The sequence below is a fragment of the Salinibacterium sp. NSLL17 genome (assembly GCF_015864935.1).
GTDB lineage: Bacteria > Actinomycetota > Actinomycetes > Actinomycetales > Microbacteriaceae > Rhodoglobus.
This window is the reverse complement of record NZ_JADYWH010000002.1, coordinates 517933-575258: the sequence shown is the minus strand read 5'-3', so window position 1 is coordinate 575258 and position 57326 is coordinate 517933. Positions and strand designations below refer to the sequence as shown.

General features: G+C 61.7%; 54 protein-coding genes (2 of these 54 only partly in view). 33 read left to right on the top strand and 21 right to left on the bottom strand.

Features of this window, described 5'->3' with window-relative positions:
• Positions 1–987, bottom strand: partial view of a replication initiator gene (locus I6E51_RS12335; RefSeq protein ID WP_307783964.1) — the 5' portion only. Its footprint begins 87 nt before the window's first position; the window shows 987 of its 1074 coding nt (coding positions 1–987); it begins with the start codon at positions 985–987; the stop codon falls past the left edge of the window.
• A 480-nt stretch (positions 988–1467) separates the two neighbouring features.
• Between I6E51_RS12335 and I6E51_RS12330 the strand changes: the two genes are divergently transcribed.
• Positions 1468–1611 (top strand): GPGG-motif small membrane protein, encoded by a 144-nt coding sequence (locus I6E51_RS12330; protein WP_197108232.1) that lies wholly within the window; start codon positions 1468–1470, stop codon positions 1609–1611.
• A 271-nt stretch (positions 1612–1882) separates the two neighbouring features.
• The gene (locus I6E51_RS12325) at positions 1883–2449 is read left to right on the top strand and encodes a GNAT family N-acetyltransferase (protein ID WP_197108230.1); all 567 of its coding nucleotides are present in this window, start codon (positions 1883–1885) and stop codon (positions 2447–2449) included.
• A 96-nt stretch (positions 2450–2545) separates the two neighbouring features.
• Here I6E51_RS12325 and xylA read toward each other — a convergent pair whose 3' ends face one another.
• From xylA to I6E51_RS12310, 3 genes are read right to left on the bottom strand one after another with little or no spacing between them, the layout of a single operon-like run.
• Positions 2546–3742, bottom strand: coding sequence for a xylose isomerase (gene xylA / locus I6E51_RS12320; protein WP_197108228.1), 1197 nt, complete (start codon positions 3740–3742; stop codon positions 2546–2548).
• A gap of 47 nt (positions 3743–3789) precedes the next feature.
• On the bottom strand, positions 3790–4842 hold the full coding sequence (locus I6E51_RS12315) for an ABC transporter permease (RefSeq protein WP_307783962.1): 1053 nt from the start codon (positions 4840–4842) through the stop codon (positions 3790–3792).
• Positions 4839–6359: a sugar ABC transporter ATP-binding protein gene (locus tag I6E51_RS12310; RefSeq protein WP_197108226.1), complete on the bottom strand. Its 1521-nt coding sequence runs from the start codon at positions 6357–6359 to the stop codon at positions 4839–4841. The genes I6E51_RS12315 and I6E51_RS12310 overlap by 4 nt, the downstream gene beginning before the upstream one ends.
• 302 nt (positions 6360–6661) lie before the next feature.
• On the opposite strand from I6E51_RS12310, the gene I6E51_RS12305 reads away from it, so the two are divergent.
• The 7 genes from I6E51_RS12305 to I6E51_RS12275 all read left to right on the top strand — a co-directional run bounded on the left by I6E51_RS12305 (position 6662) and on the right by I6E51_RS12275 (position 14242).
• Positions 6662–7705 (top strand): substrate-binding domain-containing protein, encoded by a 1044-nt coding sequence (locus I6E51_RS12305; RefSeq protein ID WP_197108224.1) that lies wholly within the window; start codon positions 6662–6664, stop codon positions 7703–7705.
• A 141-nt stretch (positions 7706–7846) separates the two neighbouring features.
• Positions 7847–8986, top strand: a complete 1140-nt coding sequence (locus I6E51_RS12300; RefSeq protein ID WP_197110567.1) for a Gfo/Idh/MocA family protein — start codon at positions 7847–7849, stop codon at positions 8984–8986.
• A gap of 17 nt (positions 8987–9003) precedes the next feature.
• Positions 9004–10005, top strand: coding sequence for a sugar phosphate isomerase/epimerase (locus tag I6E51_RS12295; protein WP_197108222.1), 1002 nt, complete (start codon positions 9004–9006; stop codon positions 10003–10005).
• A gap of 28 nt (positions 10006–10033) precedes the next feature.
• Positions 10034–11278: an ROK family protein gene (locus I6E51_RS12290; RefSeq protein ID WP_307783961.1), complete on the top strand. Its 1245-nt coding sequence runs from the start codon at positions 10034–10036 to the stop codon at positions 11276–11278.
• Between the two features lie 117 nt (positions 11279–11395).
• Positions 11396–11959, top strand: coding sequence for a GNAT family N-acetyltransferase (locus tag I6E51_RS12285; protein ID WP_197108220.1), 564 nt, complete (start codon positions 11396–11398; stop codon positions 11957–11959).
• 83 nt (positions 11960–12042) lie between these two features.
• Positions 12043–12846: a heliorhodopsin HeR gene (gene heR / locus I6E51_RS12280; protein ID WP_197108218.1), complete on the top strand. Its 804-nt coding sequence runs from the start codon at positions 12043–12045 to the stop codon at positions 12844–12846.
• A gap of 151 nt (positions 12847–12997) precedes the next feature.
• Entirely contained in the window at positions 12998–14242 is a 1245-nt protein-coding gene (locus I6E51_RS12275) for a leucine-rich repeat protein (RefSeq protein ID WP_197110483.1), read from the top strand.
• A 104-nt stretch (positions 14243–14346) separates the two neighbouring features.
• Here the strand turns inward: I6E51_RS12275 and I6E51_RS12270 are convergent, their stop codons facing one another.
• Both I6E51_RS12270 and I6E51_RS12265 read right to left on the bottom strand, forming a co-directional pair.
• Positions 14347–15351 (bottom strand): NADP-dependent oxidoreductase, encoded by a 1005-nt coding sequence (locus I6E51_RS12270; RefSeq protein WP_197110482.1) that lies wholly within the window; start codon positions 15349–15351, stop codon positions 14347–14349.
• Between the two features lie 48 nt (positions 15352–15399).
• Complete coding sequence (locus I6E51_RS12265) at positions 15400–16104, bottom strand: type 1 glutamine amidotransferase domain-containing protein (protein ID WP_197110481.1); 705 nt, start codon at positions 16102–16104, stop codon at positions 15400–15402.
• A gap of 126 nt (positions 16105–16230) precedes the next feature.
• Here I6E51_RS12265 and I6E51_RS12260 point away from each other — a divergent pair, with 126 nt between their 5' ends.
• Both I6E51_RS12260 and I6E51_RS12255 read left to right on the top strand, forming a co-directional pair.
• Complete coding sequence (locus I6E51_RS12260; RefSeq protein WP_197110480.1) at positions 16231–16836, top strand: TetR/AcrR family transcriptional regulator; 606 nt, start codon at positions 16231–16233, stop codon at positions 16834–16836.
• Between the two features lie 127 nt (positions 16837–16963).
• Positions 16964–17683 carry a hypothetical protein gene (locus tag I6E51_RS12255; RefSeq protein ID WP_197110479.1) on the top strand — a complete coding sequence of 240 codons (720 nt, stop codon included), beginning with the start codon at positions 16964–16966 and terminating at the stop codon, positions 17681–17683.
• Here the strand turns inward: I6E51_RS12255 and I6E51_RS12250 are convergent.
• From I6E51_RS12250 to I6E51_RS12240, 3 genes are all read right to left on the bottom strand, one after another.
• Complete coding sequence (locus I6E51_RS12250) at positions 17667–18617, bottom strand: ECF transporter S component (protein ID WP_197110478.1); 951 nt, start codon at positions 18615–18617, stop codon at positions 17667–17669. The genes I6E51_RS12255 and I6E51_RS12250 overlap by 17 nt on opposite strands.
• A gap of 101 nt (positions 18618–18718) precedes the next feature.
• Positions 18719–19735 carry a LacI family DNA-binding transcriptional regulator gene (locus tag I6E51_RS12245; protein ID WP_197108197.1) on the bottom strand — a complete coding sequence of 339 codons (1017 nt, stop codon included), beginning with the start codon at positions 19733–19735 and terminating at the stop codon, positions 18719–18721.
• 111 nt (positions 19736–19846) lie between these two features.
• Positions 19847–21517, bottom strand: a complete 1671-nt coding sequence (locus I6E51_RS12240; protein WP_231600043.1) for a glycoside hydrolase family 13 protein — start codon at positions 21515–21517, stop codon at positions 19847–19849.
• Between the two features lie 178 nt (positions 21518–21695).
• Between I6E51_RS12240 and I6E51_RS12235 the strand changes: the two genes are divergently transcribed.
• The 4 genes from I6E51_RS12235 (at position 21696) to I6E51_RS12220 (ending at position 27592) form a co-directional block, all read left to right on the top strand.
• Positions 21696–22928 (top strand): maltose ABC transporter substrate-binding protein, encoded by a 1233-nt coding sequence (locus I6E51_RS12235; protein ID WP_197110477.1) that lies wholly within the window; start codon positions 21696–21698, stop codon positions 22926–22928.
• Between the two features lie 131 nt (positions 22929–23059).
• Positions 23060–24673: an ABC transporter permease subunit gene (locus I6E51_RS12230; RefSeq protein ID WP_197110476.1), complete on the top strand. Its 1614-nt coding sequence runs from the start codon at positions 23060–23062 to the stop codon at positions 24671–24673.
• A 1-nt stretch (position 24674) separates the two neighbouring features.
• Entirely contained in the window at positions 24675–25598 is a 924-nt protein-coding gene (locus tag I6E51_RS12225; RefSeq protein ID WP_197110475.1) for a sugar ABC transporter permease, read from the top strand.
• On the top strand, positions 25598–27592 hold the full coding sequence (locus I6E51_RS12220) for a glycoside hydrolase family 13 protein (protein WP_197110474.1): 1995 nt from the start codon (positions 25598–25600) through the stop codon (positions 27590–27592). Before I6E51_RS12225 ends, I6E51_RS12220 begins: the two co-directional genes overlap by 1 nt.
• A gap of 20 nt (positions 27593–27612) precedes the next feature.
• On the opposite strand, the gene I6E51_RS12215 is transcribed toward I6E51_RS12220, so the two are convergent.
• Positions 27613–28575 carry an NAD-dependent epimerase/dehydratase family protein gene (locus I6E51_RS12215; RefSeq protein ID WP_197108185.1) on the bottom strand — a complete coding sequence of 321 codons (963 nt, stop codon included), beginning with the start codon at positions 28573–28575 and terminating at the stop codon, positions 27613–27615.
• A 221-nt stretch (positions 28576–28796) separates the two neighbouring features.
• Between I6E51_RS12215 and I6E51_RS12210 the strand changes: the two genes are divergently transcribed.
• Positions 28797–30323 carry a hypothetical protein gene (locus I6E51_RS12210; protein ID WP_307783957.1) on the top strand — a complete coding sequence of 509 codons (1527 nt, stop codon included), beginning with the start codon at positions 28797–28799 and terminating at the stop codon, positions 30321–30323.
• Here I6E51_RS12210 and I6E51_RS12205 read toward each other — a convergent pair.
• The 4 genes from I6E51_RS12205 to tdh form a co-directional block, all read right to left on the bottom strand.
• Entirely contained in the window at positions 30310–31341 is a 1032-nt protein-coding gene (locus I6E51_RS12205) for an NADPH:quinone reductase (RefSeq protein ID WP_197108183.1), read from the bottom strand. The genes I6E51_RS12210 and I6E51_RS12205 overlap by 14 nt on opposite strands.
• Before the next feature lie 65 nt (positions 31342–31406).
• Positions 31407–32183, bottom strand: a complete 777-nt coding sequence (locus tag I6E51_RS12200; protein WP_197108181.1) for a GntR family transcriptional regulator — start codon at positions 32181–32183, stop codon at positions 31407–31409.
• Positions 32184–32191: 8 nt separating this feature from the next.
• Positions 32192–33373: a glycine C-acetyltransferase gene (locus I6E51_RS12195; protein WP_197108178.1), complete on the bottom strand. Its 1182-nt coding sequence runs from the start codon at positions 33371–33373 to the stop codon at positions 32192–32194.
• 51 nt (positions 33374–33424) lie between these two features.
• A complete protein-coding gene (gene tdh, locus I6E51_RS12190; RefSeq protein ID WP_197108176.1) occupies positions 33425–34450 on the bottom strand; it encodes an L-threonine 3-dehydrogenase in 1026 nt (341 codons plus the stop codon).
• Between the two features lie 158 nt (positions 34451–34608).
• Here tdh and I6E51_RS12185 point away from each other — a divergent pair, with 158 nt between their 5' ends.
• The 11 genes from I6E51_RS12185 to I6E51_RS12135 all read left to right on the top strand — a co-directional run bounded on the left by I6E51_RS12185 (position 34609) and on the right by I6E51_RS12135 (position 47669).
• Positions 34609–35841: an amidohydrolase family protein gene (locus I6E51_RS12185; protein ID WP_197110473.1), complete on the top strand. Its 1233-nt coding sequence runs from the start codon at positions 34609–34611 to the stop codon at positions 35839–35841.
• Positions 35842–35997: 156 nt separating this feature from the next.
• Entirely contained in the window at positions 35998–37584 is a 1587-nt protein-coding gene (locus I6E51_RS12180; RefSeq protein ID WP_197110472.1) for an ABC transporter substrate-binding protein, read from the top strand.
• 41 nt (positions 37585–37625) lie between these two features.
• A complete protein-coding gene (locus I6E51_RS12175) occupies positions 37626–38621 on the top strand; it encodes an ABC transporter permease (protein WP_197108170.1) in 996 nt (331 codons plus the stop codon).
• Positions 38618–39415, top strand: a complete 798-nt coding sequence (locus tag I6E51_RS12170) for an ABC transporter permease (RefSeq protein WP_197108168.1) — start codon at positions 38618–38620, stop codon at positions 39413–39415. The genes I6E51_RS12175 and I6E51_RS12170 overlap by 4 nt, the downstream gene beginning before the upstream one ends.
• On the top strand, positions 39412–41181 hold the full coding sequence (locus I6E51_RS12165; RefSeq protein ID WP_197110471.1) for an ABC transporter ATP-binding protein: 1770 nt from the start codon (positions 39412–39414) through the stop codon (positions 41179–41181). Before I6E51_RS12170 ends, I6E51_RS12165 begins: the two co-directional genes overlap by 4 nt.
• Positions 41182–41211: 30 nt before the next feature.
• Positions 41212–41766 carry a hypothetical protein gene (locus I6E51_RS12160; RefSeq protein ID WP_197110470.1) on the top strand — a complete coding sequence of 185 codons (555 nt, stop codon included), beginning with the start codon at positions 41212–41214 and terminating at the stop codon, positions 41764–41766.
• A complete protein-coding gene (locus I6E51_RS12155; protein ID WP_197110469.1) occupies positions 41763–43226 on the top strand; it encodes a hypothetical protein in 1464 nt (487 codons plus the stop codon). The genes I6E51_RS12160 and I6E51_RS12155 overlap by 4 nt, the downstream gene beginning before the upstream one ends.
• An 85-nt stretch (positions 43227–43311) precedes the next feature.
• Positions 43312–44394: a nitroreductase family protein gene (locus I6E51_RS12150; protein WP_197110468.1), complete on the top strand. Its 1083-nt coding sequence runs from the start codon at positions 43312–43314 to the stop codon at positions 44392–44394.
• On the top strand, positions 44391–45374 hold the full coding sequence (locus I6E51_RS12145) for a lysylphosphatidylglycerol synthase domain-containing protein (protein ID WP_197110467.1): 984 nt from the start codon (positions 44391–44393) through the stop codon (positions 45372–45374). The genes I6E51_RS12150 and I6E51_RS12145 overlap by 4 nt, the downstream gene beginning before the upstream one ends.
• Positions 45375–45456: 82 nt before the next feature.
• Entirely contained in the window at positions 45457–46437 is a 981-nt protein-coding gene (locus tag I6E51_RS12140; protein WP_197108150.1) for a glycosyltransferase family 2 protein, read from the top strand.
• A complete protein-coding gene (locus I6E51_RS12135; RefSeq protein ID WP_307783955.1) occupies positions 46434–47669 on the top strand; it encodes a polysaccharide pyruvyl transferase family protein in 1236 nt (411 codons plus the stop codon). Before I6E51_RS12140 ends, I6E51_RS12135 begins: the two co-directional genes overlap by 4 nt.
• A gap of 19 nt (positions 47670–47688) precedes the next feature.
• On the opposite strand, the gene I6E51_RS12130 is transcribed toward I6E51_RS12135, so the two are convergent.
• From I6E51_RS12130 to I6E51_RS12115, 4 genes are all read right to left on the bottom strand, one after another.
• Entirely contained in the window at positions 47689–48603 is a 915-nt protein-coding gene (locus tag I6E51_RS12130; RefSeq protein ID WP_197108148.1) for a cation diffusion facilitator family transporter, read from the bottom strand.
• The gene (locus I6E51_RS12125) at positions 48603–48992 is read right to left on the bottom strand and encodes a metalloregulator ArsR/SmtB family transcription factor (RefSeq protein ID WP_197108146.1); all 390 of its coding nucleotides are present in this window, start codon (positions 48990–48992) and stop codon (positions 48603–48605) included. Before I6E51_RS12125 ends, I6E51_RS12130 begins: the two co-directional genes overlap by 1 nt.
• Before the next feature lie 179 nt (positions 48993–49171).
• Positions 49172–49432: a hypothetical protein gene (locus tag I6E51_RS12120; RefSeq protein ID WP_197108144.1), complete on the bottom strand. Its 261-nt coding sequence runs from the start codon at positions 49430–49432 to the stop codon at positions 49172–49174.
• Between the two features lie 158 nt (positions 49433–49590).
• On the bottom strand, positions 49591–49902 hold the full coding sequence (locus I6E51_RS12115) for a PLDc N-terminal domain-containing protein (protein WP_197108143.1): 312 nt from the start codon (positions 49900–49902) through the stop codon (positions 49591–49593).
• A 290-nt stretch (positions 49903–50192) separates the two neighbouring features.
• Here I6E51_RS12115 and I6E51_RS12110 point away from each other — a divergent pair, with 290 nt between their 5' ends.
• On the top strand, positions 50193–51242 hold the full coding sequence (locus I6E51_RS12110) for a low specificity L-threonine aldolase (protein WP_231600040.1): 1050 nt from the start codon (positions 50193–50195) through the stop codon (positions 51240–51242).
• A gap of 132 nt (positions 51243–51374) precedes the next feature.
• Here I6E51_RS12110 and I6E51_RS12105 read toward each other — a convergent pair whose 3' ends face one another.
• Positions 51375–53066: an MDR family MFS transporter gene (locus I6E51_RS12105; protein ID WP_197110465.1), complete on the bottom strand. Its 1692-nt coding sequence runs from the start codon at positions 53064–53066 to the stop codon at positions 51375–51377.
• Positions 53063–53596, bottom strand: a complete 534-nt coding sequence (locus tag I6E51_RS12100) for a MarR family winged helix-turn-helix transcriptional regulator (protein WP_197110464.1) — start codon at positions 53594–53596, stop codon at positions 53063–53065. Before I6E51_RS12100 ends, I6E51_RS12105 begins: the two co-directional genes overlap by 4 nt.
• Before the next feature lie 140 nt (positions 53597–53736).
• Here I6E51_RS12100 and I6E51_RS12095 point away from each other — a divergent pair, with 140 nt between their 5' ends.
• The 4 genes from I6E51_RS12095 to I6E51_RS12080 all read left to right on the top strand — a co-directional run bounded on the left by I6E51_RS12095 (position 53737) and on the right by I6E51_RS12080 (position 56372).
• Positions 53737–54408, top strand: coding sequence for a DNA alkylation repair protein (locus I6E51_RS12095; RefSeq protein ID WP_197110463.1), 672 nt, complete (start codon positions 53737–53739; stop codon positions 54406–54408).
• Between the two features lie 9 nt (positions 54409–54417).
• Entirely contained in the window at positions 54418–54903 is a 486-nt protein-coding gene (locus tag I6E51_RS12090) for a DUF1801 domain-containing protein (protein ID WP_197110462.1), read from the top strand.
• An 88-nt stretch (positions 54904–54991) separates the two neighbouring features.
• Complete coding sequence (locus I6E51_RS12085) at positions 54992–55396, top strand: hypothetical protein (protein WP_307783954.1); 405 nt, start codon at positions 54992–54994, stop codon at positions 55394–55396.
• Positions 55397–55478: 82 nt separating this feature from the next.
• Positions 55479–56372, top strand: a complete 894-nt coding sequence (locus I6E51_RS12080; protein WP_307783952.1) for a F510_1955 family glycosylhydrolase — start codon at positions 55479–55481, stop codon at positions 56370–56372.
• A 112-nt stretch (positions 56373–56484) separates the two neighbouring features.
• On the opposite strand, the gene I6E51_RS12075 is transcribed toward I6E51_RS12080, so the two are convergent.
• Positions 56485–56955, bottom strand: coding sequence for an Lrp/AsnC family transcriptional regulator (locus I6E51_RS12075; RefSeq protein WP_197110460.1), 471 nt, complete (start codon positions 56953–56955; stop codon positions 56485–56487).
• Between the two features lie 155 nt (positions 56956–57110).
• Between I6E51_RS12075 and ald the strand changes: the two genes are divergently transcribed.
• Positions 57111–57326 carry the 5' end (the start) of an alanine dehydrogenase gene (gene ald, locus I6E51_RS12070; protein ID WP_197108127.1) on the top strand. The gene runs 873 nt beyond the window's last position, so only the first 216 of its 1089 coding nucleotides appear in the window; it begins with the start codon at positions 57111–57113; the stop codon falls past the right edge of the window.

Here is a 57326-nt window from a genome sequence, read left to right as displayed (position 1 = left end):
CGCCGCAGCATCTGGCACTTCGACGTTCGCTAGGAACCACTCGAGCCGCAGCCGACGCTGCACCGTGCGAGTCAGGCCAGTGAACGACCAGCCGGGGCGGTGCTTCGTGCGGCGGGACGCACTCACCACTTGAGAGCGTGCACCGTAGCGCTCATGCACCCGCCCGCGACAGAACTCCGGTTCACAGTCCGGCGCGCAACGCATCGCACGTGCTGCTTGCTCGAGCGCGAGCAGATGCGACCACACACGAGGGTGCACCGTCTCGCCCTGGTGCACGACATCCTTCATTACGTAGTTCAGAGCTTTGGAGAGATACCAGATCGTTTTCGCGCCATCGCCGTCAGCGCGGAAAGCATCACACTTCGCCTGTGCGCCCCACTCGACCCGCGCACCGTCGATCTTGGAGAACGCGACAGCCGAACGTGCAGCGTCACGCAGCACGGCAGCATCGGGAGCTTCGGAACGTTCGATGCGCACCAGCACGTGAACGTGCAGCACACCACGGTCTTGCCACTCGCGCACGATGAAGTACTCCACCGAGTCCCAGCGATCCCGCAGCCGCCGCCGCGTGCGATCCCACAGCAGCCCCGCGTCACGGTTCCATGCGGCCTGCCCCGCGTAGTCATAGCTCGAGGGGTGCAGAGGCACGCCGCGTAATCCAGCGTCGTTGGCGGTGTGTAGGCGGCCACATTTGCACCGAGAAACGGCTTGCCGTTCGTGCTTTGGTACTCGGTGAACCGCACCAAAGGAAGGAGCGGTCAGCGTCAGAAGGTAGAAGCGATAGTTCTGCACCGGCCCATCGAAAACGCCGGAGCGAGCGATAGATGCCCAGTCGCCCCGGTAGAGTTCCGCGCACGAGCCGCAGCTGCTCTTGACGCGAGAACCGCAGCGCACCCAGATGCCCGTGGAGGTCTTGATGGGGCGCACGCAACCGCGTGCGATTACCTCAGCTGCACCAGCTTCGGTGGTAAAAGTGTTTGCTCGCATGACGAGCGGCTACAACGGATACACGTCTCATAATCGTGAGGTCGCGGGTTCGAATCCCGCCTCAGCTACAGTTGGCGGTTTCATTGCGTGAAGCCGCATTCTTCATTTGATCGATTGACCGCGAAGATCTTGAAGAGATCTGTCTCCTCGCCGTCCATCGGGACTGCTCTTTTGGTCGGGGATACTGTTCGGGCCAGAGGGCGCTTGTTCTCGTCTTTTCGACGGCGTGCCCGGATGGGCTTCTCGATGGCCCGGCCTCTGAGCTTCAGGAAGAATGTGGCTATCGAGCGCAGGTTAGATGAGCTGATAGCGAGCGCGGTCACGAGATCGGTCGTGGCGCCCTTCCCTTCGCGATTATTACCGCGACAATGTGGATGAAATACAGTGCTCAAATCCCGAATGGGGGGTACAGTTTCTTCACCAGACTCGATCTGGCTTTAGGTCTGAGGTCGTCGAAGCGTAACGAAAGGGAGCAACACCATGGCAACACTTCTCTGGATCATTGCGGCAGTTCTCGTTATTTCTGGCATTGTCGCGCTCGTTCGCCGCCAGCTACTCTGGGGCATTGTTCTCATCGTCGTGGGACTGCTGGTTGGTCCAGGTGGTGTGAGTCTCTTCACCTAAAGTCGCGGCCAGCGCGGTATGGAGCGCACGCAGAGTCCTCTGGTTCCTGCTTCCTCTTTGCCGCGCCCAAGGCCCTGCTGGGGGCGCTTGCGTCGAACCCCTCAATCGGACAGGCTTGCGCGTCGTCAAGTGAAATACCTTCAACTTTAGGGGCGTTCTCTTGGCTGTTTCATAGAAATCTGTGGTTTTCTATCGGAATGGACCTGCAGCGGACATTCAGTGGGTTCTCACCACGAGCCAACCCGCCCCGACCGAATAAGGAAATCGCTTGATGAAGCTGAGCCTTCGCCCACGCTTCGTGCGCGGTCCGTCGATGGACCGAACCATTAACGCGCCGACGCTGGTCACCGACCGTCTCACCCTGCGTCCACACCGCGCTGATGACTCCACACGGTGGTACGAAATTCAGTCATCGCCTGACGTGCACAAGTTCACGTCGTGGCCCCAGCGCGATCGCGCGGAGTCCTATGCGCACCTGCTTCACCGCACAAAGCATGTGACCTTGCGACAGGCGAACGACTTTCTAGCCCTCGGCATCGAGCACGAAGGGCAGCTCATTGGTGATGTAGCACTTCATCTTCGGTCGGTCTCGCTCTCGAGCCGGACAGCCGAAATTAGTTGGATCTTGCATCCGGATGCGTACGGCCAGGGCTATGCCCGCGAGGCTGCTGAAGCGATCATGGAATTCGCCTTCACCGAGGTGAATATCCAATGGCTCGTCGCCGTTATTGACGAGAGCAACGAAGCATCGATCGCCCTTGCGAAACGCCTTGGCTTCCGCGCAATGTCCCGCGACGGCAACGATCTGTCGTTCGTGGCCGGCAGCTTACGAGAATAGGCTCGCGCGGGTGAGTCGCACCTTAGCTAACGAGAAAGCCGCCTAGCTCACTCCCTTCGGAGCAAACTAGACGGTATTCGTCTGTGCTGCGCAGTACTAGCCGCGGGCACCCATCAGGTGCTCCATCGCGAGTTGCTGGAGGCGAACGAAGCCGAAGCCTTCGCCATCGAAGAAGCGCTCAGGCTTGAAGTCTTCGAATGATGCGCGGTCTGCGAGGAAGTCATCGTACGACTCGCCCTCACCGAGCGTGGGAACGCTGAGCTCAGCAACCTTTGCCGCAGCCAGAGCTTCCTGCACCTCTGAATCGGCACGGAAAGCCGCAGCGCGCTCCTTGAGCATTAAGTACATGCTCATGTTGGCCTTAACTGATTCCCACACGCCTGTGCTGTCTTCGGTGCGCGAGGGCTTGAAGTCGAAGTGACGGGGGCCGTCATAGGAAGGGATGCCGCCGGGGCCACCGTTTTCGAGCAGGTCGACGAGCGAGAACGCATTCTGCAGATCGCCGTGACCGAAAACGAGGTCTTGGTCGTACTTGATTCCGCGCTGACCGTTGAGGTCAATGTGGAACAGCTTGTTGGCGTGCAGCGCTTGGGCGATGCCGTGGGTGAAGTTGAGTCCAGCCATCTGCTCGTGACCCGTCTCAGGGTTCACGCCGACCAGCTCGGGGCGTTCGAGGGTGGCGATGAAGGCCATCGCGTGACCAAGAGTCGGGAGCAGGATGTCGCCGCGAGGCTCGTTCGGCTTGGGCTCGATCGCGAACTTGATGTCGTATCCCTTGTCGGTGACATAGTCACCGAGTAGGTTCACGGCTTCGCGGTAGCGGTCGAGTGCGGCACCGATGTCCTTAGCGGAGTCGTACTCGCTGCCTTCGCGGCCACCCCACATAACGAAGGTTTTTGCTCCAAGTTCGGCGGCGAGGTCGAGGTTGCGCATGACCTTGCGGAGCGCGAACCGGCGAACGCCACGGTCGTTGGAGGTGAAGCCACCATCTTTGAAGACGGGGTGGCTGAAGAGGTTGGTCGTCACCATGGGAATCACGATGCCGGTGTCAGCCATGGCCTTCTGAAGGCGGTCGATCTCGTGCTGGCGTTCGGCATCCGTTGCTTCGAACGGAAACAGGTCGTCGTCGTGGAATGTCATGCCCCAGGCGCCGAGCTCCGAGAGCTTGTTGACCGCGAAGACGGTGTCGACAGGCGCGCGCGTCGGGCCACCAAAGGGGTCGGCTGCGGCCCATCCGAAGGTCCACAGACCGAACGAGAACTTATCGTCGCGAGTGGGGGTGGGTACGGACATGGTTACTCCTTGAATAGTGGTGACGAGTGGAAAGAACGGGGGCGTGGCTAGCGCTTATTGCGGGCGGCAAAGCGTTGCTGCAGGAGAACTGCCAGCACGATGATGACGCCCTTGGCGACGGCCTGAACCGACGTGTTGAGGTTGTTCTGGGTGAACACGTTGGTGAGGGTCGCGAAAATCAGGACGCCGAATACGGTGCCAACAATCGTTCCGCGACCACCGATGAGCAGGGTGCCTCCGACAACGACGGCAGCAATAGCGTCGAGTTCATACAGAGTGCCGTGCGTTGAGGTGCCAGCGGTGGTGCGTCCGAGAATCATGACGGCCGCGATACCTGCGGTCATGCCAGCAATCGCATACAGGTAGACGGTGTGGCGCTTGACCTTGAGGCCGGCGAGGCGAGCTGCTTCACGGTTGCCACCGATCGCGATCGTGCGGCGACCGAACGTGGTGCGGTTGAGCAGGATCCAGCCGAGTGCGGCAACCACGATGAAGATCCAAATCAGGATGGGGATGCCCAGAAAGTCGGCACGGAAGACTTCAATGAATTCCTGCGATCGCACGATCTGAGTTGAACGGTTGGAGAAGATCTCCGCAAAACCACGCGCAGCAACGAGCATGGCGAGAGTCGCCATGAAGGCGACAACGTTGCCATAAGAGATCACGATTCCGTTGACGATTCCGGCGAGGGTGCCGACCAGAATGGCGACGACAACCATCACGATCCACGACGTCTGCTCGGCGAAGGTCTGGATCACCGAGAGCGTCGAAATCACGCTCGCAAGCCCCATAACGGAACCCACCGAAAGGTCGATGCCGCCACCGATGATCACGAAGGTCATGCCGATGCTGAGCACACCGATGATCGAGGCGAACCGGATGATGGTGAGAATGTTCTCAAAGTTGGTGAACCGTTCGCCAGCGGTGAGGGCCCCAATCGCGAACAGCACGAGTAGCGCGATAACGAGCCCGAGGTTGCGGCCGGCGCTGCTGGACATGACGCGCGAAAACCAACTGCGGCTGCTCGGGGTCACGATGTCGGTGGATTCCGTGGCCGGGTTGGGGTGCTCGGCTGAGGGAACGGTGGGCTGCTCGCTCACGCGGCACTTCCTTTCATCACGAGATCGAGCACTCCGTGCTCGTCGATCTGGGTGGCTTCTGTTGTGGTGAGTACGTGACCGTCGGCAATGACGAGCACGCGGTCGGCGAGACCGAGGACTTCCTCGATCTCGCTGGAGACGACGATGATGGCGGTGCCGGCGGCGGCCAGGCGACGAATGAGGGCGTAGATTTCGGCGCGGGCTCCGGCATCCACTCCTCGGGTTGGTTCGTCGAGGAGCAGCACGGAGGTTCCGTGAACGAGCCAGCGGGCCAGCAGAATCTTTTGCTGGTTACCGCCAGAGAGGCTGCCTGCAGGATTGTCGGGGTCGGCCGGGCGCAGTTCGAGTGCCTCAATTTGTTCGACAGCGGCAGCCCGTTCGGCGTTCTCATTGAGGAACCCGAAGCGAGCAAAGCGGGCAAACGAGGAGAGGGTCACGTTGGTGAAGATGGGCTGGTCGAGGAGCAGGCCCTGGCTCTTGCGTTCTTCGGGGGAGAGCCCAACGCCATGCTCGACCGCATCCGTGACGGAGCCGGGGGAGAGTTGTGAACCGCTGACCCGCACGGTGCCGGTGCTGGGCTTGCGCGCGCCGTAGATAGTTTCGAGGATCTCAGAGCGGCCCGATCCGACGAGGCCAGCGATGCCCAGAATCTCGCCCGCGCGCACGCTCAGGTCGACGCGATCGAAGACGCCTTTCAGTGAAAGGTTCTCGACCGTGAGCACTTCAGGGGAGCCCGCGGGCACGGGCACTCGCGCCGGGAACACGTTGTCGATGTCGCGCCCCGTCATCAGGCGAATGAGTTCGCTCGTCGACGTATCGGCGACGGGGAGGCCATTGGCGGTGCTGCGGCCATCCTTGATGACGGTGATGCGGTCACCAATTTCGCGAATCTCCTCGAGGCGGTGAGAGATGTAGACGACAGCAACGCCGGATGCCGTGAGCTCATTCACGACCCGGAAAAGGTTCTTGACTTCCTCAGAGTCGAGCACCGCCGATGGTTCATCCATGACGATGAGTTGAGCGTTGCGAGACAGGGCGCGGGCCATGCTCACGATCTGTTTGTTCGCGGGGGAGAGTGATCCCACCTCGCGGCTGGGGGAGAGGTTTCCATGACCGAGTCGATCAAGCAGCTCGGTGGCGCTCTTGTTGGCGCGGGAGCGTTGGGAGAACCCACCGGTAGCCATCTCGTGGCCGAGGTAGATGTTTTCGGCGATGGTGAGGCCATCGACGACATCCAGCTCTTGGTACATCGTGGCGATGCCGAGTTCGAGGGCAGCAACAGGGTTGCTGATGGTGACGAGCTCACCGTGCCAGCGCAGTGTGCCTTCGTCGGGAGTGTGTACGCCGGCGAGCATTTTGATGAGGGTGGATTTGCCCGCACCGTTTTGGCCCAGGATGACGTGCACTTCGCCGGGAGCAATGGAAATGTCTACGCCTTTGAGGGCGCGCACCGCACCGAAGCGTTTGGTGGCGCCGCGCACCTCGAGCAATGCGGGCTCATGGTCGACTTTGATCATGGTGGCAACATATCAGACGTTGGAGCCGCGGGGAATGGGAATTTTGCAGACGTAGCGCCCCGGAATGCCGGGAATTCGTCATTCCCTACGGGTCATCTTTATCGAACGAAGTTGCGAGCACTGCGGGGGAAATTGCGGGTCACCCACCCGCCAAAATACCTGTTGACGCGGGATGCATCTCTGTTATGTTGTTCCAAACGTCAATGTGGACACAGCCAAACCCCTCCTTGTGAGATCCGGTTTAGCTAACGCACCTCCCGTTGGCGAACACCACTGCATTTCACTTACCTAGGAGGACGTACATGTTGGCAACTCGCATGAGCCGCAAGCTGCTCATCACCGCGGGGGCATCGATCGCCGTCGCAGGCCTACTCGGAGGCTGCACGGCTGGCACCGCAGAAAACAACACCACAACCGGTGGAACCAGTAGCGAAGAAAACGAAGCCGCCGGTGACACCATCACCATCGGCTTCTCTGGCCCCGCCGCCGACCACGGCTGGCTCGGCGCCATCAACTCAGCCGCGATCTCAGAAGCGGAAAAGTACGAAGACATCAACCTCGTTGTTGCCGAAGGCACCAACGACGCCAACCTGCAGATCAGCCAGGTCGAGACCTTCATCAACGACGGTGTTGATGCAATCGTTCTGCTGCCCACCGACGGCGCAGCGCTGACCGAGGTAGCCATCAAGGCGATGGAAGCCGGAATCCCTGTGATCAACGTTGACCGCGAGTTCTCCAGCACGTTCGCCGCTCGCGTCACCATCCTCGGTGACAACTACGGCATGGGCGTCAGCGCCGGAACCTACATTTGTGAGCAGCTCGGCGACAACCCCGACGCCGTGATCGCAGAAATCGCCGGCATCGACTCGCTTCCTCTTACTCAGGCGCGCAGCGAAGGATTCGCCACTGCACTCGACACCTGTGGCCTCGAGGTTTCTAACCGCGTTGCTGCCGACTTCACTATCCAGGGCGGCGAAGCAGTGACCTCGCAGTTGCTCTCCGCGGCCCCTCAGATCGACGCGATCTGGAACCACGATGACGACCAGGGAATTGGCGTCCTCGCTGCCATTGCTGCCGCAGACCGCGATGAGTTCTTCATGGTCGGTGGCGCCGGATCCGCAAACGCAATGCGCGAGATCCAGTCGGGCGATGGCGTGCTGCAGGCGACGGTAATTTACCCGTCGACGCAGGCCGCTGACGGCATCCGTCTTGCTCGCCTGATTGCTCAGGGAAAGTCGCTGAGCGACATTGTTGAGGTCGAGGTGCCCAAGCGCATCGTTCTCAACGCACCGGTAGTCACGAGCGACAACGTCGACGAGTACCTGCCGACCGCGTTCGAGTCCTAAACCGCATGAATGGAGTGCCCGCCCGGATACTCTGGGCGGGCACTCTGGTCGGTATCCCGCACGCGATAGCAGACCAAAGAACCACACAACGAAGTGAAAGGGTCACGCACGATGCCAGATAAGCGCCACCTGAAGGTTGCAATGATCGGTTACGGCTTCATGGGAGCCGCTCATTCACAAGGCTGGAGGGTTGCGCCCCGATTCTTTGATCTGGATGCCCAACCAGACATGCAGGTGCTGGTCGGACGCAATGCCGAAGCCGTGGCGGATGCCGCAACTAAGTGGGGCTGGGCAGAAACCGCCACCGACTGGCGCGAAGTTATCGCTCGCGACGACATCGACATCGTAGACATCGTGACCCCGGGTGGATCGCACGCTGAAATCGCGATTGCCGCTCTCAACGCGGGTAAGCACGTGCTGTGCGAAAAGCCGCTAGCTAACTCGGTAGAGGAAGCAGAGCTGATGGCGGCGGCCGCGAACGCTGCGGCCACGAACGGGGTGATCTCCATGCTGGGGCACACCTACCGTCGCCTTCCGGCAACAACGCTGGCCAGGGATCTCGTGGCCGCGGGCAAGATCGGTGAGATTCATCAGGTGCGGGCTTGCTACCTGCAGGACTGGCTCACCGACCCCGAGACGCCGCTCGTCTGGCGCCTCCAAAAGGACCTCGCAGGCTCAGGATCGCTCGGCGATATCGGCGCCCACATCATCGACCTCTCGGAATACATCACCGGAACCCACCTCGTTGAGGTCTCCGGAACGATGGAAACGATCATCAAACAGCGCCCCGTGCTCGAAAGCACGGCCGGTCTCGGCGGCACCGGCGGAATCGAAATGGGCGACGTCACCGTCGACGACGTCGCACTCTTCACCGGCCGCTACGACAGCGGAGTGCTTGGATCCTTCGAAGCCACTCGCTTCGCGACCGGCCGCAAAAACGGTCTACGCATCGAAATTTCCGGATCCCTTGGCGCCATCAGCTTCGACCTCGAACGCCTCAACGAACTGCAGTTCTTCGACGCGACAGCGCCCGCAGAGACGCAAGGCTTCACCACCATTCTGGTGACCGAGCCCGAGCATCCGTACATCGCAGCCTGGTGGCCCGCCGGGCACATGCTCGGCTACGAACACGCGTTCAGCCACCAAGCCAAAGACTTCGTTGACGCCGTGACCAGCGGCACCCCCGCATCGCCCTCCTTCGATGACGGAGTTCACGTGCAACGCGTGCTCGCCGCCGTCGAAGAAAGCTCCAACGCCCGCAGCGCGTGGACAACCATCTAGCAGAACTGGAGAAAACCATGACTCGACCAATTACCCTCTTTACCGGCCAGTGGGCTGACCTCCCTTTCGAAGAAGTTGTTGAGCTCGCCGCAGGGTGGGGATACGACGGACTAGAAATCGCCTGTTGGGGTGACCACCTGGACCCCAGCCGCTGGGATGACGCCGCTTACGTTCAAGGCAAGCTCGACCTGCTCGAAAAGCACGGCCTCAAGGTGTGGGCCATCTCTAACCACCTGCAGGGGCAGGCGGTCTGCGACGATCCCATTGACCAGCGCCACGAAGACATCCTGCCGCCGGCAATCTGGGGCGACGGGGATGCCGAAGGTGTGCGCCAGCGTGCCGCCGAAGCCATGAAGAACACGGCCCGCCTCGCTGCGAAACTCGGCGTGAAGACCGTGATTGGGTTCACCGGCTCGAGCATCTGGAAGTATGTCGCGATGTTCCCGCCCGTGAGCCAAGAAGCAATCGATGCCGGCTACCAAGACTTTGCCGACCGCTGGAACCCCATCCTCGACGTCTTCGATGAGGTCGGTGTGCGGTTCGCTCACGAAGTGCACCCCTCCGAGATCGCGTTCGACTACTGGACAACAGTGCGCACCCTCGAAGCCATTGGCCACCGCGAAGCCTTCGGTCTCAACTGGGACCCCAGCCATTTCGTGTGGCAAGACCTCGACCCCGTGAGCTTTCTCTGGGACTTCAAAGACCGCATCTACCACGTGGACTGCAAAGATACGAAGAAGCGGATGGACAACGGCAAGAACGGTCGGCTCGGCTCGCTTCTTGCCTGGGCTGATGGCCGTCGCGGTTGGGACTTCATCTCCACAGGTCACGGAGACGTGCCGTGGGAGAGTAGCTTCCGCATGCTCAACCAGATCGGCTATGAAGGCCCCATTTCGGTGGAGTGGGAAGACGCTGGAATGGACCGCCTGATCGGAGCACCAGAAGCTCTCGAGTTCGTGCGCCGTCTCGCTTTCGACCCGCCAGCAGCGGCGTTTGACGCAGCCTTCAGCTCGAAGTAACTATGCTGAACTGTCGAAAGGAACGTGAGTGAACGCGGACGTACGAGCTGAGCTCCGAGGGAACAACTTTGATGTTGTTCGTCGCCGCAACCTCTCCATCCTTCTCGGCCGAGTGCATGCGCTCGGGGGTATCTCCCGCGCCAAGATGACCCACGAGACAGGGCTCAACCGCTCAACAATCGCCGACCTCGTTGCCGAACTTGTGCAACTGGGGCTCGTCGTTGAAGCCGGTCCCGACCAGACCAGTCTGGTCGGGCGGCCCAGCTCTGTCATCGTTCCGAGCGAACACATCGTCGCCATCACCGTGAACCCGGAGGTGGATGCCGTCACGATCGGGCTCGTAGGGCTCGGTGGTCGCGTCATCCGCCAAGTTCGCTACGACACCGGGCGCCTTCTCAGCGCACGCGAAGCAGTAAATATTTCTGCCGCCGTCATCGCCGGGATGAAGGGTGAGCTCGATTCGAACTACCGCACCGTAGGGATCGGTATCGCCGCTCCTGCCCTGGTGCGGGAGAGCGATGGAGTGTTGGCGCTGGCCCCACACCTGGGCTGGATCGACGAACCCATTGCCGACATGATGCGCGAAGCGACCGGCTACCCCGTTTATGTTGCCAACGATGCGAGTCTCGGTGCCGTAGCCGAGTCGGTGCGTGGTGCCGGCGTTGATGGTCAAGAGCTGATCTATCTCAACGGTGGCGCGAGTGGTATCGGTGGAGGCGTCATCACGGGCGGTGCGCTGATGACCGGTACCACGGGCTACGCCGGAGAAATCGGTCACACTCTCGTCAACACCAACGGTCTTGATTGCCACTGTGGGGCCATCGGATGCCTCGAAACCGAGGTGCGCCAAGAGCCGCTTCTTGAGGCGGTCGGTCTCGACCTCTCGCAGCCCGACCAGCTGGATGCCCTGCTCAAAGAGCGCTACGTCGCCGGCGACCCAGCAGTTGTCGCAGTTGTCGACTACCAGATCAGTTTCCTTGCCCGTGCGCTCGCCAATGTCGTGAATATTTTCAACCCTGAAGTCATCGTGCTCGGCGGGTTTTTGGCGTCGTTGCTTGCGGTGGCCGAAGAGTCACTGACCCGGCAAATGCGACGGTCAGCGTTGGAGGAACCAGGACTCGCAGTGCGTTTTGCGCCGGCGACCTTCGGCGACGAAATCCTCACGCTCGGTGCCGCTGAGCTCGTCTTCTCGCACCTCATTGCGGACCCAGCGGCGACGATGCGGCCCACAGTCGAGCGCTCTCTGCCCGACGCGGAAGCGCATCCGGCGTAATTTACCTCCTGTTTACAGGGCCGGAATCCCCGCGACTAATTCGTGTCAGTGGTTGTGTCAGACTTCTACGAACACCATGGTTGGCACGCTCGACGGATACATCGGTTCGGTAGGTTCATGCCCAGAAATGATGCTCGGCCCACGCTCGAGTCGCCTCTGCGTGTTCCGAGCATGCGCACCGAGCGATTGGTACTACGCCCGCATCGGTTGGCAGACGCCGAACGGTGGCACGAAATCCAGTCAAGCCCACACGTGCGCCAGTACACGACGTGGCCGCAGCGCACCGCGCGATCCTCCTTGCGGCAGCTGAAATTGAGAACACGGCAAACGCAGATGCGCCGCGTGGATGACGTGCTGGCGTTGGCCATCGAACACGACGGCGAGCTGGTGGGCGAGATCACCCTGCAACTGCGGTCGCTCACGGCCGCTGCGCGGTGTCTTGAGGTGAGCTGGATTGTTCATCCCGCGTATCAGGGCCAAGGAATCGCGTACGAAGCGATGCGTCCCCTGCTCGCCTATATGAGAACCACTATTGAGGCGTTACTGCTCGTGGCGGTCGTGCACCCCGCCAATGCTGCTTCGGTTGCGCTCGCTCACAAACTGCACCTTCACCCTTTGCCGGGCACCGCCGATCGCACGGTATTTGTCGGCAGAAATGGGCCCCTCGCCGCGCTACCGTGAGGGAAGGGAGCGACCGCGCTAGAGGACTCGTTCGCTGGTGCGGCCGGTGCTAACGTGGCAGCCACCGTCGAAGGGAATATCCCGTGTCAAAGAAGACCTATTCACCGGAACAACAAGTCGACCGACTGCGCGTCTACAACGTTGTGGCGGGCAGCTTGCACCTGCTGCAGGCAATCGGCTTTGCGATTGTTCTCACAATGCTCAGCACTCAAGTGCTGTTCGCCGTTACGGCCGACTACTTGGCTGGCCCTCCCGGAGCGCCCATTCCGCCCGAGCGGGTGACCGTTTTTGAGGTCAATATCGGCGTCGGCGTTGTGGCTTTTCTCGCGCTCAGCGCGTTCTTCCACTTTCTGGTTTCGAGCCCGTGGTTCTTCGGGCGCTACAAGAAGGGCCTTCTCGAGAGCCGCAACTACTTCCGGTGGACGGAGTACTCGCTCAGTTCCTCGATCATGATCTGGCTCATTCTCGCGATCAACGGCGTCACCGATATCGCCGCACTATTCGCGGTCTTCGCCGTCAACGCCGCGATGATTCTGTTTGGTGCTCTGCAAGAGAAGTACGAGAAGCCAGGATCGGGCGGGATGCTGCCCTTCATTTTCGGATCGATGGTCGGCGTCGTGCCGTGGATTCTCATCCTCATCTACTTCTTGCGACCGGGAAGCGCGAACGAAGTTGCCGCCCCCAGCTTTGTCGTCGGTATCGTGATTTCGCTCTTCGTATTCTTCAACACGTTCGCGCTCAACCAGTGGCTGCAATACAAGCAAGTGGGAAAGTGGAAGAGCTATCTGCAGGGGGAGCGCACCTACATCACGCTCAGCTTGGTCGCGAAGACTGCGCTCGCGTGGCAAGTGTTCTCGGGCGCCATCATCCCGGCACTCACGAGTTAGCGAGCAGAAGGCCTCCAGATTAGTTAGACCACTTGGCGGGGGAACAACGCTGACTACGCTGTGCCAATAGGGTTAGTCGGGTCGGTTCTACTCACGCTCTGCGTCGACGATTTCAACCACGTGCGTGTGACCCGAACTGATTGTGGATCTGATGATGAATAGTGCTGCCTCTAGCCCCGCGCCGATTGCCGACCGGCCCGCGAACAGGATGGGGCGAATCGCCGCAGTCCTCGTCGCGTCTGCTCTGGTTGCGGCTGGTTCCGCTATCGCCGCGACCCCGGCCTATGCCTTCGCCGTCTTGATCACTCAGGATGGGATGACGTTTGAGGGCGACGACTTTGACCCGGCTGCTGGTGCAACCGTCACCGCCTACAACCCCACGGCCGCAAGCGGCGGCACCGATGCCGATATCCCTTCGTCAGTCACGATCTCGGGCGACACTTACCCCGTGGTTGCTATTGGTTACGCCGCGTTCCGGGATGAAGGGCTCACGTCGGTCGTTATTCCGAGCAGTGTTAAAGTCATCGGCAACTCCGCGTTTCAAGCCAACTTCTTAGATTCTGCAGTGATCCCCAACTCGGTGACGTCTATCGGCGATTCTGCTTTCAACTACAACAGATTGACAACCGTGACTATCGGGAATTCGGTAGAAACTATCGGAGATGACGCGTTTGAGGACAATGATCTAGAGACGGTGGTGATTCCGGATTCTGTCACCACGATCGGCGAGTACGCGTTTTACGAGAACTCCCTCACGTCGGTGACATTGGGCAGTTCCCTCGTAACGATCGAAGAGTCTGCTTTTGAGGACAATCTGCTCACCTCAGTCACTTTTCCCGCGTCTATCGCGGCCATCGGGGCTGGCGCGTTTGAGGGCAACGATTCGCTGTCCGACGTTGTATTTCTTGGAGCCGCTCCCGCAATGTTCGTTCCGGCGGGTCTAAACGGGGCCTTAGGTGCGTCTTCGCCAACCCTTGTGCACTACGGCAGTGCCTTCGCTGATCCTGCAGCTGCAGCGGGATTCACTACCCCCACCTGGCAGGGCTACAACGCCGTCCCGAACCCCATCGTGACGTTTGACCTCTCCGGTCGCGGCGCGGTAATTGCACCAAAAGAAGCAGTGTTCCGCACCGCCATTGCGGCCCCGACTGAGCCCGCAGCCTCCGGCTATACCTTCGAGGGCTGGTACACGGATGCTGCGCTGACGACTCTTGCCGATTTCTCCACGCTGATCACTGCCGACACCGCGCTGTTCGCCGGTTGGAGTGCGGTCGCTGCTGCGGATGCCGAGCCGATGCTCGCGGAAACGGGCAGCTCAGCTCCGCTTCTGCCGATCGGTGCACTGGCAGCGTTGCTTCTCGCCGCCGGAATTGTGTTGCGACGTCGGATGGCCTGACTTGCGCGTTAGTTAAGAAATGCCCCGCAGCGTCAGCTGCGGGGCATTTCTATTTCACGCGAGGTGTGTGGTGTGTGCCGTTCGGGTCGGCCGTCGCGAAACGGTTAGAGGCGAACGATCGCCTTGCCGGTGTTTGCACCGTTCATCATGCCGTTGAAGGCGTCGAGCGCGTTGTCGATGCCATCGGTGACGGTTTCGTCGTAGGCGATCTTGCCTTCGGAGAGCCATCCCTGCATTGCCGCACCGAACTCGGGGGCGAGGTGGAAGTAGCTTCCCATGGTGAAGCCCTTGATGGTCAAGCCACGGGTCACGATGTTGGCGCTGTTCTTGATGCCCTCATCCTTGCCATTGATCAAGGACATGACGCCGCAGACTGCCACGCGGCCGCCATCCTTGAATGCTCCGAGGGCTGCCGAGAGGTGCTCGCCACCCACGTTGTCGAAGTAGACGTCGATGCCGTCGGGTGCTGCAGCATCCAGCTGGCCAGCAACGTCGCCATTCTTGTAGTTGAAGGCGGCGTCGTAGCCGTACTTGCTCGTGAGGAGTGCAACCTTCTCGTCGGTGCCGGCTGAGCCGACGACGCGTGCTGCGCCGAGGAGGCGGGCGATCTGGCCAACCATGGTGCCGACTCCACCTGCTGCACCAGAAACGAAGACGGTGTCGCCTTCCTTAATGTGCGCGATCTGGGTGAGTCCGGTCCAGGCGGTGATTCCAGTGATGCCGAGAACGCTGAGGAACAGCGAAGGCGAGATGCCGGGAACGTTCGGGAGCGCCTTGAACTGGCCAGCAGGAGCCTGCGCGATGTCGCGCCATCCGAGCTGGTGCTGAACAAGAGTGCCAACAGGCAGCGATGCGTCGTTCGACTCGATGACTTCACCAACGGCCGCGCCGCCCATGGTCTCGCCGAGGTTGAAGGGAGCAACGTACGAGCGGCCCTCGTTCATGCGACCACGCATGTAGGGGTCAACGGAGAGGAAGGTGTTACGTACGCGAACGTCGCCGTCAGCGAGCTCGGGGAGCTCGATCTGAACCTTCACAACGTTGTCGGTGGTTGGAACGCCGGTGGGGCGTGAGGCGAGCTGCCATTGGGTGCTTGTAACAGTTGTCATGAAAATCTCCTTGAAATTGATGAAGTGTGAAAAGTGGGAAGTGTGTGGTTATGACTTGTCGGCGACGATGCGCTCGGCAACGGCGACGGATGATGCGGGGTTCTGACCGGTGTACAGCGCGCCATCAACGACGACGTACGGGGCGAAAGGCTCTGCTGCCTTCGAGTAGTCGGCACCCAGCTCAACGAGGCGGGTTTCGACGAGCCACTTGACCTTGTCGGCGAGACCACCGAGTTCTTCTTCGGTGTTCGCGAAGCCCGTCATCTTGCGCCCCTTGAGGGCCCATTCGCCGGTTGCCTTGTCGTTCGCGGCCAGCAGTGCTGCCGGAGCGTGGCAGAGCACACCGAGTGTCGTGTTCGATTTCACGGCTTCAACAATGAGCTGGCCGGAGTTGTCGTCGACGGCGAGGTCTTCCATGGGGCCGTGGCCTCCGGGGTAGAAGATCACGTCATAGTCACTCGCGTTGACGGCATCCAAGCGGAGCGGATGCTGCAGCACAGACTGGAGGTCGACGATGCGGGCCTCAAAGTCAGCGAGGCGCTCGGCGGAACCGACGCCACCTTCGCTGAGGCTGATCGCATCAAAAGTGGGGGCAACTCCTGCGGGGCTGGCTACCTGAACCTTCCATCCGGCTTCGGTGAAGATGCGGTTTGGCTCAAGGAACTCTTCTGCCCACACGCCGGTGGGGTGCTGTGTTTCGTCAGCGAGCGTCAGGTAGGACGCTGCCGAGAGGACCATCAATACGTTTGTCATGCTGACTCCTTACACAACCATGGTGCTCGTTTCCGAGCCCGTTGGTTTCTTATCAAACCAATTGGTTCGACAGTACGTCGGCGTGTAGGCTAAGTCAAACCAACCGGTTCGATTAGGGGGTGTTTGGTGGTTTCGACAGAAATGCCGCGTGATCAACTCCGCGGCCGCGAAACAAAACAGCGCGTACTCGAGGCAGCTGCGGCTGAATTTGCCGAGTACGGCGTTGCTGGTGCGCGCATTAACCGCATCGCGGAAACGGCGAAGGCGAGCAAGGAACGTATCTACGCCTGGTTTGGCGACAAAGACGCCCTCTTCGACCACGTCATGCAGACCGGGCTCGACCGCCTCGCTCATGCCGTGCCGATCGATGCTGATCTCGTGGAATACACCGTGCGACTGCACAACTACTTCGTCAACGACCAGAGCGCGCAACGTGTCACCATGTGGGCCTGGCTGCACGACGCCGAAACGCTCGGATCATTCTCTGAAGGGCGCGTCGAGGGTTACAAGCACAAGCTCGAAGTGATTGCCGACGCCCAGCAACGAGGGGTCGTCGATTCATCGTGGAAGCCCGAAGAGCTACTCGCTCTGCTGCTGGCCGTTGCCAGCAACTGGGAGCGCGCACCAGCAGAACTGCGCTCCCTCGGATGCCCCGAGTTCGCGGGCAGCGAGAAAGCCCGGTGCGACTCCGTGCGCGAAGCCGCCCGCCGGCTCGTAGAGCCTCACTCCTAGTAGCCCGGCGACGGCATCCGTGGGGTGTCCGGGTTCGTTCGGGATCATCCAAATCGCACGGGGGCAGTGCTCGCAGGGGGTGTACTGAACCCTAACGAATAAACCCGTGAGCACCGACAGGGGCGGCATGACAATACACACCAGCGACGATAAACGAGCTATTTCCGCCATCCTCAGCGAGGCGATGATGCAGGCGGATAGCCGGCTCGTTACCGCATCATGCGTTGCGCCCGACCTGGTCGCGATCATCGAACGCACCGACGTCACTCGCCTCAAGGGAATCAGCAAACTGGAATTCGCTGCCGTCACCTCTGAGCTGCGCCGAGCGCTCACCGCCTATAACGCGGACCACCATACGCTCGCGCTCGAGGTAGCCGAGAAAGCGCGACACCTGAAGAACCACGATCGTGGACGGATGCTCGCTCAGAGCCTGCTTGTGGCTCTTGCGGTGGGCGGATTCTTCGTCGTTCCGTTCGCGATGGTCTTCTCGCTCGTCATTCTTGTCGGAACGTTCGCCATGCGATCGGTGTGGATCGCTCGCCTCGGGGAACGCGCCGAAATGCTGTCCCACGCCTTCGAAGGTCCCGAGGCAGAGCTGCGGGAGAAGCTAGGCACGACCCCCGCGCAGGCGCGACAGACGATGTGGTCGAGTGCGACGGGCCTCTGCGCGCGCGCCGACGCTCTCTATCTCGAGTCGCTCGAACCAGCGCAGCGAGCGTCAGAACTGACGACGCGCCATCAGGACGCCCAGCGCTGGGCCGATCGTCGATTCGCGCGGCAGTTCGGGAGCGAGCGAACGCAGGACGAACGGTCGGCGACCTCTCCGGGGCTCAGCGTCGCGTGTTGAGTGCTGGGCCGTCGCGGCGGCTGATTTCGGACAGGCCAAGCCTGCCGAGCAGGTGAATGATGGCGAGAGCCGTGTAGCCGGTGATGAGCTTGTCGGCGAGTGAGATCGAGATGTTGACGGTAAAGACCGACGCCCACAGGCCGTCGCCGATCGCCCGCAGCGTCGCAATAAAGTCGTCACCGGCGTGACCGGCAACGCCTCCGAACACCAGCACGGTGATGGGGACAGCAGTGATTGTGCAGGCGAGCGCGACTAAGACGTTGAGCAGCAAAAAACGTAGCCGGGTCTTATCGAGGTGCCAGAGTCGCACCCCGTAACCCCAGACGAGCGCCCCCACAACATTGACGATCGCGTAGGCGAGGGTCGCGGGCACCGTAGAAAAAACCCCGACGACGTTGGTCGAGAGCCCGACGAGGGCTCCCTGCCAAGGCCCAAGCACGATCGCGACGACTGCGGTTCCGATCATGTCGAGAAAGATGGGCAACTCAAACTTTGAGACAACGCTGCCGCCGAAGAGGTTGAGGCCGACAGCCGCGACCATCAAAACGACGACAAAAGCGAGCCGTGAATCGGGGTTCGGGGTGGGGTTCAGTGGCGCGTTCGGGGTCTGCGCTTTCGCCGTTACGCGAACCGCAAGACAGCGAGTTCGCCAGGCTTCTGCCTCACGGTCGTCGCGGCCAAGAGCGACGACGATTTCGGCCACAAGCTCGGCATTGATGCGGCTTCGTCCGGTGCGGAAGATGTCGAAGACCGTCGAACGAGCGACGCGCGCAGCGGCAGGACTAACGCCGTTTTCCTCACGGCGATGAGCGATGCGCGATGCAAGCTCGGAGTACGACACTTCTCCGGCGGCGATCCGCAGTCGTTGCAGGTCATCCGCTATCTGATCGAGAGAGTCGGCAGGCAAAGACGAGTGATCTCTCCCAGTGCTCACGTCTGCCCCCAGACTCTCGACGCCTGCAATAGGCCCATCCGATTCTGATTGTGCCACAGCGAAACGAGAGAACAGCCCGAGGTAACCCGAACTGGGTGGGGCTACTCGGGTGGACGGCTCGTGCTCGACCGCACGATGAGCTCGTAGTCGATCGGTGAGTTTTCGGGGATCTCGGGATGCTTGCCAGGCACGAGCAGGTTCATCAGTATCTCGACGGCATGCTCGCCCTGAGCCTGCGGGGACTGCGACACCGTGGTGAGCCCGAAGAACTCGGAGAGTTCGTGGCCGTCGATTCCCATGATGGAAATATCGCGCGGCACCACGAGGCCAAGGTCTCTGGCGGCCAAGATGCAGCCGATGGCCATCTCATCCGATGAGGCGAAGATTGCCGTCGGGCGCAGTAGCGGGTTGCCAAGCAGCTGCTTGGCGGCGTGATAGCCACCCTGAATGGTGAAGTCGGCGGTGGCAAAGAACTCTGGTCGTGGCTCAATTCCCGCTTCGCGCAGAGCAGCTTCGTAGCCGTGGCGCCGATTCGTGGGGATGTGAAATTCGAGATCGTAGTCTTCAGAGCCACCGATGTGAGCGATCTTGGTGTGGCCGAGCGCCAACAGGTGGCCGGTGGCGAGGCTCGACACGGCGTCGTCATCCAAGGTCAGAGTGCGCACTCCGTCAATGGGGCCACCGACTCCGACCGCTGGCCGGTCGAGGGCATGCAGTCGCTGCACTTCGGTGGGAGAGAGCTTGAGGGAAACAGTAATGATGCCGTCGATGCGCTTGCGTTGCAGGAAGACGTCGAAGACCTTCTCGCGTTCGGCGACGCTGCCCGAAAGGTTGTAGAGAGTGACGTCATAGCCGTGGCGCATCAATGCTTGCTGGGCGCCTTCCACCACGGAGGTGAAGAACCAGCGGGTCAAATACGGCACCATCAGGCCGACGTTTTTGGTGCGACCCGATGCCAAACTCGACGCGCTCGACGAGACGACATAGTCCAGAGCGGCCGCAGCCTCCGTCACTTTGAGACGCGCAGCCGCCGATACGGGGCCATTGCCGCTGAGCGCCCGAGATACGGTCGCGGTGGACACACCAGCGCGCTGAGCAACATCTTCGATGCTAGCCATCAGTTGCCCTCCGTTGGATTCTGACGAGAATGGATGCCGCCCTACAGCGGTCGCGCCGCTGCTGATTCTATCGACCGGCATCCATTCGCGAGAATTCGGTGCCGCGTTGGTCTATGCCCTCAGCCACACTGTCGTGTCTGCCGGCAGTTGATCGTCGGCCAAGGGGCCGCTCGACAGCAGCACGTCGCCGGCCGGCAACGCCACGCCGGTGTCGCCGGTGTTGGCAAAGACACGCACGCCACCGCTGCGGAAACCGAGCACGGTGTCGGTGCCGGTGTCGAGCCATTCGAGCTCGTTGGTTGCCAACTCGTGAGCGCGGCGAAGGGCGAGAGCGTTGCGGTACAGCGAGAGTGTCGAGGTGCTGTCGTCGCGTTGGGCGTCGCGGGCGAGAGTTGCCCATTCTGCGGGTTGCGGCAACCACGAGGCATCCGTGGGGCCGAAGCCGTAGGAGGGGGAGTTCGCCTCCCACGGGATTGGAACGCGGCAGCCGTCGCGGCCGTAGCGCTCACCATTGGTGCGGAACCACGTCGGGTCTTGGCGAGCCTCATCGGGGAGGTCGATTACTTCGGGCAGGCCGAGTTCTTCGCCCTGATAGAGGTAGGCACTACCCGGCAGGGCCAGCATGAGGGCGGTCGCGGCGCGGGCGCGACGAAGACCCAGCTCGGGAATCGGGAGGCCGGCTGACTTCGGTCCGATGCCGTGACCCTGCGGGTTCTCGGCGGTCAGCGCGAGGCGCGACGCGTGACGGACAACATCGTGGTTCGAGAGCACCCACGTGCTCGGTGCTTCTACGGCAGAAAACGCGCTAATCGACGCATCGATCACGGAGCGCAGCGGGCCGGCAGCCCACGGTGTCTCGAGGTAAGGGAAGTTGAAGGCCTGGTGCATCTCATCCGGACGCACCCACTTGGCCATCTCGGTGAGCGGATCGACCCACGCTTCGGCAGCCAAAATGCGCTCGCCGTCGTAGCTGTTCAGAATCTCGCGCCACTCGCGGTAAATCTCGTGCACGCCATCTTGAGCCCAGAACGGTGCGCGGGATGCGGCAAGCTCGGCGTCGGTCGTGCCGGCCCCGCCCATGCTGCCGCCGGCGACCGGGGGAGTCCAGTCGGGCAGGCCGTCGGCTTTGATCATGCCGTGGGCGACATCCACCCGGAAGCCGTCAACGTCGCGGTCGAGCCAGAAGCGAAGGATGTCGGCGAATTGGTCGCGCACCCAGCGGTTCTCCCAGTTGAAATCGGGTTGGGTGGTGTCGAAGAGGTGCAGGTACCACTGACCGGGCGTGCCATCGGGGTTCGTGGTGCGCGTCCACGCGTCGCCGCCGAACACCGACTGCCAGTTGTTGGGCGGCAGCTCACCGTTCTCGCCGAGCCCGTCGCGGAACATGTAGCGATCGCGCTCGGGGCTGCCGGGCTCCGCGGCAAGCGCGGCCTGGAACCACCGGTGGTCGCTTGAGGAGTGATTGGGCACGAGGTCGACGATGACCCGCAGTCCCAGCTCGTGGGCGCGACTCGTCATGGAGTCGAAGTCGTCGAGCGTGCCGAAGAGGGGGTCGACGTCGCAGTAGTCAGCAACGTCGTAGCCGGCGTCGCGCTGGGGCGAGGTGTAAAACGGCGAAAGCCAGACGGCGTCGATGCCGAGCTCAGCTAACTCGGGAAGGCGGTCGCGGATGCCGAGCAAATCGCCCATTCCATCGCCGTTTGCGTCGGCAAATGACCGCGGGTAGATCTGGTAAATAACGGCGGAGCGCCACCATTCGGTGTCCTGAAGCACGGAAGTCATAGCCGCCACACTATCGCCATCGGCACTAAAAGCTAAGCGCTTCCACATTGTTCTTCCCATTTCTCTTGCCGTAAATGCTGAAAATTTTGGAACAGGCTGTTGCCGAACCCCGCCTATAGGAGGTATACATGGAAGCGCTTGCAGTTTGCAATGCTTTCACTGACGAAAGGCAGCACCAATGAGGGTGAACAACAAAGGACTGTGGGCCGTAGGCGCACTCACAGTTACTGCATCGCTAGTACTGACCGGATGCACAGCAGCATCCGACACAGCAGATAACAGCGCCGGAACCGGCGAAGCACTCACCGTGTGGGTCGACGCCGACCGCGCAGCAGTGCTCAAGGACGCCGCGGCAGACTTCACTGCCGAGACCGGTGTCGAGGTCAAGCTTGTACAAAAAGAATTCGGTGACATTCGCGACCAGTTCATCGCCCAAGTACCCACCGGAAAGGGTCCCGACGTTGTCATCGGCGCCCACGACTGGCTCGGAACCTTCGTGACCAACGGTGTCGTTGCTCCCGTCGAACTCGGCGACAAAGCGGATGCCTTCCAAGACGTCGGAATCACCGCCATGAGCTACGAAGGCCAGGTCTACGGCGTTCCCTACTCGATCGAAAACATCGCTCTCGTGCGCAACACGGCCCTCGCGCCGAGCACCCCAGCGACCTTCGACGAGATGGTCACGATGGGCGAAGCTGCCGGAACCGAATACCCGTTCTTGGTAGGGCTCGACCCTGAAGCGGCCGACCCGTACCACCTGTACCCCTTCCAGACCTCGTTCGGTGCACCCGTCTTCGGCACCGCCGCTGACGGAAGCTACGACGCCGACGCTCTCGAAATCGGCAACGACGGTGGCGACAAGTTCGCGGCGTGGCTCGGTGAACAGGGCGCTGCAGGCGTACTCAACACCAACATCACTGGCGACCTCGCCAAGGAAAAGTTCATCGCCGGAGAATCGCCCTTCTACCTGACCGGACCGTGGAACGTGCCCGCCGCCGTCGAAGCAGGCATCGACGTTGCGATCGACCCGATCCCCTCCGCCGGTGGCGAAACCGCACAACCATTCGTGGGAGTGCAGGGCTTCTTCGTCAGTTCTAAGAGCGAGAATGCGCTCGCCGCAAACGAGTTCATCGTGAACTACATGGGCAGCGAAGAAGTGCAAACCGCACTGTTCGAAGTTGGCGGACGCGCACCAGCGCTCACGGCATCCTTCGAAGCAGCAAGTGCTGACCCGATCGTTGCCGGATTCGGTGCCGTCGGAGAAAACGCTGTTCCCATGCCGTCGATCCCCGCAATGGGAGCCGTCTGGGAGTTCTGGGGTGTCACCGAAGCCGCCATCATCAACGGCGGCGACGCAACGTCGCTCTGGCAGAAGATGTCAGGCGACATCGAAACCGCTATCGCCGGATAGCTCACGGTGGCCGCCCGTCTGCACGCGGGCGGCCACTTCCGCTGCACCACCGAGCCGGGCACTGCGTTCTCAGGACGCAGTCCCGGTTCGCACCGCTCGACTGACCTGCACGCCTTCAATGGAGAATCCCCGTGACGACAACCCCCGAGACTGATCCCGGCCCCATCCGGCAGTCAGCCCGCGCGAAACGTGCGACCAGAATTGCGGATGCCGCAGCCGGTGGCTGGAAAATGGTCGCCGTCAAGATCTTGGGTCTCGGTGTCGTCGACGCGATCGCGATCTACGCGCTGTTTGTGCTCGTGCGCAGCGAATCGTGGCTCGTGGCTGGACTCGTCGTTGCGGTCACGCTGCTAGTCAACTGGATCTACTTCTCCCGCGGCAAGCTGCCCGCCAAGTACCTCGCGCCGGGCCTGATCTTTCTCGCGATCTTCCAAATTTTTGTGCTGCTCTATTCGGGCTACATCGCGTTCACGAACTACGGAACCGGCCACAATTCCACGAAAGCGGATGCCGTCAATTCGCTGCTGCTGTCATCGCAGAACCGCGTCGCCGATTCGCCAAACTACCGACTGACGGTGCTCGAGCAATTGGGCGAAATCTCCTTCCTCGTCACCGAACCCGATGGAAGTGTGAGCATTGGCGGCAACGAACGGCCACTCAAAGAGGTGCAGAACGCCCAGCTTGAGGGAGGTGTCGCGGTTGGACTCGACGGGTATACGAGTCTTGGCTTCCAAGACATCCTCGGCAAGCAGACCGAGATCGCCGCCATCAGCGTCCCACTGACCGACGACCCCAACGACGGCATGCTGCGCACCCCCGACGGGTCGAGCGCCTTCCTCTACACCTCATCACTCGATTACGACGAAGCCGCCGGCACCATGCGCGACAAGAATTCCGGGATCACCTACTCCGACATCGGCACCGGTGCCTTCACCTCGGATGCCGGCCAAGAGCTGCTGCCGGGATGGAAAATTGAGGTCGGGCTCGACAACTTCGTTCGCGCGTTCAGTGAGGACTCCATCCGTGGTCCGCTGATTAGCGTGACGGTGTGGACCTTCGCGTTCGCGTTCCTCTCGGTGTTCACGACCTTCGCGCTCGGACTGTTCTTGGCGATTGTGTTCAATGACAAGCGGATGAAGAGTCGCAAGTACTACCGGATCATCATGATCTTGCCGTACGCCTTCCCTGGTTTCCTGTCGGCACTGGTGTGGGCCGGAATGATGAACCAGGAGTTCGGCTTCATCAACGTGGTGCTGCTCGGCGGGGCCGAAGTGCCGTGGCTCACGAACGAGTGGCTGGCCAAAGGTTCGATACTGTTCGTGAACCTGTGGCTCGGTTTTCCGTACATGTTCTTGGTGACGACGGGGGCGCTGCAGGCCATCCCTGAAGAGCTCACCGAAGCTGCGACAGTGGATGGCGCGAAGCCGTGGGCCATCTTTAGATTCGTGAAGCTGCCCCTGTTGTTGGTCTCGGTTGCGCCGCTGTTGATCTCGTCGTTTGCGTTCAACTTCAACAACTTCAACCTCATTTACATGCTCACCAATGGTGGGCCGCGCGATGTATCCGCTGGAGTGAATGTTGGTGCCACGGACATCCTGATTTCGATGGTCTACAAGGTCGCCTTCGTGGGAGCCAACCGCGATTACGGCCTCGCGAGCGCGTTCGCGATCATCATCTTCATTCTGGTGGCGGGCATCGCCATCATCAGTTTCCGTCGCACGAAGTCGCTTGAGGAGTTGAACTGAGATGGCTGCAACAACTCAGAAGCAGAACCCGGATGCCGCCGTGCGCTCGGACGTCGTCGGTCACCCGAGGCGGCCCTTCAAGCGCTATTTCCGCGAGACCGGCTGGCGTCACCTCATCGGAATCGCCATGTCGATCTTCGCGGCGTTCCCGTTGCTCTACGTGTTTAGTGCGTCGCTGAACCCCGGCGGCACCCTCGTGACCGCCAACTCGCTCTTCTCGAACTTCAGCTTCGAAAGCTACGTCGATCTCTTCAACCGACCCCAGCAGCCGTACGCTGCGTGGTTCGGCAACACCCTGTTGATCGGCGGAATCTCGTCGCTCGGCACGGTCTTCCTCGGCGCCCTCGCGGCATATGCCTTTTCGCGCATGCGGTTCATCGGCCGCCGGGTGGGGCTGCTCACGCTGCTGCTTGTGCAAATGTTTCCGCAGTTGCTCGCGGTCGTCGCCATCTTCTTGCTGCTCTCCGGAATCTCCGAAATCTTCCCGGCAATCGGGCTCAACAGCCAGATCGGGCTCATCATGGTCTACCTCGGCGGCGCGCTCGGAGTGAACACCTACCTGATGTACGGGTTCTTCAACACGGTGCCGTCATCCATCGACGAGGCAGCGAAGATTGATGGCGCAGGTCATGCGCGCATCTTCTTCACAATCATCCTGCGTCTGGTGGCACCTATCTTGGCCGTCGTCGGGCTGCTGTCGTTTGTCGGCACCACGAGCGAGTTCGTGATCGCGAGCATCGTGCTGATCGACCCCGATAAGCAGACCCTCGCGGTTGGCCTTTACCAGTTCGTCTCTCAAGAGTTCTCGCGCAACTGGAGCATCTTCGCCGCCGGCGCCGTGCTCGCTGCCATCCCCGTGATGACCCTGTTCTTGTTCCTGCAGAAATACATCGTCGGTGGTCTCACCGCGGGAAGTGTGAAGTAATGGATGCCCTTCTCCCGCACCACGATGGCTCGGCGCTACACGTCTCGACTCAGACTCCCGCGCTCGGCGACACCGTCACTCTGCGCCTTCGCGTGCCGGTGGGTTACGGCCCGCTGAAGGCGGTGCGGGTGCGCGAGAATCCCGACCACGAACCACGCTGGACGGATGCTCACCTCAGCGGAACCGCCGCCGGCTGGGACTGGTGGCAGGCCGACATCGTGGTCGAGAATCTGCGGCATGGCTATCGCTGGTTGCTTGTGCACGAGGCTGGGGCGCCAGCCGATACGGTCGAGATGAAACCTCGTCACGCCACCTCTGGTCGGGCTAACGCAGGACACGGCAATGCCGGCCGCATCGAGTGGCTCAACCAGAGCGGGCTTCACCCGATCGAAACGCTCGACTCCGAAGACTTTGCGCTGCTCGCGACCCCGGCTGCTCCCAAGTGGTTGGCGGAGACGGTGATGTACCAGGTGTTCCCCGATCGCTTCGCCCGATCATCCGCCGCCGACTCTCACGCCAAGCCCGAGTGGGCGATTGCCGCGCGCTGGAGCGAGCCGGTTGACCCGGTGCTGCCCGGCCGCTCGCAGCAGTTCTATGGGGGAGACCTCGACGGCATCACCGAGCACCTCGATCACCTGACCGCGCTCGGTGTGACGATGCTGTATCTCACGCCAATCTTTCCTGCCCGTTCGAACCATCGCTATGACGCGTCGAGCTTCGTGGATGTCGATGAACTCTTGGGCGGGCGCGAAGCTCTGATCCGTTTGGTGGGCCAGGCCCACGCGCGCGGCCTCAAGGTCATTGGCGATCTCACGACGAATCACTCGGGTGACGCGCACGAATGGTTCCAAGCAGCGCTTGGAAAACCGGAGGCGCCCGAGGGGGACTTCTACTACTTCACGAACGACGAGCACACCGAGTACGTGGGCTGGCTGGGCACGCCGAGCCTGCCGAAGTTCAACTGGAACTCGATCGAACTGCGTCGCCGTTTCATTGAGGGCGACGATTCGGTGGTCGCGCACTGGCTGAAAGAGCCCTACAACTTCGACGGTTGGCGCGTGGATGTCGCGAACATGACCGGGCGGATGGGGGCCGAGGACCTCAACGAGGAGGTGCGGCAGATCATCCGTCGCACCATGGAAGACGTGAACCCGGACACGGTGCTGTTGGCGGAGTCGACGAACGATGCCGCGAGTGACCTGCAGGGCGATGCGTGGAATGGCGCAATGACGTACCCCTCGTTCACGCGGCCGGTGTGGGGCTGGCTCACCGAACCCGGTGACACCTCGCACGTGACCGCGGATGGTTCGGTCGACCCCGAGGCGTGGTTCTTCGGGCAGCCCATCGGCGGCATCCCGAACTACAGTGCGCGCGACTTTGCAGAGATGACGGTGCGGTTCACGGCCAGCATTCCGTGGCGCATCCGGCTGGGCAACATGAACGCGCTCGACACTCACGACACCGCGCGGTTCCGTACCCATGCGCCTGCCGAGAACGTTCCGCTCGCTCTCGCACTCTCCGTAACGCTGCCCGGAGTGCCCGTCGTCTTCGCGGGCGACGAGTTCGGCCTCAGCGGCGACGACGGCGAAATGTCGCGCACGCCCATCCCGTGGGGAACCGAAACCGACGCTGCCGTTGCGCCGACTCTCGACGTTTATCGCCAGCTAATCGCGCTGCGGCGTGAGCTGCCGACGCTCTCGCACGGCGGTCTGCGCTGGCTGCACGTTGCCGATGACGCGCTCGTCTTCGTTCGCGAAGATGCCGCCGCCACGGTGCTCGTGGTCGTCGCGCGCTCGCCGCTGACCGTGACGCTGCGGCCGGCGGCAATCGCGACATCCGGTCTGGCTGCGGATGTCGCAGCTCCCACGCTCCTCTCCGGCAACGCGACTCTGACATCCGCCGCCGCCGGGCTCACGCTCTCGGCGGCCGCCCGCACTTGCGCGATCTGGACTCTGCCCGGGGTCGAGCAGCCCGCCACTTCGGCAGCAGGATAAGCGTTCCCGGTAAGAGCTTCCTAGGGTGTTGGCGGGAGGGCGCGCGCCTCTTCGTCAGCACCAAGCCCGGATGCGCGAGGTCGGTCTCTGCCGCGTGAAAGCTCATCGTCGAGGGTTCGCGTGATTGTTTCGCGAAGGGGGCGAAGCTTTCCGCCAGATGCTCGGTAGCGTGCGTTGTTGCGTTGGGCGAAGCCTGCATCGATCGCAGGGATCCAGAGCGGGAGTGATCGGGGCCCGGCCCAGTACCGGATGTCGTGTTCGGTGAGCCATGCATCATCGCGTTGTTCGAAACTCCCGTCGAATTCAGCAACGTCAGCGGTGAGTTCGAGGAACTCTTCGAGCGGGAGCGCGTCGCCGACGGCGTTGATCGTTTCGTTAGTCCCCGCGATCCCGGCCTGCACGATCCACGCGGCAAGGTCATCGACGTCGATCACTTGCACCCAGCGGTCTGCAAAGGTCGGGGTGAGAACGCGACCTCCACGGTGGAGTCGTGCCGGCCAGTAGCCGAAGCGGTCGGTGGGATCGCCGGGGCCGACGATCAGCCCGGGCCGTGCGATGAGGAGTCTTTCGCCGCGGTGGCGGGCGCTCGCTCTCTCGGCGGCCACCTTCGCCTGCGCGTAGTCGTCCATATCAACGGGCTCCACAATGTCGGCGCTCTCGTCAGCACCCGGCTCATCGTTGCGTTCATAGACGGATACCGTCGACACGAAGGTCCAATGAGTGGCCTGTGCCGCCAGCGACTGCAACGCCGACTCCACTTGCGCTGGGTCTCTCGAGAGCTCGATGACGGCATCCCAGTGGCCGCGAACCTCGTCATAGGCGCTGGGTCGGGTGCGATCGGCACGGATGAGGTGAGCACCTTCAGGTGCCGCACCAGATTCTCCGCGGGCCAGGCACGTAACGTCTGCCCCACTCTGCCTGGCGATGTGCGCGATTGCTCGGCCCAGCCATCCAGTTCCACCAAGAATCAACACTCGTCTCATGAGCCTATGCAACAGCACCGGTGAGAGTATTTCTACCGTGTTCGCCGCCGGCAGATGCACGAAACCGGCTGACCGTTGGTTACACGGATCAGGGCCGCTCCGGTGTTAGATTCTGCGTGGCACTGTGTGCCCTGCCGTCGTGCACCCGCGCGCCGATTAGGCCGCTGCAGAGAGTGGGGTGAACGCGTATCGCCGCGACTGCAACTCCTGCTCGTCCTCACGTGCGCGTTCTGCGCCCTCTTGTGATCGAGCTTCTGTGGCTTCTCGGCGCGCTCGGTCTCGCGCTGCTTGTCGTCACCTATCTGGCCGGAACACCAGGCCGCGGCGAGTTGATGTTCCTCGACGGCGACTCGATGATCGTCCCACTGTTCTCGCGGTCAATCCTCGAAGGCACCGCGAGCAACTGGGCGATGTCGGCCGTACTGTTCGTGCCGGAGGTCACTGCGTTCCTCGTGCTCTCACTGCTCGGCTGGGACATCCACGAAGCACAATTTCTTTCGGCGGTCGCTAACTTTGCTGGGCTCTATCTCGTGTTTCGAGTTGCCGCCGTCACGGTAGCGAAGGGCAACCGGGCGGCGCTCGCAGCGACCGCAGGTTTTGCAGCCGTCTGCATCCTCGCCAGCACCGAAAGCGCCGGCAATGGAGACAGCCCAGAGCTCGCCTCTCTCTTGGCGGTGACCACCTACTACGCCGCAACGGTTCTCGGTGTGCTGCTCGCCGTGGGCATCACGCGCCGCATTGTTGCTAGCTCATCACCTCGACGCATCCTCGTGATTGCCCTCTTCGCCATCGCGGCGGTATCCGTAGTCACCAACCCGCTTTATCTTGCCTGGGCCACCGCGCCGCTTGTCCTCATCGTGATCATCGTCTGCGCTGGCGCTGGGAGGGGGCGTTCAGCGCTGTGGTCAATCGTCGCGCTCGTCGGCGGCTCTGCGCTCGGGTACCTGCTGCGGATTCCGCTCGCGCCGTGGATCGTTGCGAACCCAGACAACTACTTTCAGCCACACCGCTCCCGGGCATCCTTCGGGTACTACTGGGCCCTGCTCCTCGAAAGGCTGTCGAGCCCCGGCGGTGTGCTCGCGGTCGCTATCGTGGTCGCGCTCACGCTGCTCGGCGTGTGGCTCACACTGCGCTCTTTGCGTCACGGAGCAATCGGCTCTGCAGTGGTCGCGGCCTATTCGTGGTTTGCGCCAGTGGCGACCACGGTTGGCTTCATTCTGCTGGGCACCGAAGCCTCGCGTTACCTGCAGTTGTGGGCGTTCGCCCCGGCACTCGCCCTTGTCGTCCTGATTGCGGATGCGCGGCGCGCGGCACCCACCGAGACTCCCTGGCGGCGGCTCGTCGCTTTCGCTGCCATCCCCGCGTTGCTCGGTGGTGTCACGTTTATCGCGGTGCTACCGGCGGCCGCCCAACGAGCAACCGAGCACGACACCTCGCTCGACTGTGCGGTGGACTGGGTGAACGCATCAGGCGCGGTAGGTGCTGGTCAGTTCTGGAGTGTTCGCGCCGTCAAGACTCATGTGGATGACCAGGCTCAGCTCATCCAAACCGATTTCGCCCTGCGCGACTATGCGTGGTTGGTCGATCGTTCAGATTTTGACCAGCACGAGGTGTCGTTTCTGATCGTTGACGATCAGAGCGCACCATTCACGCTTCCCGCCGCAGCCGAAAACCTGCCCTCGACCACGATCGACTGCGGCCGTTTTCAGATTTTCGATTACAGCCCGGCGAGCATTACGCGACCGTAACGTCGATCAGCACCTTGCCGACGGCTCCGCTCTCAACGAGAGCGTGAGCATCCGCGGTCTGCTCGAGCGAAAAGCGGTGCAGCGGCAGGCCGGTCTCTTCGCCGATGCCGAGCGCCCCATCCTCAAGAGCGCGGTTGATGGCGTCGGCCGCGGCACGAATCGCATCAATGCCCACGGTGTAGAGCAACACAAATTGGTAGCGCACGTTGAGGGCGAAGTGGCGGCGCACATCAAGAGTTACGTGGTCTCCGCCGTTGTTGGCGTACACAGAGATCGAGCCTCGATTGCGAATGACCGCAAGGTCGAGATCAGCATTCTGAGCGGGCGCGACTTCAACAATCTGGTCGACGCCTTCGGGCGCAATCGCCCGGATCTGATCCACGATGTCGGCGTCGGTATAGGTGAGCACGTGGTGGGCGCCCGCGGCAGCGGCAAGGGCCGCTTTCGCCGGTCCGCTCACGGTCGTGATCACGGTTGCGCCCGCCCAGCGAGCAAGCTGAATCGCGGCATGGCCGACGGCACCGGCTCCACCAGCAATGAGTACGACCTTGCCGCTGAGAGCGGTCGGATGCAGTTCGTCGGGGCCGTCTTCGGCCACGGTCAGCGCGCGGTAGGCGGTGACCGCGGGAACCCCCATGCTGGCGCCTTGGTCAAAGCCTGCGCACGCGGGCAAAGCAAAAACACGTTCGGCGGGCAGCACGGCCTGCTCTTGGCTCGAGCCGCTGTTCGAGCGCTGGTACGCGGCGAGGGCAAGCCACACGCGGTCGCCGACGCTGACATGCTGCACGTCAGCGCCGACCGCCTCAACGATGCCGGCACCATCTTGGCCGGGTACAACCTCGTCAAAAGGCAAGGCCTGACCGGATGCCGCCCCACGGCGTGACTTCCAGTCGGTCGGGTTCACTCCGCTCACGACGATGCGGACGCGCACCTCATTCGGCCCGGGTTCGAGCACGGGCCGCTCAACCAACTGAAGTACGGAGGGGTCGCCGGTCTCGCTGTAAACGATTGCTTTCATACCAACTCCAACGTTGTCGTGAGGGGGAACAATTCCCGGCCGCCAGCAGTGGCGGCACTAAAAATCTAGTGCCCGGGGATCGCACTCCACGGTGCCCGCATGGTGCGCACGAAGGAGTACATCACGAGGGTGGGGTGGTGGTGTTCGAGGGCGTAGAAGATGCGTTCGCCGCTGAGGGTGACGCCGATGGTCTCCCACATCTTCGCTTCGGTGCCCTTCTCAAGTTGCAGCAGGTCGGCGTACTTGTCGTCGAGCAGAGCAACTCCAGCGGTCACGATTTCCCACGCGATGCCTTCACCCCAGAGCTTCTTTGCCGACTCGTAGACGGGGTCGGTGGGGTCGATCGCGTCGTGTTCCCCGGCGGGCAGCGGGATCGTGTATTCGGCGACCATCGCGGCCTGCTCGTCGGCGTACCAGCGCAGCACGATCTTCACGGCGCGGTTGGTGCTGAGCGGTGACAAGAGGGGAGCAAGATCGGCGGGCAGCTCGATCGTTTCGGCCGTCAAGATTTCGACCGACGGCGTGTAGCCCATGCGCGCGAGCACCTCGCCATAGGAGACGCTCGCCTCAAAGCGTGCGCTCAAACGCAGAGCAACCGGGTCAACAACAGTGGCGGCACCCTGGCTGCGAATCACAATTCCCTGACGCTCCAACTGCGCGAGCGCCACCCGAACCTGCGGGCGGCTGCAGTCCAACCACTCGGCAAGCTTGAGCTCGCCGGGCAGTAGAAAGTTGGAGTCGCGGGCTGCTTCGCGCACATGACGAAGCACTCCACTGAGGATGCGCTCATCCTCCGTGAGTGAACCGGTGACGATGCGGCCTTCGGGGACCGTGATTTCCATGTGCGCTCCTATGCGGCGATCGACTCTCGTGCGGCCACAAAAGCCTCAACGCAACGGCTGATGTCCTCGCTTGAGTGTCCAGCCGACAACTGTACGCGAATACGAGCTTTTCCCAGCGGCACGACGGGGAACGAGAAGGCGATCACGTAGACGCCGAGCGCGAGCAGGGCATCCGCCATCGCTACTGCTTCGTGCTCGTCGCTGAACATGACCGGAATGATCGGATGCTCGCCCGGAAGCAGAGTGAACCCGGCCTCAGCCATTCCGGCGCGGAACTGTTCGGCGTTTGCCTTCAACTTGGCGCGGCTCTCGGCCCCTTCTGCCACGAGGTTGAGCGCTTCGATCGAGCCAGCAACAACGGAGGGCGCAACAGCGTTTGAGAAGAGATACGGGCGAGCGCGCTGACGCAGCAGCTCTACGATTTCGGCGTGGGCGCTGATGTAACCACCGGATGCTCCGCCCAGCGCCTTGCCGAGCGTGCCCGAGATGATGTCGACGCGGTCGGAGACGCCGCAGTGTTCTGGGGTGCCGGCTCCGGTCTCGCCGACGAAGCCGACAGCGTGCGAATCATCGACCATGACCATCGCGTCGTACTGCTCCGCCAGGTCGCAGATCGCTTCGAGCGGGGCGAGGTAGCCGTCCATCGAGAAGACACCGTCGGTGACGATGAGGCGGCGGCGGGCATCCTTCGCAGCAATAAGCTGTGCTTCGAGGTCGGCCATGTCGCGGTTCTTGTAACGGTAGCGGGCTGCCTTGGAGAGGCGGATGCCGTCGATGATCGACGCGTGGTTGAGCTCATCAGAAATCACGGCATCCTCAGCGCCGAGGAGCACCTCAAAGATGCCGCCGTTCGCGTCGAAGCACGAGGGGAACAGGATGGTCGCCTCCATGCTCAGCAGTGCCGAAAGCCGGTTCTCGAGCTCAACGTGCTGGGTCTGGGTGCCGCAGATGAAGCGCACGCTCGCCATCCCGAAGCCCCACTCGTCGAGGGCATCCTTCGCGGCAGCGACGAGGCGCGGGTGGTTGGCCAGACCGAGGTAGTTGTTGGCGCAGAAGTTGAGTACCGGCTTGCCACCCGACTCAACGTGGGCAGCTTGCGCAGTGTCGAGCTGGCGCTCGGTCTTGTAGAGGCCAGCGGAGCGGATCTCACTCAGGGTCTCGGTGAGTTGTTCGCGAACTGTTCCGTACATGGTGTTCTCCTAAAAAATATGGGGTGGGGCCGGTAGCGAGAGCGACGCGAGCTACGACCAGTCGATGATGACCTTGCCGCCATTTCCGCGGCGAGCGGTCGCGAAGGCTTCTTCCCACTGTTCAGCGGGGAAGCGGTCGGTGACAACGGCGGAGACATCCAAACCGGTGTGCACCATGGCATTCATGGCGTACCAGGTCTCGAACATTTCACGACCGTAGATGCCCTTGATGGTGATCATGTGGGTCACGACGGTGGCCCAGTCGATGCCGATCGGTTCGGCGGGCAGGCCGAGCATGGCGATGCGGCCGCCCTGGTTCATGTTGCTGATCATCTCGGGCAGGGCGGTGGGGTGACCGCTCATTTCGAGTCCGATATCGAAGCCCTCTTTCATGCCGAGCAGCTCTTGAGCTTCAGCGATGCGCGTTGTCGACACGTTGATCGCGAGGTTCACGCCCATGTCGCGGGCGAGTTGCAGCCGCTCTTCGTTCACGTCGGTCATCACAATGTTGCGGGCGCCGATGTGGCGCGCGACCTTGGCGGCCATGAGTCCGATGGGGCCGGCGCCGGTAATGAGCACGTCTTCGCCAACCATCGGGAACGACAGTGCGGTGTGCACGGCGTTGCCGAGGGGGTCAAAGATGGCAGCAAGCTCGGGGTCGATATCGGTGGGATGCGCCCAGACGTTCTGTTCGGGAATGACGACGAATTCGGCAAAGGCACCGTCGCGGTTTACACCAATGCTTGAAGTGAATTTGCAGAGATGACGACGGCCGGCACGGCAGTTGCGACAGTGGCCGCAGACGACGTGACCTTCGCCCGAGACGAGCGCGCCGATCTCGACCGAAGTGACTCCTTCGCCGAGCTCCACGACGTGGCCAGAGAACTCGTGGCCAGGAATCAGGGGAGCGTTGATGGCGCCGGCGGCCCACGCATCCCACGACTCAATATGCAGGTCAGTGCCACAAATGCCGGTGCGGGCGACCCTGATTTTTACCTCCCCGCGACTAGGAGTTGGTTCGGGGCGTTCGGCCAATATGAGGCCGGGTCCGGCCTTGTCCTTATAGAGGGCCTTCATCGTTGATTCCTCTCAGGCGGCGCGACACCGGCGCATGGTCGCGCTTGTGGCGCGCCTCATTTGACGTGTCCGCTGCTGTGTTTCAGAGTACTGTCACTTGTTTACAAGTGCCACTCTTCTGCTAGCGTCGTACAAATCATAAGTTGAAGGAGCCATTCGTGACCGAAATATCCCAGCGCATCGAGGGAATATCGCTATGGGATGGAACGGCCACACACGGCATTGGCTCCCTCAGCTGGACAGGTGACCGGATCGACGCGGTAGAAACCGTCGCCGACAGCACGGCCACCGATTCGGATGCCGCAACCACGACATCCGAATACAGCGTGATCCCGGGCCTCATCGACACTCACGTTCACCTCGGCGGCTACGCCGGACCGAACACGGTCGACTGGGTTTCGTGGCCGCTCATGACGCCGTGGGAAGAGCAGGTCTTCCACATCGCGGCGAACGCCCATCAGGCAGCCCGCAACGGCGTGACCACGCTGCGCGATCTGGCCGGCGACGGACGTCAACTGGCCGTCAAGCGCGCCTTCGATCAGGGCATTCAGCAGGGGCCGCGCATTCTTGTGCACGGCCCCGTCGGTATGACGGCGGGCCACGGCGATCTCTTCATCCCGCCGCACTACCCGCACCGCACTCCCACCGCCGACAGCCCAGACGAGTGTCGCAAGCTCGTGCGCGAATACGCTCGCGCCGGTGTTGACGGCATCAAGATCTTCACGAGTGGCGGCGTTCTTTCGACCGGCGACAAGGTCGGCTGGCGTAACCAGACCACCGCCGAAATCGAGACAACCCTCGATGAAGCCCACGCTCTCGGCCTCAAGGTTGCAGCGCACAGTCACTCCACCGAGGGCAACCAGATTGCTCTGGATGCCGGAGTCGACTCCCTCGAACACGGCACTGGGATTACCGAAGAGCAATGGCCAACGCTGCTCGAGCGCAACATCTCGGTTGCTCCCACGCTCATGATCAACGACGTGATCGCGGAAGCTCGCATCCCTGTCTCGGCCGAAGCGCAAGAAAAAGCGCAGGCCGTTGTGCTCGAGCGCAACACCAACTTTGCTGCAGCAGGTCGCGCCGGGGTGCGCTTCGTGCTCGGCACTGATGCCAATGGCATTTTCGTGAAATTCGGCGATCAGATGGAAGAAGTGCGTCTGATGGCCGAGATGTTTGGATGGAGCGCCGAACGTGCGCTGCGGTCCGCGACCTCGGATGCCGCCGACGCGATCGGCCTGGCACACAAGGTCGGAACCCTCGCGACCGGATGGGGCGCTGACTTTGTCGTGCTCAAGGGTCGTCCGTGGGAAGACATCACTCAACTTCGAACCGAAAACATCGTCGCGGTTGTCTCGCGCGGTGTCGTTGTGTTCGGAGAACTCCCGCAGTAATCGCGTCACCAGCTCAACCAGCACCACCCGCGTTACCAGTACGACTACCTCCAGTAGTAAGTGCAGCACCAGCACCACTCGCAGCATCCGCATCACATTCCGCAGTACCACCGCAACGCTCACCACGTTGCGTCGACAGCACTGAAAGGACCGAGTATGAACTCCCCGAAAAACCGAGTACTTCGCTGGGGCATTGCCCCCATCGGAGCGCTTGCCGCACTGGGCCTGTTGGCCTCTTGCGCGGCAGGGCCAACCGCTTCGCCCAAAACGGATATCACGATGGCAGTCACGGGCGACCCCGTCTGCCTCGACCCCCAGCAGGTCACCCTCACCACCGCGCTCAACATTGGCCGCCAGGTTGTTGACTCGCTCATTGATCAGGATGCTGAAACCGGTGAACTCGTGCCGTGGCTCGCAGAGAGCTGGGAAACCAACGATGACCTCACCGAGTTCACTTTCGAACTGCGCGATGACGTCACCTTCAGCGATGAGACCGCACTGACGGCAGACACCGTGGTCAAGAACCTCGATGCTCTCTTCGAAATGGGTTCCACCGCATCCCTCGCTTCGCAGTACCTCGCCGGTTACGAAGGCAGCACCGCTGTTGACGAGAACACGGTGACCGTGAACTTCGAGTCGTCGAACGCCCAGTTCTTGCAGGGCGCAAGCACCATCACGCTCGGCCTCGTCTCTGACGCCACCACCGAACTCAGCGCTGAAGACCGCTGCCAGACTGTTGTCGGCACCGGCCCGTTCACGATCGACTCTTACGTGGCTAACGACTCCGTCGTGATCGCCAAGCGTGTCGGCTACGACTGGGCATCCGAACTTCGCGGCCACAGCGGTGAAGCACTCGTTGACACCGTCACGTTCCCGATCACGCCTGAGGCAGGCGTGCGCACCGGTGGACTCCAGACCGGCGAATTCGACATCATCCAGGACCTTCCTGCCGTAGACGAGACCCGCTTCGACACCGCGGACTACAACATCTACGCTCGCGGAAACCCCGGAATGCCCACGAGCCTCGTGCCCAACACCACACGCCCCGTCGTCAGCGACGAGATCGTGCGTAAGGCAATGCTGCTCGCCACCGACCGTGCCGAAATCACCGCACTCACCGGTTCGTCGCAGTCGCAGCCCGCATCGAGCGCACTCAGCTCCGCGACTCCCGGCTACAGCAGCCAGGAAGACGCGATGGCCTACGACCTCGATGCAGCCACCGCGTTGCTCGACGATAACGGTTGGGTAGTCGGCTCTGACGGCATCCGCGAGAAGGACGGCCAGCGTCTCACCATGAGCGTTACCGCCTTCTACGGCCAGGATGTTCTTGAGGCAACTCAGATTCAGCTCGCTAAGGCTGGCATCGACCTGCAGCTCAACATTGTGACCGCCGGAGACTTCTTCGGAGCCATCGCGACCGGCGACTACGACTTCTTGAGCGCCAGCCTCACGCGCACTGACCCCGACGTTTTACGGGTCACGTTCTCGAAGGATGCCGTCTCGAAGTGGGCCATCATCGATGACGCTGAACTGGAGTCGCTCCTCACCGAGCAGGCCACTACGGCAGACACCACCGAGCGCACGGCACTCATCGCCGAAATTCAGGAGATGATTATTGACCGTGCGTACCTGATCCCGCTTCTCGAAGTTGCTCAGGTGCACGCCTCAACCGCTAACGTTTCTGGTCTGACCTTCGACTCGTCGTCGCGCCTGATCATGTACGACGTCAGCGTTTCGGAATAACTCTCACGGGGTGATGTGACCAGCATGAATGAGCCTCAGTCATGACACAGGTGAAAGCCTGGGCCAGCTACCTGCTGCCCAAAATCGGACAGTTCCTGTTCGTTGTCGTGGCTACCTACACGCTCGTTTTCGTGCTGGTCCATTTCCTGCCCGGTGACCCGTTGATCGCCGCCCTTGCAGCAAAGGGCGGCGCATCAACGGTCATCGATCCGGCCGAGCTCGACGCCCTGCGGGTGCAGTACGGGCTCGACGGAACACTCTGGCAGCAGTACTTCGGCCACCTCATCGCGGCGGCTCAGGGAGACCTCGGTGTCTCCATCTCCACCGGAGTTCCCGTGACCGAGATGATTGCCCGAGCGTTCCCCTTCAGCGTGCAGATCGCCTCCCTCGCCCTGCTCTTCGGCGTGACATCCGCCGTTCTCATCACTTTCTTGGCCTACGCAGCACCGTGGCCGTGGCTGCGCCAACTGCTGCTGCAGATTCCGCCATTCGGGATCGCGGTGCCCGCCTTCTTGAGCGGTCTGCTGCTGATCAGCGTCTTCGCTTTCGCTCTCGGCTGGTTGCCCTCCGCCGGCGCTCGCAGCTTCGACGCCGCAATCCTGCCCGCGATCACGCTCGCCCTGCCCGTCGGCGCCCTCTTCTTCCAGGTCTTCTCTTCTGCCGTGCTCGAAGCCCAGAACAGCCCCTATGTCTTTACGGCCGTCGCGAAGGGTGTACCTCCGCGCCGCATCTTCACGAAGCACTTGCTGCGCAACGCGATGCTGCCCTCCATCACCATTCTCGGATTACTTATCGGGTACTTGGCGGGCGGAACCGCTGTTGTCGAGACCGTCTTCTCGCGCGACGGAATCGGCCGCATGACCGTCAATGCTGTGCTTGCTCGCGACATCAACGTCATCCAGGGCGTCGTGCTGGTGGTGGGCGCGATCTATGCGCTCGTCAACTTGCTCGTGGATGTCGCCTACGGCTTCATCGACCCGCGCACCAGAATCGGTGGCGGCGTTCCCTCGCGCGCACGGTTGGGGGCAAAGAAGTGACCAATCTGCGCAAGCCCGGCTTCGTTCTGGGGCTCATCATTATTGCGTTGGCGATCGTGGCCTCTCTGGCACCTCAGTTGCTCGCGACCCACGATCCTTTCGAGTCGGTCGCCACTGATCGCCTGCTGCCGCCGAGCGCTCAGTACCTGTTCGGCACCGATAACCTGGGCCGCGACCTCTACTCGCGCGTCATCTATGGAGCAGCCCTCTCGCTGCTCTCGGCATCCCTCGCCGTCGTCGTCGGCGTTGTTGTGGGTGCCGTCGTCGGCCTCATTTCTGGCTTTGTCGGCGGGCGCACTGATTTCATCATCATGCGTTTCGTGGATGTGCTGATTGCGGTTCCCGGAGTTCTGCTCGCCCTGATCGTCGTCGCCAGTCTCGGTTTCGGCCCGGTCTCGCTCGCCCTCGGCGTTGGCCTCGGAGCCGCGGGCAGTTTCGCTCGCGTCATGCGATCGCAAGTGCTGCGCATCCGCAGCGAAGAGTATGTCGAAGCGGCTCGGACCCTCGGTGTTCGCTCGCCCGCGATTCTCGTGCAGCACGTGCTGCCTAACGCCGCCCGCCCCGTGATCGCGATGGCGGCGCTCGAAATGGGCACTGCGATTCTCTCGGTTTCGGCTCTGACTTTCTTGGGCTTCGGCGCCCCGCCGCCCGCACCCGAGTGGGGCGCGCTCGTCTCGGCCGGTCGCGACTACGTGGCGACCAACCCCGGCCTCAGCATCATTCCGGGTGCCGTAATTCTTGTGGTCGTGCTTGCCGTGAACCGGGTAGCACGATCGATCGGAGGCGACGAATGATCGAGCAGAAGACAGACGACAAGACGGCGGCCAACGACAACATCCTCGTCGTGCGCGACCTGCACGTCTCCTACGCGACCCGCTCCGGCTCGGTGGCGGCCGTGCGCGGCATCAGCTTCGTTGTTCCGCGCGGCAAAATCGTGGCGATCGTCGGCGAATCGGGCTCGGGCAAAAGCACTACCTCGCAAGCGCTGATTCGGCGCCTGGCATCCGGTGGCCGCATCGACAGCGGCTCCATCGAATTCGAAGGTCGCGATCTCGGCCCGATGTCGGAGCGCGAGCTGCGCTCCATTCGCGGTGGTCGTATCGGCTTCGTGCCGCAAGACCCCAGCAAGTCACTCAACCCGCTCATGCGCGTCGGCGACCAGATCTCCGAAGCGCTGCGCCTGCACCTCAAGCTCGACAAGGCAGCAGCCGCAGCCGAAGCCGTGCGCATCCTCGACGAGGTCGGGCTGCCGGATCCGGAGGCTCGCGCCACCCAGTTTCCGCACGAACTCTCGGGCGGCATGCGCCAGCGAGTGCTCATCGGAATCGCCTGGGCCTGCAACCCTCAACTCGTTATTGCGGACGAGCCAACCAGCGCCCTCGACGTGACCGTGCAACGCCACGTTCTCGACAACATCGACGAACTCGTGCGCCGCCACAACACCTCCGTCGTTCTCGTCACCCACGACCTGGCCGTCGCCGCCGACCGCGCCGACTACGTCGCCGTCATGAGCAATGGTGAGATTGTGGAGCAGGGAACGACCGCACAGGTGCTGTCGGCCCCTACCCACGAGTACACGAAGAAACTCGTGGAATCCGCTCCGGGGTTGGCGAGCAGGCGCCTCACCCCGTCATTGACGGCTCTCGGCGAACAACAGCAATCGAGCGCGGGAAAGCTCTTCACCCACACCCGCCCGGCGCAGCCTGCGGGCTCGGCCACGGCATCCGGAGCAGCAGCCGTCGCTGCCGACAGCGGGGCGGATGCCGCTGGAGCCACCAACATTCTTGAGGTCTCGAACCTGGTCAAGACCTTCGCTCTCCGCCGCCAAGGCGGTGGCTCGCAAGTGTTGCGCGCCGTGGACGATGTCTCGTTTGTCGTTCCTCGCGGCTCGACTTTCTCGATCGTGGGGGAGTCGGGTTCGGGTAAGACGACGACCGCCCGCATCGCGGCTCGTATCGCGTCGGCCGATTCGGGCACCGTCAGCTTCGACGGCACCGATGTCACCTCGCTCTCGGGCGAGGCGCTGCGCCAACTGCGTCGCCGCGTGCAGGTCGTCTACCAAAACCCGTTCGGCTCGCTCGACCCCAAGATGTCGATTGAGCGGATCATCGCCGAGCCCTTGCGCGCGTTCCGAGTGGGCGACCGCACGCACCGCGCTGAGATGGCGCGCGAGCTTCTAGAGCACGTGAGCCTCAGCCCCTCACTCGCACAGCGTCGCCCCACCGAACTCTCGGGCGGCCAGCGCCAGCGCGTCGCCATCGCGCGTTCGCTTGCGATCGGCCCCGAACTGATCGTGCTCGATGAGCCCGTCTCCGCTCTGGATGTCTCGGTGCAAGAGCAAATCCTGCAACTGTTAGTCGACCTTCAGGTGCAGTTCGGGCTCAGCTACCTCTTTATCTCGCACGACCTCGGCGTCATCCGCCAGATCTCTGACCACATTGCCGTGATGCGCTCGGGCAAGGTGCTCGAAGCGGGCACCGCCCACGATGTGATGTCGAATCCGCAGCATGAGTACACGCGGGAACTGCTCGAGGCGATTCCGGGCCAGCGCGCGGTCTAGGCTCCACAACGCCCTCTATATACTGAACCGGTGATGGGAACTGCTCGGATAACGCTGATCGGCGTGCTTGCGATTGCGATTCTTGCGAACGTCGTGCAGTTTCAATCGATCGACTCCGTCGCCCCGCAGAACTATCAGGCGGTGAATCGCAATATCAGCTCTAACATCGTCGAGATTGTGAGCCAAGACACCGCGGTCAAGAACATCTACGGACCGTACTGGGCTCTCTCCGAGCACCAGCCGGATGCCGTTATCCGGCTCTCTGCGGACGACGCTGAAATCTTCCCTCTGCTGCAATTTGTTGTGATGGGTTACGGCAGGGCTGACTCTTTCTCTCTTGCCTCTGAATCGCTAGCCGACGTCACGAGCCTCGACGAGTTGCTCGCTAGCCCAGCGGTCTACTCGACGACTACAGGGCTAGCGTCTGGCCACGGGCACAGTGAAGAGAATTGGTACTACATTCGTGGCGAGTGCTCCCGCGATGACCCTTCCGAACTCGTCATCGGTCATCTGATGGACGAGACAGATCACGCTTTGGTTTTCGCCGATAGCTGCTTGTTGCCGAACGGTGGGCTGAGCGAATGATTCTCGAAGTCGTCTTTCTGCTGTCGATGGTGTTGGGCGGTTCTGCCCTCATCCAGGTCGCTGGCGCGCGTGGGCTGGGGGTTCCCGTCCTTGGCGCGGTAGCCGGGCTAGCTCTGTACCTCTGCATCGGTGCTCTCCAAGTGCTAACCCCGATCACGACCACTCCGTTACTCACGATGATTCTCACCGCTGCGATTCCGAGCGCGCTCTGGTTGTGGCGTCGATTCCGCGGAGCAGTGCTGCCGGTGCGACCGCTGTGGGCGGGAATCATCGTCGCCGGCGTCGTTGCCGCGGTTGCACTGTTTCGCGCCTTGCCTCAAGTTGCTTGGTCCTACGACAGCCTGCAGTACCTCCTCAACGGCTCACTCATCGCCAACAACAGCATCACTATTGCGACGAGCGGCCTGCTGCCCAAACGACTCATTGGTGTTCCCGAGCTGCACGCCGCGGCCAACCTTGGCGGCGAGTACTACGTGCAGTCGATCACTCCGTTGATCTCAGTGCTGGTGTTGGCTTTGCTGTCGTGGATGTTGTGGGAGTCGTTGGCGACGCGACTCAACAAGCGTGCGCTCTTGTTGCTCATCGTCGGGGGAGTGCTCTTTCTCGTCTCGATGAACCGTTTCGTTTTTCATGCGTTTTATCTCAACGGGCACCTTCTCTTTGCGTTGCTGATGCTCGTCATTGTCGGTGGTGGCTGGATGCTCGTCTCCACTGAATCTGTCAGCAAGACGGCCCTCGTCACTGCGATGGCGTTGTCGATCGGTGCGGTTGTTTTTGTTCGCGCTGAGTCACCGATTTTGGTGTTCTTGGTTCTTCTCCCGGTGATCGTCGACCGCTCGGTGAGCGTGCTCCATAAGTCGATCCTCCTTGCGATTCTGGGTGTGGCAACGATCGCTTGGCAGCTGTTTATGGCTGCTGTCTATCGTGCCGACGGGCTGTCGGTTGAATTCTCTGTGTGGGGATTGTTGGCGTTTGGCGTGCTGATGCTCGCGGCGATCCCGTTGCTTCGGTGGAACCTTCTGATGAAGCGCGGCCGCGTGTTGTTGCTTCTTGCCGAGGCTCTTTTGTGGGTGGCGCTGATCGTGCTGGCACTCCGGGAGCCTCTGATTCTTCGCGAGAGCCTTTCCGCAACGTTCCAGAACGTCGTGATGGGCGCGGGCTCGTGGGGAGTCTCTCTGATCTTGCTCGCCGTGCTTCTGGTCGTCGCTTCGTTTATTGCGGTGCCCAACAGCGTGAATCTCCGCTTCCCGCTCACCAGTTTCGTTCCGCTTGGTTTTTTGCTGGCGTACTTGAGGGATGCGGCCTACCGCGTCGGCGACGGCGACTCGCTCAACAGAATGTGGATCCAGCTCGTTCCGGTCGCGTTGTTCTACGTTCTTATCGCGCTCGGCGTTGGTCAGTGGCGGCGCTCATCCACGGTTTCCCAAGCCAAGCCATCGTCAGTCGCTAACAAGGCGTAGCAGATATAGTTACTACGGCGTTGACGCGCCTGCTCTCAGTTGAGCGGGCACGACGCCTTTTTACGTTCTGAAGTGCGGAGAGAACTTGCTGAAGAAGCTCAAAACTATCGCGACAAATCTGTTGGCGATCACATGGATTCGAAAGACCTACGAGGTCGTCAATCGCGTGTTCCTCGAGACGTTCGGATCGAGCCGCATTCTTGCGCATTTCTTCTACATGTTCGGCTTTCTTGCCTTCAACCGCGAGCAAGCAGGAGTGCTCCGCGGGCGTCGCAACTACTACCGCAACAAGAACCAAGACCGCACCTCTCGTGTAGAGCTGCGCCGCAACATCCACCGCCTCGAAAAGGGTCTCGTCATGAGACCTCGGCGCGATATCTTCGCGCGTGACTACATCACCGAGACGGTCGAGTTCTATGAGCTCGCGGCCGAGCAATGCGCAACCGACACCAGCACGATGGAGTCGAGCGAAATGGAGTGGGCCCACAACGTCTTGGCGGAGTACTTCCGGGCCAGCACCGGCAGCGACCCTGTTGTGGATGCCGCGCGCGCCCGTTTTGCGAAGTTGGCTTACCAGCCGCAGACCAGCGACAAGGTTCCGTACGTCAAGAAGAACCTCTCCAGCGTCAGCTACGAGCAGTTGCATGAGCTCGCGATGCAACGACGTTCGGTGCGCTGGTTCGATGAGAAGCCGGTTCCACGCGATCTCGTTGACAAGGCATTGGTAATCGGGCGCCAGTCTCCGACAGCCTGTAACCGCCTTCCCTACGAATTCCGAATCTTTGATGACCCAGAAATGGTGAAGACGGTCGCCGGGTTGCCATTCGGTGCCGCGGGTTATGCGCAAAACATTCCCACGATCATCGTCGTTGTCGGCAAGCTCGAGAGCTACTTCAGCCCCAGAGACCGCCACGCGATTTACATCGACTCGTCGTTGGCTGCGATGTCGTTCATGTATGGCCTCGAAACCCTTGGTCTCAGCTCGAGCGTGATCAACTGGCCCGACTTCGAACCGCTTGAAGCCACAATGCAGAAGACTCTGGGGCTTGACGTCACCGATCGTGTGATCATGCTTATCGCGGTCGGCTATGCGCACCCCGAAGGTCTCGTGCCGTACTCGCAGAAGAAGGAACTCGATACGTTCCGCTCCTATAACCAGTTGCGATGACAACGCCCGTTCCTTCGCGCTTGCCCAAACGCCTTCTGAGGTATGGGCTCACCGTCATTGTGCTCGCGCTCGTTGCCGTGCTGTTTTGGCGCGCGCTGGCGGACAACTGGGCTGAAGTGCAAGCGCAGAAGCTCCAGTTCAACTGGCTGATGGTCGCCGCGATTGTGTTGTTCGCTGTTGCCGTGCCGGTCTCAGGGTTGCTCTGGGGTGCGATTGTCAATCGGATGAGCGCGTCAGCAGCGGTGACTCCGCGGGAAGCGATGGCCGTGCATTCGGCGTCGTGGCTTCTCAAATACGTTCCCGGCCAGGTTGGTTCTCTTCTGAACAAGGTGATTTGGGGAAAGAAGCGGGGGATCAGCCGCAGCATCATGGTGATCTCGTTCATTTACGAGAATGTGTTCCTCCAGGTTTCATCGATCGTTCCGAGTGCCGCAATCCTGCTTGTCAGCGTCGGGCTGGTGATCTTTCAAGACAACCCGGTCACGCTTCTGCTTCCGATGCTCGCCCTCATCCCGTTGCTCGTCGTTCTTGACCGCAGACTCTTTCATCCCGTGCTCAACTTCGGCGCGCGTCGAGTGCTCAAGCAAGATCTGCCGCGGGAGTACTTCTTGCCGCCCCGCGCAGTGGGTGGGTATCTCGTTGCGTTCGTGGCACCGCGCATCATCAATGGTGTCGGCTTCGTCTTGGTTGCCGCCTCGTTCCTCGATCTCACGCCCGCCTCGTGGCTTCCGTTGGGAGCAACGTACGTTCTCGCGGGCGCGATCGGCATTTTGGCGGTCTTCGTGCCGAGCGGGCTTGGCGTTCGCGAAGCGGTGATCTTCCTCTTCGCTCTGCAGTACATGACCCCAGCGCAGGCTGTCATTCTTGCGTTGCTTTCTCGTCTGCTCAGCACCATCGCCGATGCCTTTGTTGCGCTGTTCTATGCGGCGCTCACGCTGTCGCTTAAGCGTTTACCGCCTAAACTCGTTCAGGGCTCTTAATGTTCCCTCACCAACTTTCTGCTTTGCCGCCTCAACCTAAGGTCCGTCTTGCGACCTTTTTGCACTTGGAGATGATTTTCTCGTGAAAGTTTTCGTTCAAATCCCTTGCCTGAATGAAGAGCACACGTTGCCTCTCGTTCTCGAGTCGATTCCGAAACACATCGACGGAGTAGACGAGCTACACATCTTGGTGATTGACGACGGCTCGACTGATCGCACCATTGAGGTGGCGAAAGAGCACGGGGTCACTCACTTTGTGCGTCATCCCGGCAACCGTGGCTTGGCCCGGTCGTTCTCCGATGGCGTCAGCTATGCGCTCGCTCAGGGTGCCGACATCGTGGTGAACACCGACGGTGACAACCAGTACCCCCAGAACCGCATCCCCGATCTCATCGCTCCCTTGATGAATGGAACCGCAGACATTGCGATCGGTGACCGTCAAACGGCAACCATCGCGCACTTCTCACCGTTCAAGCGCCTTCTTCAGCGTTTCGGAAGCCGCGTGGTCAACATGGCTGCAGGCACCGATGTTCCGGATGCCGCGAGCGGATTCCGCGCTTACTCGCGTGAATCGCTCCTTCGACTCAACGTCGTCACCGAGTTCAGCTACTGCATGGAAACGATCATCCAGGCCGGCCACAAGCGCATGCGGCTCGCAAGCGTTCCGGTTGAGACGAACGCCAAGACACGCGAATCGCGTTTGTTCTCGTCGATGTGGCAGCACGTGGGCGAATCTGCGCGAGCCATTATTCGCAGCTACCTCATGTTCCGGCCTTTGGCGTTCTTCCTGCCGCTGGGCACCGGGCTCACCGTTGCGTCGCTCATCCCCTTCGTGCGCTATCTGATTCTCTGGTTGTCTGGCACTGCTGGCGACCATATCCAGTCGCTCATTTTGGGAGCGGCGCTCCTCGTTGGTGGACTATTGGCCTTCGCGCTTGGCTTGCTTGCCGACCTGATGCGAATCAACCGCATCCTGCTCGAGGACTCTATGGAGCGCACGAAACGAATTGAATTTGGCCCGGGCTATACCCAAGCCAAACTGAAGCGAGAGGCTGGAAAGTGACCGCTCCCCACGTCACCATCATTGGGTCCGCACTAGCGGGCAACAAGGGCGCTTCGGCAATGCTGGAGAGCGCGATCCAGACTCTGGAACCGCGGCTGCCCGGAGTTACCTTCACTCTCTTGAGCATGTATCCCGAAGAGGATCGCGCTCAAAACACCTACACGAACCTTGAGATTGTTGCCGCGAAGCCGGCGCAGCTGGGCGTCGCGATCAACTCGCTCGCACTGCTCTACCGCATCCTTCCCCCGCTCCGCCCGGTGATTCGCAAGAACTCCAAAGCAATCGGTGCCTTGGTTCGCTCGCAGGTGCTGCTCGATCAGGGCGGCATCACGTTCACAGACGGCCGCGAGAAGTTCTTGCTCTACAACGTGGCGTCGATCCTTCCGGCGATGTTCGTGAAGACGCCGGTGTTCAAATGTGCCCAAGCAATTGGGCCATTCAAGAACCCCATCAACCGTCGGGCTGCTCGCTTCTTCTTGCCCAGGGTCAACACGATCGTGACGCGTGGTGCAAAGACGCATGAGTTCGCCGAGGGCCTTGGCCTGAAGAACCTGTACGCCGGTGCGGACTACGCATTCTCCCTTCAACTTGATGGCACCGAAGCCGCCGCCGTGGCGAAGAAATTCGACATGAGCTTCTTCGAGTCAGGCACCGTAGTGGGCGTATCGCCCAGCGTGGTGTTGCAAAAGAAGGTGGATGCTCGCGACGGTGACTACATCGGTCAGACCGCATCCTTCATCAGTCATCTTCTCGAGTCAGGCCGCAAGGTTGCGCTGCTGCCGCACAGCGCGCGCGACGATGCGTCTAAGACGCATAACAACGACCTGCCCCTGTGCCGCGAGATCTTTGAACGAGTGGGCGCGAACCCTAACCTTCTGTTTGTGGATGACGAGCTTCCGTCGCAACAACTTCGCTACATCATCGGCGAATGTGACCTTTTCGTAGCCAGCCGTTTTCACGCCATGGTGTCGGCACTCGCGATGACTGTTCCCACCCTCGTGATTGGGTGGAGCCACAAGTATCAAGAGGTCTTGGAAATGTTCGGCGCTGAAGAGTGGGCGATGCCGCACAGCGAGGCTGAGCTGGCGTCGCTTATTGTTCGGTTCGAGCAGCTTGCTGACTCGCGCGAAACTGTCGCAGCGTCGTTGAAGGAACACCTTCCCGCTGTCGTCGAGCGTTCGCTGTCGCAGGCTGACTTGATTGCGTCGATTGTGACCGCACGAACCAAATAGCTAGTCCGCTCGGTCAGACCTAGTGGTGGTGCACGTGTTCTTCGTCGATGTTGCTTTCTGGCTCGATCTGGAATGTTGAGTGTTCGATGCTGAGCTCGAAGTGTTCGGCGACGCATTTTTGTAGCGCTGGCAGCATCTCGGCGGCGTGACCGTCGCGGAAGCACGCATCGCCAACAATGACGTGCGCCGTGAGCACGGGCAGGTCGGAGGAAATGCGTGTGATGTGCAGGTCGTGCACTGCAGTGACGTGTTCCATGGCCAAGATGTGGGCACGCACTGCTTCGGGGTCGATGCCCTTGGGCGTGGATTCCAGCAGCACGCCGAGGCTGGCTTTGAGCAGGATGATGGTGCGGGGCACAATCAGGAGAGCGATCAGGATGCCGACCACGGCATCCGCCTGATACCAACCGAAGAGGGCGATCACGATTGCGCTGATGATGACGCCGACAGAGCCGAGCGCGTCGTTCACGACTTCGAGAAACGCCGCCTTCATGTTGAGGTTGGAGTTGCGTCCACCGGTCAGCACGATCATGGCGATGAGGTTGGCGACGAGGCCAATGATTCCGAAAACCAGCAAGCCGGTCGGCTGAATCTCGGGTGGGTCAAAGAGGCGGCGCACCCCTTCGACGAGAGCGTAGATTCCGACGGCGAAGAGCAGGCTCGATTGTGCCATAGCGCTCAGCACTTCAGTGCGCTTGAGCCCCCAGGAGTGTTTGCTGGTGGCCGGGCGTTGCATAAGGCCAGCAGCGAGCAACGCCATGAGGAGGCCGGCAGAGTCGGTGAGCATGTGGGCGGTGTCGACGAGCAGCGCGAGGCTGCCCGTGATGATTGCCCCAATGGCTTGGGCAATGACAACGCCGACGGTAATGATGAAGGCGATCAGTAGCCGAGTGCGGTTGGATGTGCCCGCGGCGTGGTCGTGCCCGGCGCCCATCAGTGCACTCCGCTGGCGTGTGCGCTGGTGACTGCAGGTTCGGGCGCGTGGTGGCTGTGGCGCAGGGTGTCGTCTACGGCGTGCTCCGCTTGGAACACGGCGACGCGGATGAGTTCGAGTGCGTGATCGTTACTGAGCCGGTAGTAGACGCGGGCACCTTCGTGGCGCGTGGTGACGACTCGGCTCATGCGCAGTTTTGCGAGGTGTTGAGACACGGTGGCTTGCGGCTTGGAGACGCGTTCCGCGATCTCCCCGACGGCCAGTTCTCCTTCGCGGAGGGCGAGCACGATGCGAAAGCGGGTGGCGTCGGCGAGCAGGGAGAAGATTTCGACAGCGACTGAAACGTAATCATCGCTGGGGTCTGACCAGTCCGAAATGTCTGCGCTCATACGAATATAATCACATGCGCAAGTTCTAATATCAATAGCGGGGCGGGGAACACAGCCACCACACAGCTGCGCAGCCGAGCGATTCTGTGGCGGTCTCCCGAGCCACATCCAGAGCCACCTCCACCGCCACGGCCGCCGCCGAGCGGCGCGCGTGGATGAGGAGCGGGCGGGCGATCGGCTTAGTCGCGGCGTTCGGCGTTGGTGAGCAGGAACTGCCGGTTGTGGCGCGCTTGTGCTTCATCGAGTGTGGAGCAGGTGCCGAGCGGCTTGGCGCGGTGATCGGTAATGAAGAATTCACCCGCCGAACTCCGCTCGATCATTCCAGCGAATTCTCCGGCGGCATTGCCGACCCAGAGACCAGCTTGAATGGGGGTCCACACGACGGTGGGGCGTGCTCGGTCTGTTGAACTTTCGGTCGGCCGGGGCGCGGCTATCGTCATAGTTTTTTACTCCTTCGAGTTCACACTATTGAAGACCTCAGACACTGCAGGGTTGCATCCCGCTGCTGTGCGGGTGGTGCTCACTAAGATTCAACTCCTTGCGAGCGAATCTGTCGAGGCCTCATTCGAGCAATTGTGTTGTTCGTAACATTCGCTGCTCAAGCGGGTGTCGGCTGCTCTTCTGCGCGCGCATCATCCAGCATCTTGCGGCGCCCGATGAGGAACCAGCAGAGGGGGCCAGCGATCGTAATGGCGAGCGAGATTGCAACCCACGCGGCGAGCTCGATGCCCCGCAGTGTGGAGCGATTGCGATAGATCGACACGAGTGCGAGCACGGACACCACGGCCGAGGCGAGCCCCAGCACGACGAAGAATCCGATGTAGGCGAACCAAAAGATCATCATGAAGACGACCGCGAACGCTGCCGACCCGTCGGGCCCACCGTTGCTCACTGCTGCAAAAATACTCATGTTTCAAGAGTACCGGGCTGGAGCGACGCACCATAGCCCTCAAAGGGGCGTCGCGTCATTGCGTTCGACGCAATAAAGCTGCACACAACCGACCACGAGAGGGAGCCGCTATCCGGCACCACTCGCCGCGAGATATCATCGACTAAGAGTGGCTCGGAGCAGTGCTGATCGTTGCCGAACACTCGACTGATTCGCTTTCTGCGGTGGCGATTCGGTCTAGTAGCGCTCGAGGCCCAGGGCCCGAGGCGCATCCGATTGGCATTCCCTATTTCTCGTTTCAGAAAGCTGCCATGACTCCGACCGATTCCATCCTGCGTGGCTACCTGAGTGACAATGCTGCCGGCGCCTCACCGCAGATTCTGGATGCCGTTGTCGCGGCATCCGCTGGCCCCGCTGCGCCCTATGGCAACGATGCGCTCACGGCTCAGATGCGCGCGAAGATGGCGGCAGCGTTCGAGTGCGATCTCGATGTGTTTGCGGTCGGCACCGGATCAGCGGCCAACGGAATCGGCCTCGCTTCGCTCACCCGACCGTGGGGCAGCATCCTCGCGCACGCCGACAGCCACATTCAGAACGATGAGGCCGGTGCGCCCGAGTTCTTTACCGATGGCTCCAAGATTGTGTTGCTCGGAGGCGAGCACTCCAAGATTGACCCCGACGAGTTGCGGGTCGCAGTGAAGGCTGGTCGCGGCGACGTGCACAGCGTTCAGGCATCCGTGCTCAGCATCACGCAGGTCACCGAGACGGGCAGCGTGTACACGATCGACGAATTGCGCGTGTTGACGGATATTGCACGTGAGGCTGGCCTTCGCGTCCACATGGACGGTGCTCGCTTTGCCAACGCGCTTGTCGCCCTCGATGTGAGCCCCGCCGAGATGACCTGGAAGCTTGGCGTCGACATGCTCTCGTTTGGAGCGACCAAGAATGGCGCGCTGACGGCGGATGCCATTGTCTGCTTTGACCCGACGCTGGCGACTGAACTGTCGTTCCGTCACAAGCGCGGCGGCCAACTCACCTCCAAGATGCGGTTCCAGGCCGCCCAGCTCGACGCGTACCTCACCGATGATCTGTGGCTCGACAACGCGCGCCAAGCCAATGCGATGGCTGCGCGCCTTCGTGCGGGAATCGCGGATGTCGCGGGCGTGACGGTCACGAGTGAACCCGGCAGCAACATCCTCTTCGCTGTCTTCTCCGACGAGTTGACCGAAGCTCTCCACGATCGCGGTTTCGGTTTCTACGCCAACCGCTGGGAGCCTGGTGTCGTGCGCATCGTGGTGTCCTTCGCGCACCAAGCTGCTGACATCGACGCGTTCGTCGCCGCCATCCGCGAGTTCGCGTAGCGCGCACGGCTAGCCCGCACCCGTAACGCGCACACCTAGCGCGCCAACACTTTAAACGGAACTGGCCCGACGCACACTCGCCGTGATGGCGAAGTGTTCGTCGGGCCAGTCCCTTGAGCGAGCCAGCGCGGCTTAGTCCGTGCTGGGGCGATCAGTTCGTTCAGTCGAACCTTCGGATGCCTCACCGGCTGTGTCGCTGTCCGTCGCTGCGTCGGCAGCGGGGGTCTCGGCGCCGGCCTCGGTGACCGTCCCTCCGGCGGGCGGCGCCATGCCGATCGTGGTGCGCAGCACTGAGCCACGCGCTACGGCAATCGCGATCACTGAGGTGGCGGTGACCAGCGCGGCGATCATGAAGATGGAACCGAACGCATCCGCATAGGCATGGTGGAATGCCGTCTGGATGACGTCGGGCAGACCAGTGATGTCGAGGCTGGTTTCTCCCGAGCTGTTCGAAAGCGCGCTGGGGTCGACGCCGATTTCGGCGAGGTCGTCCACGATGTTGGTGCTCACGTGGTTGGTGAGTACCGCACCCAAGACGGTGACGCCAACGGCGCCGCCGAGCGAGCGGAAGAACGCGATTGCAGCCGAGGCAGATCCGACATCTTTTACGTCGACGGTGTTCTGAACCGCAAGCACGACGTTCTGCACGAGTGCGCCGATACCGACGCCCATCAGCACCATGTAGATCACGACAGTCCAGTAGGCGGTGTCGTGGGTGATCGTGCCGAGGCCAGTGAGGCCAGCGAGCAGCAGGACGCTGCCGATCATCATGACGGGCTTCCAGCGACCGATGCGGCTGACGATGAGACCACCGATGGTTGCCGAGAGCAGCTGCGAAATGATCATCGGGATCGTCATCAGGCCGGCCTGGGTGGGGGTAGCTCCTGTGCCGAGCTGGAAGTACTGAGTCAAGAAGATGCCCGAGCCGAACATCCCGACACCGATGCCGACGCTGGCGACGATCATCCAGATGGTGGTCGAGTTGCCGAGTAGGCGCAACGGAATCATCGGGGTGGGCGCGCGCAGTTCAACAACAACAGCAAAGAAGCCGACGATGAGGAACGCGGCGAGGAAGACGCCCGACTGCCAGGAGATCCAGTCGTAGTCGTTGCCGGCGAAGGTGACCCAGAGCATTGGGAGGGCTGCGGTAATGGAGACGAGCACGGCTCCGAGGTAGTCAAGCTGAGTCTTGGCGTGCGGGTTGGTGGGCAGGTGAAGCTTCATCTGCAGAACGATGAGAGCGATGATGGCCAACGGAAGGCTGACGAAGAAGCACCAGCGCCATCCGAGCGAGTCAGTGATGATGCCGCCTAAGAGTGGCCCGGAGACCGTGGCGACGGCCATGACGGCACCCATGTAGCCGGCGTAGCGTCCACGTTCGCGCGGCGCAATGATCGATCCCATGATCGACTGCACGAGCGCAGTGAGGCCACCCATCGCGATGCCTTGGAGTGCGCGAGCGATCATCAGCACGCCGATAGAGCCAGCGAAGCCGGCGGCGATCGAGCCGACGAGGAAGAAGACGATGGACAGCTGAGTCAGCATCTTCTTGTTGTACAGGTCAGACAGCTTTCCCCAGATCGGGGTCGTGATCGTCATGGCCAGCAGGCTTGAGGTGATGACCCAGGTGTATTGGCGCTGGGTTCCGTCGAGTTCGGCGATGATGGTCGGCAGCGCGGTCGACACGATCGTGGTGGAAATCATGGCGGTGAAGAGAGCGGCGAGAAGGCCGGTCATCACCTGCAGAATTTCGCGGTGGGTGTAGGTCACTGGCGCGCCGGGCTGGTCTGGCGATTGCGCCGCGGCGCGTGCGGGGGCTGTCATTCGTTGTTCTCGTCTTCGTCGTGAGTGGTGAGTGTGTCGGTCGGTTTAGCAGAGTCGGGCATGGCGCTGGCGTCAGCGTCGGCCGGAGTTTCGGAGGGCTCAAGCACGTCAGCCAAACGCTCGTTGAGCACGCTGAGCAGGCTGATGGCCCGCTCGGCTTCTTGGGGAGACCAGTCGTCGAGAGCAGTAGCGAAATTGCGGATGATGTGGCTGTTGCCTTCGGCTACCGCCGTGCGCCCCTGCTCGGTGATGGAGATGAGGATCGCGCGTGCATCGCTCGGGTCAGGGCGGCGTTCGACGAGCTCTTCTGCTTCGAGCGCCTCGACAGCGCGGGAAGCGACAGGGGCTGAGACAACGAGCTGCGTGGCGAGTTCACCGAGTCGAGCATCAGAGTCGATCAGGCACCGCAAGAATCCGTACTTCGTGCCGGCGAGACTGCGTTCGCGACTGCGTTGGCCGGCCTTGCGGAAGGTGCGGCTGATCGTAACCATGCCGGTAAGTAGCCGTGCGGCATCCGTCTCGTCAATCATGTCTCGTCTCCTTAAGCACTTAGCGAGACTAATCATATTGCTTACCTTAAGCAACTAAATCATTGGTGGAGTTTTCGTGCCTCGATCTGACCGTGCTCGGTGCTCGCGCACGGGAGGCGCAGGGGGAGTAGCGTCGGGGCATGAATACCACTGCAGCCGCTGAGGTAATGGCTGAATTGGCGGCGCTCGAGGATCCCAAGGTTCGCGCCATTAACGAACGGCATGGCGATGACCACGGAGTGAATCTGAGCAAGCTGCGGACGATTGCGAAGCGTCTCAAAACGCAGCATCCGCTCGCCGTTGAATTGTGGGAAACAGATGACACCCCCGCGCAACTCTTGGCATTGCTCATCTGTCGGCCCACAGAGTTCACTGCCACCGAGTTGGATGCCATGGTGCGCCAGGCGAGGGCATCGAAGGTGCGCGACTGGTTGATCAACTATGTCGTCAAGAAGAGCCCCCACTTCGAAGAGTTGCGGGCGGCGTGGACGGATGACCCGGATGCCGGAGTGCGCAGCGCTGGCTGGGCGCTCACCGCCGAGCGAGTGCGCAAGAAGGCTGACGGGCTCGATCTCCCCAGCCTGCTCGACGTTGTTGATGCCGAGATGAAGGATGCGCCGGATCGACTTCAGTGGGAGATGAACAACACCCTCGCCTACATCGGAATCGAGCATGCCAACCTGCGTGAGCAAGCGCTCGAGATTGGCGAACGGCTCGAGGTGCTGAAGGACTACCCCACCCCGCGGGGGTGCACCTCGCCCTATGCTCCGCTGTGGATTGCGGAGATGGTGCGCCGTCAGGAGAAGCGGTAGCGTCGAAGCATGAGTGAGTCGGCGAAGACGAACACGGGTGTGGGCGCGAGTGCCGGTGCTGGGGCGGCCTCCAGCAGCACGGCCATGCCGGCGGAGGTGGCGGCAACTTTCAGCGACTATCCGGAACCGATACGCGCCGAACTGCTCACGCTTCGCGAGCTGATCCTGGCCACGGCATCCGAGACTGACGGTGTTGGCACGATCACCGAAACCCTCAAGTGGGGCGAGCCCGCGTACCTCACGAAGGAGACGCGCAGCGGCAGCACGATTCGCATCGCACCGACGAACGCGAAATCCGCACACGACTATGCGATGTTCTTTATCTGCAGCACGAACTTAGTCAGCGACTTCCGGGCCCAGTTCGGCGATACCTTCGCGTATGAGGGCGACCGCGCGGTGCTCTTCAATGTTGGCGACAGCATCCCGGCCGATGAGTTGCGTGAGTGCGTGCGGCAGGCGCTGACCTATCATCTGGGTCCAGAAGCTCGACGCTGAGAAGAGCAGCCCGTCTTCGTTATCGGCTATCGCCCAGCTAGCGAGAGTGCGCCGTCGATTACGATCAGTGGGACGTAAGGCAGGGAGGGTGACCGTGACGCAGCAGGCGACGAACGTTGTTCAATCGCTTCGTGCTGCCCTTCTGGTGATCGCGGCGCTGCTCGCGATAGTGGCGCTTGTCGCCATGCACTCGGTCGCAGCGGATGCGGCTCCGGCCATGACCGGCCACACTATCGCCCAATCCGCCGCAGCATCGCACGACTCGGAACCCTCGAGCGTCGAGCATTGCCCCTGCCCCAGCGACTCCGATTCGTCGATGTCGATGGCGGAGTGCACGCCGGTCGCTGCGTTGACGGGCGTCGTCGCCCCGGCGTCATTGCGCTCGCAGTGTGCACTTGCGGGTCCGCTTCCGGCCTCTCACTCGCTGAACACCGGCGCCAACCTGGGCGCTCCCACACCTTCGCTTCACGCGCTTTCTATCAATCGCACCTAATCGGCGGGATGTCGGCTTAGCCGAGATCTTTTCGGCACCTCTCGGGGCGCCGCCGCTATGAGTAGGAATGAGAAGGAACACAGTGAAGAACAGAATCAAGAAGAATGCCATCCCCCTCGCAGCCAGCGCATCCATTGTCGCGATTACCTTGGCCGGGTGCGCTTCTCCAGCGCCGATCGCCGGTGCCGACACTGCGCCGTCAGCGCTAAACGTTTTCGAGCACGTGCATGGCTTAGGAATCGACTCGAACGACAACGTACTTGTCGCGAGCCATTCGGGTATTTACCGCGTGGATGCTGCCGGCGAGTTGAGCGGCCCTCTCGGCGGAGAGCCGTTTGATGCGATGGGCTTCGCGGCGGCGGGCGATCAGTATTTCGTTTCAGGGCATCCGAGTTCCAGCTCCAGCACCTTTGAGGGGCCGAACCTGGGGCTGCTCTCGAGTGCGGATGCGGGGGAGTCATGGGCGAGCGTCTCGCTAGCCGGGGCCACAGATTTCCACTCGCTCACTGTCAACCAGAATGACCCCAGCCAGCTGTACGGATTGTCATCCGACGGTGCGCCGCTGTCGGCGAGCACAGATGGCGGGGTGACCTGGAGCGCCGGTGCGAGCATTGAAGCCTATTCACTCGTCGCTGACCCGAGCAGCGCTGAGAGACTATATGCCACTACGCCCGACGGTCTGGCGGTGAGCGAGAATTCCGGGCAGTCGTTCGCTCTGACTGCGGATGCACCGCTGCTGTATTTGCTTGCGGCCGCAGCAAATGCACCCGGAATGCTCGTGGGAGTGGATGTTGAGGGCGCCGTCTGGGTGCGTTCGTCTGAGGGCGAGGGGTGGTCTGCCCGAGGCTCGGTGCAGGGGACCGCGTTCGCGCTCACCGTCGGGGCCGAGGGCGACCGCATCGCTCTGATCGATGAGCGCGGACTCGTCGAGTCGTTCGACGGTGGAAATACCTGGACGGTTCTTACGGCCGGATAGCCCAGGATTCCGCGGTCGCCGAGCTCATGCTTGGCGACCGCGAGTACGACTCGTCTGCCACCCGCCACCCGTGCCACCCGCCACCCGACACGGCGCCGTGCTTCGACCTTTTCTAGGCGAAGTCAGTAGCAACCGCGTTGCGGTGGTATTCGAAGATCATGCTCGTGTTGGTCGAGGCAACGCTGTGGCGGGCCGACAAGTGATCAACGACGAACAGTCGAACCTTGGACGAGTTTTCGACCGCAATGTGCACGAGAAAGTCATCGCCGCCGCCCACGAAGAACAGTTGAATGACTTCGGGCAATCGACGGATTTCTTCGGTGAAGGCCTGGATGCTCTCTTGGCGCGCGCCCGGGCGCAGGGAGACTCCGATGATGGCTTGAAGGCCTCGGCCGAGCTTCTCGTGGTTGAGCGCAGCGTGGAATCCCGTGATGAGGCCGCGGTCGAAGAGCGACTTGATGCGAGTGTGGGCAGTGGATGCTGCGATACCCACGGTGCTGGCGACAGCCGCGTTGCTGATCCGGGCATCCCGCGAGAGAAGCGCGAGGATCTTCGTGTCGATCGGATCGAGCTCGTCGGCCATGCGAAGATCCTTCGGTTGAAATGTCGCTGAGGTGCCATTTTCGCACGAATTCACATCACTTTTGAAAATACGCCGATCAAAATTCTGACTTTTCCACAAAAGGCAGAATTTCTGACAGGGTTGAGCAACTCCACCCCGCTGCGAAAGGTAAGTCGATGCGCATTTCCGTGCCTGCTGAAATCAAGAACAACGAGAATCGTGTCGCCATCACGCCTGCGGGCGTTGATACCTTGGCGGCTGGCGGGCACACCGTCATCATTCAAGCTGGCGCTGGCCTCGGTAGTGGCTTCACCGATGAACTGTACGCGGCAGCAGGCGCACAGATTGTTGTTGACGCAGCCGAGGTGTGGGCATCCGCCGACCTCGTTGTG

Bases quoted from the DNA above. Each gene is read 5' to 3' on its own strand.
- I6E51_RS12330 (WP_197108232.1), top strand. From the start codon at position 1,468: ATGGCAACACTTCTCTGGATCATTGCGGCAGTTCTCGTTATTTCTGGC.
- I6E51_RS12325 (WP_197108230.1), top strand. From the start codon at position 1,883: ATGAAGCTGAGCCTTCGCCCACGCTTCGTGCGCGGTCCGTCGATGGAC.
- xylA (WP_197108228.1), bottom strand. From the start codon at position 3,742: ATGTCCGTACCCACCCCCACTCGCGACGATAAGTTCTCGTTCGGTCTG.
- I6E51_RS12310 (WP_197108226.1), bottom strand. From the start codon at position 6,359: ATGATCAAAGTCGACCATGAGCCCGCATTGCTCGAGGTGCGCGGCGCC.
- I6E51_RS12305 (WP_197108224.1), top strand. From the start codon at position 6,662: ATGTTGGCAACTCGCATGAGCCGCAAGCTGCTCATCACCGCGGGGGCA.
- I6E51_RS12300 (WP_197110567.1), top strand. From the start codon at position 7,847: ATGATCGGTTACGGCTTCATGGGAGCCGCTCATTCACAAGGCTGGAGG.
- I6E51_RS12295 (WP_197108222.1), top strand. From the start codon at position 9,004: ATGACTCGACCAATTACCCTCTTTACCGGCCAGTGGGCTGACCTCCCT.
- I6E51_RS12285 (WP_197108220.1), top strand. From the start codon at position 11,396: ATGCCCAGAAATGATGCTCGGCCCACGCTCGAGTCGCCTCTGCGTGTT.
- I6E51_RS12275 (WP_197110483.1), top strand. From the start codon at position 12,998: ATGATGAATAGTGCTGCCTCTAGCCCCGCGCCGATTGCCGACCGGCCC.
- I6E51_RS12270 (WP_197110482.1), bottom strand. From the start codon at position 15,351: ATGACAACTGTTACAAGCACCCAATGGCAGCTCGCCTCACGCCCCACC.
- I6E51_RS12265 (WP_197110481.1), bottom strand. From the start codon at position 16,104: ATGACAAACGTATTGATGGTCCTCTCGGCAGCGTCCTACCTGACGCTC.
- I6E51_RS12255 (WP_197110479.1), top strand. From the start codon at position 16,964: ATGACAATACACACCAGCGACGATAAACGAGCTATTTCCGCCATCCTC.
- I6E51_RS12245 (WP_197108197.1), bottom strand. From the start codon at position 19,735: ATGGCTAGCATCGAAGATGTTGCTCAGCGCGCTGGTGTGTCCACCGCG.
- I6E51_RS12240 (WP_231600043.1), bottom strand. From the start codon at position 21,517: ATGACTTCCGTGCTTCAGGACACCGAATGGTGGCGCTCCGCCGTTATT.
- I6E51_RS12235 (WP_197110477.1), top strand. From the start codon at position 21,696: ATGAGGGTGAACAACAAAGGACTGTGGGCCGTAGGCGCACTCACAGTT.
- I6E51_RS12225 (WP_197110475.1), top strand. From the start codon at position 24,675: ATGGCTGCAACAACTCAGAAGCAGAACCCGGATGCCGCCGTGCGCTCG.
- I6E51_RS12220 (WP_197110474.1), top strand. From the start codon at position 25,598: ATGGATGCCCTTCTCCCGCACCACGATGGCTCGGCGCTACACGTCTCG.
- I6E51_RS12215 (WP_197108185.1), bottom strand. From the start codon at position 28,575: ATGAGACGAGTGTTGATTCTTGGTGGAACTGGATGGCTGGGCCGAGCA.
- I6E51_RS12205 (WP_197108183.1), bottom strand. From the start codon at position 31,341: ATGAAAGCAATCGTTTACAGCGAGACCGGCGACCCCTCCGTACTTCAG.
- I6E51_RS12200 (WP_197108181.1), bottom strand. From the start codon at position 32,183: ATGGAAATCACGGTCCCCGAAGGCCGCATCGTCACCGGTTCACTCACG.
- I6E51_RS12195 (WP_197108178.1), bottom strand. From the start codon at position 33,373: ATGTACGGAACAGTTCGCGAACAACTCACCGAGACCCTGAGTGAGATC.
- tdh (WP_197108176.1), bottom strand. From the start codon at position 34,450: ATGAAGGCCCTCTATAAGGACAAGGCCGGACCCGGCCTCATATTGGCC.
- I6E51_RS12180 (WP_197110472.1), top strand. From the start codon at position 35,998: ATGAACTCCCCGAAAAACCGAGTACTTCGCTGGGGCATTGCCCCCATC.
- I6E51_RS12175 (WP_197108170.1), top strand. From the start codon at position 37,626: ATGACACAGGTGAAAGCCTGGGCCAGCTACCTGCTGCCCAAAATCGGA.
- I6E51_RS12165 (WP_197110471.1), top strand. From the start codon at position 39,412: ATGATCGAGCAGAAGACAGACGACAAGACGGCGGCCAACGACAACATC.
- I6E51_RS12155 (WP_197110469.1), top strand. From the start codon at position 41,763: ATGATTCTCGAAGTCGTCTTTCTGCTGTCGATGGTGTTGGGCGGTTCT.
- I6E51_RS12145 (WP_197110467.1), top strand. From the start codon at position 44,391: ATGACAACGCCCGTTCCTTCGCGCTTGCCCAAACGCCTTCTGAGGTAT.
- I6E51_RS12130 (WP_197108148.1), bottom strand. From the start codon at position 48,603: ATGGGCGCCGGGCACGACCACGCCGCGGGCACATCCAACCGCACTCGG.
- I6E51_RS12125 (WP_197108146.1), bottom strand. From the start codon at position 48,992: ATGAGCGCAGACATTTCGGACTGGTCAGACCCCAGCGATGATTACGTT.
- I6E51_RS12120 (WP_197108144.1), bottom strand. From the start codon at position 49,432: ATGACGATAGCCGCGCCCCGGCCGACCGAAAGTTCAACAGACCGAGCA.
- I6E51_RS12115 (WP_197108143.1), bottom strand. From the start codon at position 49,902: ATGAGTATTTTTGCAGCAGTGAGCAACGGTGGGCCCGACGGGTCGGCA.
- I6E51_RS12110 (WP_231600040.1), top strand. From the start codon at position 50,193: ATGACTCCGACCGATTCCATCCTGCGTGGCTACCTGAGTGACAATGCT.
- I6E51_RS12105 (WP_197110465.1), bottom strand. From the start codon at position 53,066: ATGACAGCCCCCGCACGCGCCGCGGCGCAATCGCCAGACCAGCCCGGC.
- I6E51_RS12100 (WP_197110464.1), bottom strand. From the start codon at position 53,596: ATGATTGACGAGACGGATGCCGCACGGCTACTTACCGGCATGGTTACG.
- I6E51_RS12095 (WP_197110463.1), top strand. From the start codon at position 53,737: ATGAATACCACTGCAGCCGCTGAGGTAATGGCTGAATTGGCGGCGCTC.
- I6E51_RS12090 (WP_197110462.1), top strand. From the start codon at position 54,418: ATGAGTGAGTCGGCGAAGACGAACACGGGTGTGGGCGCGAGTGCCGGT.
- I6E51_RS12075 (WP_197110460.1), bottom strand. From the start codon at position 56,955: ATGGCCGACGAGCTCGATCCGATCGACACGAAGATCCTCGCGCTTCTC.